The organism is Lacinutrix salivirga, assembly GCF_053604675.1.
On sequence record NZ_JBSHNP010000117.1, the window covers coordinates 57,672 to 115,342 of the forward strand.

The following is a 57,671-nucleotide window of genomic DNA, read 5'->3' on the forward strand; positions in this document are numbered from 1 at the left end:
GTTCTCCCATTTCCCAGAAATTATCTTTTTTGTTTCCTTTTAAAATTCGGTCTTCAGAGATATATTGCTTCCAAATATCATACGCTTCTGTATCCATTTTAAGATTGTCTGCATCATCACTTCCTTCAAAAACAGTAACATATAAAATGTCTTTATCAATTTTATATACATCTACTAAAAGCTCCCAAGCCCAAGCAATTGCTTCCTTTTTAAAGTAATCACCAAAACTCCAATTCCCTAACATTTCAAATAAAGTATGATGGTAAGTATCATAACCAACTTCCTCTAAATCATTATGCTTACCAGAAACACGCAGGCATTTTTGGCTATCTGCAATTCTATTGTTTTTTGGTTGTGCATTACCTAAAAAGTATTCTTTAAAAGGAGCCATACCAGAATTTACAAACATTAGAGTTGGATCGTCCTTTAAAACCATAGGTGCAGATGGAACAATACTGTGCTTCTTGCCTTCAAAAAAACTTAAAAATGTTGAGCGAATATCTTGAGATTTCATGTAACTAAATAAATATCTTGTTGCTGTTAAATTACTTCTAAATACAATCTTAATTTATAATCAACGCACTATTTTTGCTAATTGTAAATAGGACTTACTTCAATTCTCAAAAACTTATTTGATAATATTTTGTAAGTTTGTTCGTTTGCTGTTACACTTAAGATAGATTTCTATTTTAATAATAATTGCAAAAATAGTATAAATTAGGCAATGAGTAAGGTAAAATATTATTATGATTCTGAAACGTTATCCTATAAAAAGATAGCGCGTAAAAAGAGGAGAACTTTTAAATACGTTTCTGTATTTTTATTAGGCGCTGCATTATTTGGTTTGCTTTTTGTTTTTATCGGTTCTCAATATTTTGAATCTCCTAAAGAAAAAATGCTGAAGCGAGAGCTTTCAAACATGCAGCTACAGTTTGAGTTGCTAAACAAAAAAATGAATGAAGCCGAAACTGTTTTAGCCAATATAGAAGACAGAGATAACTCTATTTACAGATTATATTTTGAAGCTAATCCTATACCAGAAGAGCAACGCAAAGCAGGATTTGGAGGAGTAAACAGATATAAAAATTTAGAAGGGTTTGATAACTCAAAATTAATTATAGAAAGTAATAAGCGCATAGATATATTACAAAAACAGATTGTAGTGCAATCTAAGTCGCTAGATGAAATCGCAAAATTAGCTGTAGAAAAAGAAAAACTATTAGCTTCTATACCAGCAATACAACCCGTTAAAAACGAAGATTTAACACGTATGGCTTCTGGTTATGGCATACGTACAGATCCTTTTACCAAAGCACGTAAAATGCATTGGGGAATGGACTTTACTGCTCCAAGAGGCACACCTATTTATGCGGCTGGAGATGGTGTTGTAGAGCGTGCAGATAATGGTAGTTCAGGTTATGGAAACCATATTAGAATAGACCATGGTTATGGTTATGTATCACTTTATGCGCACTTATACAAATACAATGTAAAGAAAAACCAAAAAGTAAAACGTGGCGATTTAATAGGTTTTGTTGGTAGTACAGGACGCTCTGAAGCACCACATTTACATTACGAAGTTTTTAAAGATGAGGAGCGTATAAATCCAATTAATTTTTACTATGGTAGCTTAACTGCAGAAGAATTTAGCAAACTACTAGAAAGTGCTTCGTTACAAAACCAATCTTTAGATTAATGCATATTGAACTTCCAGAAAAGCGGTATTATGCTATTGGCGAAGTAGCCAAAGCTTTTGGAGTTAATAACTCTTTAATACGTTTTTGGGAAAAAGAATTTGATGTTTTAAAACCTAAAAAAAATGCCAAAGGCAATCGTAAATTTACTCTAGAAGATATTAAAAACTTAAAATTAATCTATCATTTAGTAAAAGAAAGAGGCTTTACTTTAGAAGGAGCAAAAACACATTTAAAAGAAGATAAGCACAAGACGCTAAATAATTTTGAAATTATTAGTAAATTAGAAGCAATAAAGAATCAACTTATTAAAATTAAAAATCAACTTTAAAACTAACTAACATGAAAAAATGGCTCATTCCATTAGTAATCCTAGGATTAATTGCTTTTGCATTATTTACTTGGGGAAAAAACTTTAATAATACTGCAGTAAATTTAAAAGAGTCTGCGACAAAAACTTGGGGAGATGTAGAAAGCACCTACCAACGTAGAAATGATTTAATTGGAAGTTTAGTTAAAACTGTACAAGGTGCAGCGGATTTTGAGCGTACTACGTTAAGAGAAGTTATTGAAGCTAGAGCTAAAGCCACCTCTACAACGATAGATGCTAGTAACTTAACACCAGAGAATATGGCTCAATTTCAACAAGCACAAAGTGGGTTGAGTGGTGCATTATCTAAATTATTAGTGTCGGTTGAACGTTATCCAGACATAAAAGCAAATCAGAATTTTTTGGAACTACAGAGCCAACTAGAAGGTACAGAAAACAGAATTAATGTTGCTAGAGATCGATTTAATGAAGCTGTAGAACCATACAATAAACACATTAAAACGTTTCCAAATACCTTACTTGCTGGTTTTCTAAACTTTGAACCTTTAAGTTATTACAAGGCAGAAGCAGGTAGTGAAAAAGCACCAGATATCGATTTTAAATTCGAGTAGTTTTTAATATGAAAGATTGCGTTGAAGATTTCCTTTCTACTATAGAAGAACAAGAGATTGTTGCTGCCATTAACTTAGCAGAACAAAACACCTCTGGAGAAATCCGCGTACATATTGAACACACCTCTAAAGGAAAGGTTGACAAACGTGCTTTAGAGGTGTTTTCTATTTTAAAAATGCATAACACCAAACAAAGCAATGGTGTATTAATTTACATTGCTGTAGATGATAAAACCTTTGCCATTTATGGCGACAAAGGTATAAATACAGTAGTACCAAATGATTTTTGGGATAGTACAAAAAATGAGATTCAAACACAGTTTAAAAAAGGTAATTTTAAACAAGGCATAGTAGATGGTGTTTTAAAAATTGGACAGCAACTAAAAACCTATTTTCCTTGGAATCCTGATGATACTAACGAACTCTCTAATACGATCTCTAAAGGATAATACAAGTATGCAACAGCGTTTTACAAAACACATTATCCTATTTATTAGCATCACTTTATTGGCGTTTAGTTTTGCCAATGCTCAGTATCCTATTCCTGATGTACCTTCTAAAAAAGATGGAGGACAAACTAGTGTTTACGATTATATAAATTTACTCTCTGCATCAGAAAAAAACACTTTAGAACGCAAACTTATAAACTATTCCGATACTACTTCAACTCAAATAGTAGTTGCAATAATACCTTCTACCAACGGAGAATATATTAACTATTTAGCGACACAATGGGCACATAAATGGGGAATTGGAGGTAGTAAAGAAGAAGATAATGGTGTATTTATTCTGCTAGCAAGAAACGACAGAAAAATAGCCATTGCAACTGGTTATGGTGTTGAGCATTTACTTACAGACGCACTCTCTAGACGTATTATAGAACGTGATATCATCCCTTATTTTAAGCAAAATAATTATTATGGAGGTCTAAATAGAGGTGCAGACGCTATTTTTGAAGTCATGCAAGGTGAATACCAAGGCACGAGACAAACATCGAGCGAAGGGTTTCCTGTTGGCGCAATAATTTTACTGTTTATTATATTTTTAATCATACTCATTTCAATTTCTAAAAACCGAAGAAATGGTGGAGGACATGGAGGTCACAATAATAACACTACAAGCATTCTCGAAGCTATAATTTTAAGCAATTCTGGACGTGGAGGCTACAGACGAGGTTCTGGTGGTTTTGGCGGAGGATTTGGAAGTGGTTCTAGTGGAGGTGGCTTTGGAGGAGGCGGATTTGGTGGTGGCTTCGGTGGAGGTGGCTTTGGAGGTGGAGGCGCTTCTGGTGGTTGGTAATTATTTGGTTTTGCACCAAAATCCTAATTCATTATCGTAATACCAACCATCTGTATAACCACCAACTACTATATATTCTACTTTAGTGTTTTTAGCATAGATTGATTCACAATTGTTATCATCTGGTTTACACTTATTTACAACACCCTTATTACCTACTGGACTTATAATTATATTACCAGCATCTAATTTTAAAGTGTTTACAAATTGTAATAAAACTGAAGCTTTTTGTTTTGAACTATTAAAATTTACTGAGTCTGAAGCTTGTGAGTCATGATAAATTTTAATTTCAACAGTGTATCCTTTATCTGTAAGTTTAGTGATTTTCTTTTTTATTTTTTTCTTGTCTTTTTCACTAATTTCAAATGTTTCTTGAGCAAAACTAATAGGAAGATTTTTGGACTTATAAATTAAATCACAATTAGTTTCTTTCCATTTTTTAAGACCATTACGTTCTGTTATATAGCTTACATAGCATTTACCAGCTTTAGGATTTTGCGGTAAATTCTGAGCACTTAAAATAAGAGTTGTAATTAAAAACAATAAAGTAGATAAGATAGATTTCATTGTACTAAAAATATATAATTAATCTATATAATACATTCCATTATTACCTGTTTCACCTTTAGCACCTAAACTATTAAATTTCCAACTAAAGCTCAACATAAAATACTGTTGTAACACTGTACTCTGAGAATCTTCAATAAAATCCTGAGTTGCTGTACGCCTTGCATTGGTGTTTTGATTTAATAAATCGTAAACCTTTAAGGTTACTGCTGCTTTATCGTTTAACATTGAATAGGCTACAGAAGCATTCCAAAACCAAGCACTTTTCTGGAAACCATCTGCTATATTAGGATTATAATTATATCGTATATCATTATTCCACTCAAAACGCTTAGGCAAATATGTAGTGGTAGTTAAACTTAAATTATGAGACATAAAATTTCTATCTTCAAAAGCTTCAATTCCATAAGAATTATTAGTAAAATTAACGCTGTAGCGTGGTTTAAAATCAAATACCTTATTCCATGTAAACTCCAAACCTAAATTAGGTGATAGAGAAGTGACTTTACTATTGTACTGTACCTCATTATTAAAGTTTATATTTTTAGAAAAATTAGACCATACTCCTGCTCTAATACGTAATTTTCTAATGGAATCTAACTTTATATTCTTGCTATAACTAGTTCCAATACCAGCATTATAATTACCATCAACATTGGCGTAAGTAGTTGTTCGTTTTAAAGTTTCGGGATCAATAGTTGTTTTAGAAACTACAACATTATTATCTGCTGTTAAATTTCCGTACAAGAAAAACCCAGCACGTTTTTGAAAATCGTAAGAGTTATAACCAACATAGACATTATGGCTATTTGTAGGTTCTAGATTAGGATTACCAATAATTGTATTTAATGGATTAGAGACATCTTCAAAAGCCTGTAGTTGCCTTAACGCTGGAGGTCGATTTCGCAATCTGTAATTTGCATACATCGAAGCTTTTTTACTAAATCTATAATTAAAATAAGAGCTGAGTTGTAAAGCTTCAAAATCTCTCTCCACATTAAATTCTGGTCTTAATAAATCGTTATTTTCAAGAGTTCTATAAACATAATCTACTCCAAATGCGAGATTTAATTTTTCTGAATTATACCTTAAATCTAAAGCAGGTGTTTTAGTAATATTGGTATATTCAAAATCTGTACTTAATTGTGTATTGAATTGATTAAACAAGTTATCTCCATCGTCAAAATCGAAAGTACTTTGTCTATTTTCGTCTTTTTCGTTTCTATAACTATATTCAAAATCTAAAAATAATTTTTTCGAAATTATTGGAAGCCTATATTTTATTGAAGATTCAAATACATTAGATTTGTTTTCACCATCTGTAAATTGATTTCTTTCTATAATTTCTGGAGAGGTACCAAATACTTCTGTAGAAGAATTTAAGAAATCATCACTTTGGGTTTTACCAATTTCATTATCAATATTAAATCGTAAAAAAGCACCTGCTGTACCAAATTTTTTGGTCATACTTAACTCATTAGAAAAATTTTGACCATTATTTTCTACTGAAGAATTTACAGCAGATTGGTTGGTTAAATTTAAGTCAGAATCTAAAGTTTCTTCATTACTATTAAAGCGTGTTGTTGTTTTAGAATATCTAAAAGAAGGCTCTATATTAATTACAAATGTGGAATCTATTTCGATATCAAACTCCATATTTGCACTATGTGCATCTGTATCGTTTTCTGAATTTGAACTAGAATTAGAGAAAAATCTGGAATCTGTTAAGATGGTTTCTCGTTGCGATGACGATTCGTTTTCCGAGCTACTTCCTGAGTAAAAATAATCGCCAGAAAGGTCTAATTTCTCGCCAATTTTATCTGCATAATTTGCACCAACATTTTTTGACGTTGTAATCCCTTCTCCACCTCCAAAAGAGCGACCATCAATTGAAAAAGAGCCATTACTATTAAAAGAGCTACGTCCACGACCAAACATTTTTGAGATTTCGCCAAAACTAAATCCTGGCGAGTTGGTGTTGTTGCCTCCTGCAAGCACACTTATTCTCTGGTCGTTATCAAATCTATTTAACATTCCTGCAAACTCATAACGTTTATCTGTTCCTGCTCCTGCAGCTACACGACCAAAAACACCTTTATTATTTTCTTCCTTTATGGTTAAATTAATGGTTTTATTTTCTTGGTCGCCTTTTTCTCCAGTAAAAGCTTCAGATTTAGATTTGGTATCAACAATCTGAATTTTTTCAATTATATCCTTCGTTAAATTCTTTGTAGTAATTGTTGGGTCGTCACCAAAAAACGGCTTGCCATTTACTAGTATTTTATTAACTTCTTTTCCGTTAATAGTAATTTTCCCTTGCTCATCGACCTCAACTCCAGGAAGTTGTTTAAGTAGCTCTTCGACTGTAGCATCTTTTTTGGTTTTAAAAGATTTTACATTAAACTCTAAAGTGTCTTTTTTAATGGTTACAGGAGCTGTAGATCTAATAAGTACTTCGCCTAAATTGCTAGAGTTTGTTTCTAAAGGAATTGTACCTAAAGCAATCTCTTGCTTATCGATTTTAATATTTTGTAGGTAGGTTTTGTAACCTACGTAAGAAATGAAGAGATTTAAATCGCTGTCTGAAGTTTTATCTTCCAGCTGAAAGTTTCCGTTTTTATCTGAAATTGTATAGGTCACTAAGCTACTATCTTTAACTCGTTGCATGTAAATAGTTGCAGCTTCTAGTGGACTTTGGTCGTCTTCTGCAATAAGGTTTCCAGTAATTTTAAAGGGTTTACTTTGCGCAAAAGAAAAGCTAACGCATAAAAACGCGAGGCAATAGATTAGGTTTTTCATACTTATAATTGATGTAGTAATAGCGATTAGTTTAAAAAAACGAATGTACTACTCTTTTAGTATGATTTTTCTTAAAAAAATAATAAAAAACTAAAGTGAAATGTTATTTTTTACGCATGTAAACACTAATTGGCACTCCAGTAAAATCGAAGTGTTCGCGTAATTTATTTTCTAAAAAACGCTTGTAAGGATCTCTTACATATTGCGGTAAGTTACAGAAAAATGCAAATTGTGGTTGTGGTGTTGGTAATTGCATTATGTATTTTATTTTAACAAATTTCCCTTTAAGTGCTGGTGGAGGATAATGCTCAATAATTGGTAAAAACGTATCGTTTAATACACTTGTTTTTATTTTTTTACTTCTATTATTATAAACCTCTACAGCTGTTTCTATGGCTTTATAAATACGTTGTTTTGTTAAAGCAGAAATAAAAACAATTGGCACATCTGTAAATGGTGCAATTTGTTCTCTAATATATTTTTCGAATTCTTTAGTAGTTTTTTGGTCTTTCTCTACTAAATCCCATTTGTTGACCAGAATAACTATGCCTTTTCTATTACGCTCTGCTAGCCAAAAGATATTTTGCACTTGGCCATCGAAACCTCTATTAGCATCAACCACTAATAGACAAACATCACTATGCTCAATTGCTCTAACGCTTCGCATAACTGAATAAAATTCTAAATCTTCTTTTACTTTAGATTTTTTTCTAATTCCTGCAGTATCTACTAAGTTAAAGTCAAATCCAAAACGGTTGTATTTGGTATCAATAGCATCGCGAGTAGTACCTGCAATGTCTGTGACAATATATCTATCTTCGCCAATAAGCGCATTAATAAATGAAGATTTTCCAGCATTTGGACGACCAACTACTGCAAAACGTGGTAAATCATCCTGTTCAACTTCTTCTACTTCTGGTAGTGCTTTAACAAGATCATCTAATAAATCTCCTGTTCCACTTCCGTTAATACTTGCAATGGTATAATATTCGCCTAAACCTAGTGAGTAAAACTCAACAGCATCTTCTGCTCTTTTGCCATTATCTACTTTATTAACAACAAGAAAAACTGGCTTTTGAACTTTTCGTAATAGCGTTGCAACATCCTCATCCATTCCTGTAACGCCAGATTCTACATCGACCATAAAGATTATAGCATCTGCTTCTTCAATAGCTAATTCTACTTGTTTATCGATTTCCGCTTCAAAAACATCATCACTTCCTTTTACATAACCTCCTGTATCGATAAGCGAAAATTCTTTTCCGTTCCAATCACTTTTTCCGTAATGTCTATCTCTTGTTACTCCACTCACTGCATCTACAATGGCTTCTCTACGCTGAATTAAACGATTAAAAAAAGTTGATTTTCCAACATTTGGACGTCCTACTATGGCTACTATATTACTCATAATCTTAGTTTTATGCATTGCATATCCTGCAAGCGGTTGCAAATGTAGTGTTTCTAATTCAACAAAAAATAGTAATTTAACAGCATTATTAAAAATTATGGATGATAATTTAAACGAAATTGTTTTAAGGCCTAGATTTAAATTGGAACTGGACCAAGATAATGCAACACTTTTATCTGCTTTTGAAACGAGCAAAACCACACAAGAGGAATTTATTATTAGTAGGATTGATGATCATGTGTTTATAAAACTCCCAAAACACAAACAAACGTTTTGGTCGCCTCAATTGCACATAGAAATTAATGAAACCGAAGACAAAAAAAGCATTTTATATGGCTTGTTTGGTCCCAACCCAACCGTTTGGACACTTTTTATGTTTCTGCATTTTATGGTTGCAGGTCTATGTATTGCATTTTGTATTTGGGCATACTCCAATTATGCCTTAAAAAAAGAGTACCTTTTACAAGTATGGGGAATTATTGCAATGGTTATTTTGTGGTTTCTACTCTACCTTGCAGGAAGAGTTGGAAAAAACTCTAACAAAGAAGAAATGCGAGCACTATACAATTATATGCAACGTATTTTAGCACAATAATTTTACTAATTATTATAGCCAAATCGCCTTAATTGTCTTTGATCGCTTCTCCAATTTTTATTCACTTTAACGTAAAGCTCTAAATGCACTTGTTTGCCAAAAAATTGTTCTAAATCTTTTCTGGCTTCGATACCTACACGTTTTAATGCAGACCCTTTATGACCAATAATAATTCCTTTTTGGGTCTCACGTTCTACCATTATTACAGAACGCATTTTAATAATAGTCTCTTCTTCAAAAAACTCCTCTGTATCTATTTCTACAGCATAAGGAATTTCCTTTTTATAATGCATAAGTATTTTTTCTCTAATGGTTTCATTTACAAAAAAACGCTCTGGTTTATCTGTTAATTGGTCTTTTGGGTAAAATGCTGGAGACATAGGAAGCAGTTCAATAATCCTATTAAACACTTCTCTTACATTAAACCCTTCGAGAGCAGAAATAGGGAAAAATTCAGCATTTGGCACTTTTTTTTGCCATAACTCTGCCTGCTCTTCCATTTGTTCTTGGTTGGATTTATCGATTTTATTCAACAATAGTAATACTGGTATTTTAGCATTGGTAATGCGATTAAAAAAGGCTTCGTCTTTAAGTTCTTTTTCGCCAATTTCTACCATATAAATAAGCACATCTGCATCGTCGAAAGCAGATTTCACAAAATCCATCATCGAAGATTGCAACTCGTAAGCAGGTTTAATAATACCTGGTGTATCACTTAAAATTACCTGAAAATCTTCGCCATTTACAATACCTAAAATACGATGTCTTGTGGTTTGCGCTTTTGAGGTTATAATCGATAGTTTTTCGCCTACAAATGCATTCATTAATGTTGATTTACCAACATTGGGATTTCCAATAATATTTACAAAACCTGCTTTATGACTCATTTTTATTTTATTAAATAGATTGCAAAGATAAGGCTATTATTTAGAGTCTTTACTTTCTTTAATTGCTTCACTGTTTTCTTTTTCTAATAGGTCTTCAATTTTATTTTTATAGGTATGAGAATCGTGACCATATTTAATAGAGTATTGCCTAGTAAACTCTGCGCCAAAAAAGAAAATAAGACAAGAATAAGACACCCAAAGTAACACTAACACTATGCTTCCTGCTGCTCCATAAGTGGATGCTGGATTAGACCTGCCAAAATAAAGGCCTAACAAAAACTCTCCCAAAACAAATAATATTGCAGTTAAAACAGCACCAATCCAAACTGTTTTCCATCTAATTTTTGTGTCTGGCATATACCGAAACATTAACGCAAATAATGTTGAGATAATACCAAGTGATAGTATAAAGTTTACACTATAAATTACATATAATATAATGTTAGGAAATGCTTCTTTTATATAATCTGTTAACGCAGAGATTACTGTTGTTAAAACAAAACTAATAAGCAACAGAAAACCGATAACTAATATAAATGCAAAGCTTTTAGCACGATTAGTTAGTATTTTTTTAAAACTGAATTTAGAGATGCTCTCCACTTTCCAAATTTTATTAAGCGAAATTTGCAGTTGGTAAAATACACCTGTAGCACCAAACAGAATTGTTGCAATACCAATTATTGTTGACACAATATTAGTTTCGGCATCAACAGTTTGCGCTATAATGGTTTTTATGGTTTCTGCAGACTCGCTTCCTAGGATTGAGGCAATTTTACCAGTTAGTTTTCCTTGCACAATTTCTTTTCCCCAAATACTACCTACCACATTTATAATAATAATTAGTAAACCTGGTAATGATAATACTGCATAGTATGCAACGACTGCACTCATGCGCCAAGGGTCGTTAGAATTCCAAGACTTATAAGTGTCAATTATTAATTTGGGTAAATCCTTAATGTTAAACTTTGATTTTGCCATAAAAAACTTGAGTTTTACAAGTTTACATTAAATTGTAAACTATGTTTTGCTCATAGCCTAATCATTTTATTCCATTTGAAATTATTAAGGCATTTTAAAACTACTACTCATGCACAACCAAAAATGGAATAACGGGTTGAAAACCAATCTTTTTAACAACAGGTTCATTAATAATATTTTCTATAAAACTATGTTTATGGTTTACCATTACTAGAATATTAATCTCTAATTCTTCAATAAAATCAACAATTACTGAGGCTTTTTTATCGTAATCTGGCATCCAATGAAAGCTGTGCTCAAAATCTGCTAATTCTTTATCTAGATGTTTAATATTATTATTTTGTGTTTCGCTTAATTCTTTTTCTTCTTGAATATGCAATATCCTAATTTTAGAATTGTACAACTCACTTAAGGTCTTTAATGGATTTAAAACTTTCTCATCGTAGAATCTGTTATAATCTGTTGGAAATGCAATTTGTTTAGGTTCTATAAAATCAAATTCGTCTGGTATTGCTAACACAGGACATGATGTTATTTTTTTTAATACACTTACAGTATTACTGCCAAAAAATATGCCTTTTCCTTTAGAAACGCCTTTGGTTCCCATAACTACTAAGTCTATATTTTTAACAGCTATAGTTCTATTTATTCCGTCTAATAGGCTTTCTGTACTTAAAATAGTTTCAAAATCATGTTTTTCGTTCGCATCTGCTATTCTTGCCAATTTCTTTAAGTCTAACAACTCTTTTTTAGCCTTTTCTTGCATTACGCGTAATAGTTTGTTAGACATGCTTGACATTGTAGAGGCTTCAACTTTACTAGAATTAATAAAATAAAAGGTGCACTCCATATTAGCATAAAGCTTAAATGCATATACTGCAGCACTCCAAGCGTTATCTGAAAAATCTGTAGGAAGTAATATGTTTTTTTTCATAATATTTAGTTTTAAATTTTTGAAGGAATAATTAAAAAAGGAATATTTAAATGAATACTAATTTGGTTAATTGTTGATTTAAAAAATAAATTCTCAAAAAATGAACGCTTATTATTAATCATAACCAGCAAATTAATTTTAGTGCTTTTTTGAAATTTATTTATAGCATTATCAACATTTTTATTTGTTTTTACATGAAACAGATGTGCTGTCTCTTTAAAATAGTTAGCAAGCTGTACTTTGCTTTTTTGTTGTTGTTCTGAAAGTTCTTTGCCATAATTAACGTGCAAAATGTTAATACGAGAATTATAAACCGAAGCTAAGTCTAAAAGTGGCGCAATGTGTTGGTCTTTAAAATCTATTTGATAGTCCGAAGGAAATAAAATTTCCAGTGGTGTTTCAAAAGAAAAACCGCTAGGAATTGCTAAAACAGGACATTTTGCATTTTTAATAACATGCATAGTATTGGTGCCAAACAAAACGTCCATTGCACCAGTTGCTCCTTGAGTTCCCATAATAATACTATCCATTACATTCCCAGCATATAACTCGTTAATTTCTGTAATCAGTGTATTAAACGACGAGAGATATGAAAAGGTGTGTTTTGGATTGTTAAATTGAGTTTCTATAGTCTGTTTTATTTCTTCTAAACCCTTGTTGGAAGCTTCTTTAATCGCATCCATAACATCAAATTGTGCAGATCCTACATCAGTACGAGACAACCTGTAAGTTATAGGTGTATAGGTATTTAAAAACGTAAAGTTGCAACTTTCATTTTTATATAATTGAAGTGCGTATTTTATGGCATTCCAAGAATTTTCTGAAAAATCTGTTGGTAATAAAATTTTTTTCATAATCATTAAATTATTTGCTATTAACGTCTAAAGTTTTGTAGTACTAATAGCGGAATTGCAATTTTTAAACTTATTTTTTCTATTGTAGATTGAAAGATAATATTCTCTAAATACGATTGCTGTGTATTAACCATTACTAGAAAATCTATACTTTTTTCTTCTACAACACTATTTATAGCCTCATCAACTTGCTTACTACTTTTTGTAAAATAATTAATTTCATTATCGCAAATTGTGTTTTCTATAAATGCCTTATTATCTTCTTGCCTAAAGGATAGCGCATTAGTACGAGACACATATAACAAATCTATTTGTGTACGATAAGGCAACAATAAATCGCTTAGTAATTTTAATTCTCTTCGTTTAAAAGGGATTAGAAAATTTGTTGGAAATAATGCGTGTTTTGGTTGCGAATATTTAAACCCTTCTGGTATAGCCAAAACAGGACATTTTACATATTTTAAAACCTGTAAAGTATTACTACCAAAAGTTAAGTTTCGGTTATTAGACTTCCCTTTTGTTCCCATTACAATAAGATCTATATTCTTAGTATCTGTAATAATATCTGCTTCATCCAACAAAGAGTTATTGGCAGATATGGTAAAATAACTAAACCTTGGATTAGGAGAAATGTCTTTAACTTTTTGCAAAAGACTTTCTAAGTTAGTTTCAGATTCTTCTTTAACACGATTTAAAATAGTATTAAAATCCTCTCTACTCAATAAATCTTTATGGTTATAAACATCGGCTTGGTAAGCATGCATAAAATAAAATTCGGCTCTTTGGTATTTAAAAAATTCTAATGCATAATGAATTGCATTCATTGCGTTGTCCGAAAAATCTGTAGGAATTAATATTTTCTTCATAGTATTAGTGCTTATTTCTGATTTACATAAATATAAAAACTAACGCCTTCAAAAACAATGACATTTGTCAGCTTTAGCTCTTTATTTTTAAAGTTTCACTATTTTAAATATTTGGTTGAAGCTGATATATATCATATATTAATTAATAGGAAAATTGTATTTTTAAAAAGACTATTATTTATTACCTATGAAACACACAACTGCATCAAAAAATTTATTTTTAAACCATTTAGGAAGATTGTTTTTTGCAATTGCAGCAACAGATAACACAATAGAAACTAAGGAGATTGAAACATTACAATCAATTTTAAAAACTCGCTGGTTACCATTAAAATATATAGGTAAAGATGGTATAAAACAAATTGAATCTACGTTTAACAAACTGCATAAAGAACAACACAAAGATGCAGAGGCATTATACCAAGATTTTGTAAATTATAAAAACAAAGAACAGCAGTTGTTTACAAAAAAGATTAATAGTTTACTATTAGAAACTTGCTATGAAATAGCTAGTAGTTTTGCTAAAATAAATAAATCTGAATTAATTATGCTTACAAAACTAAGTAGTGAACTAAAGAAAATAAATCATTAATTTAAAACACCTAAAAAGAAAACAATATGGCATTTATAGATTATTATAAATCACTAGGCGTTTCTAAAACAGCATCGGAAAAAGAGATAAAAAAAGCTTACCGAAAGTTAGCGCGTAAATACCATCCTGATTTAAATCCAAACGATAAAGACGCTGAGAGAAGATTTAAAGAAATAAACGAAGCAAATGAGGTGTTAAGTAATCCGGAAAATCGAAAAAAATACGATAAATATGGAGAACATTGGCAAAACTCTGAAGCTTACGAACACGCAAAACAGCAACAGCAACAACAAAGAAACTACCAAAAGCAATCCCAAAGTTCTGGAAGCTATAGCCAAGAAGATTTTGAGGATATTTTTGGTAGTATGTTTGGTGGCCAAACTTTTGGAGGAAGTCAGAGAAATGTGAGGTTTAAAGGTCAGGATTACAACGCAGAGCTTCAGTTAGACCTTAAAGATGTTTACGAAACTCATAAACGCACACTTACAGTTAATAACAAAAACATACGTATTACCATTCCTGCAGGAGTAGAAAATGGACAGACCATTAAAATTAAAGGTCATGGAGGAAAAGGTGTTAATGGTGGACCAAATGGCGATTTATACATTCAGTTTACTATTAAAAATAACACAACATTTAAAAGAGATAAAGACAACCTTTATAGTACTGTAGATTTAGATTTATACACAGCGCTACTTGGTGGAGAGCTAATGGTAGATACATTTAATGGTAAAGCAAAACTTACTATTAAACCAGAAACCCAAAACGGAACCAAAGTAAAGTTAAAAGGCAAAGGGTTCCCTAAATATAAAAAAGAAGGACAATTTGGAGATTTATTTATAACCTACACCCTTAAAACACCAACAAACCTTAGCGATAAAGAGAAAGAATTATTTACTCAACTTCAAAAACTAAGATAATTATGGAAGTAAAAGATTTAATTTCAATAAAAACATTTTGTACACATTATGATGTTCCTGCAACTTTTATAACTGCTTTACAAGAGTACGAATTGGTAGAAATTGTAGTTTCTAATAATGAAAACTATATAAAAACAACACAAATTAATGAGCTTGAAAAAATGATGCGCTTGCACTTTGAACTTAATATAAATTTAGAAGGTTTAGATGCTGTTTACAATTTATTACAGCGTGTAGAAAGCTTACAAAACCAAATTACTACACTTAATAATAAATTGAGATTGTACGAGGATTTATAATCAATTTTAGATTTAAAGTGTAACACTAATTAATTTAGATTACCATGATTAAAAACCTAGAAGATAAAGAGAAAACACACATTTTAGAGACTAATTATATAGGTCATTTAGGATATATTTTTGAAGGTAAACCGTATGTTGTACCTATAACATATTTTTATGATAAGCAAAACAATAGTATTATTTGTTATTCTGGCGATGGACATAAAATGAATGCTATGCGACAAAATAATGCTGTTTCGCTTCAAGTTGCAGATATCAATTCTGTAAATGATTGGAGGTCTGTTTTAGTTCATGGCACGTTTAAACAATATTTTGCAAGTGAGGCAAAAGCTTATTTACATCAATTTTCTTTAGGAGTAAAGGATATTATTACTAATAGAGAACAGTATAAACCTGACTTTATAAGTGAGTTTTCAAGTTCAATTTACAAAGAAAATATTCCCATTGTTTTTATTATAAATATTGAAAACATTACAGGTAAAAAAAGGAAAACTACTTAATTACTAATGTCACACTAAAAACTGAAACAAAATTGGCTTGTCATTTAAATATTCAGCATAAAAATTACTTGCTTTCATTCTAGCTATTAAAGGCTGTAAATCTTCTTTTTTTTCTAATTCAATACCTACTACAGCTGGACCATTTTCTCTATTTGTTTTTTTAGAATATTCAAAATAAGTAATATCATCATTCTCATCCAAAACATGCATTACAAAGTCTTTTAAAGCTCCAGATCTTTGCGGAAAACGAATAATAAAATAATGTTTTAATTGTCTGTATAACAATGCTTTCTCTTTAATTTCTGCAGTTCTAGTAATATCATTATTACTACCACTAACTACACAAACAACGTTTTTTCCTTTAATTTCTTCGGCATAAAAATCTAATGCAGCTAGTGTTAAAGCTCCTGCTGGCTCAACAACAATAGCCTCTTTATTGTACAAATCTAATATGGTTTGACACACTTTTCCTTCCGGAACTGTTATCATATCGTGTAAGTTTTCTTGACAAATTTTAAACGTTAAATCACCTACTTGTTGTACAGCTGCTCCATCAATAAATTTATCAATCTTTTCTAATCTTACATTTTTATTTGCCAAAAAAGACGTTTTCATAGAAGGCGCTCCTTCTGGCTCCACTCCTATAATTTTAGTGTTAGGAGACAACTGCTTGAACACACTTGATAAACCAGAAGCCAATCCTCCTCCTCCAACTGGTACAAAAACATAATCAATTACATTTTTAGATTGGTTAATTATCTCCAAACCAACAGTGGCTTGACCTTCAATAATTTTTTTATCATCAAAAGGATGAATAAATACTTTCCCAGAAGTTTTGCAAACTTGTTTTGCCAAGGTATTAGCATCATCAAAAGTATCGCCAGATAATAGAATCTCCACATAATCACCTCCAAACATTTTAACCTGCTCTATTTTTTGTTTTGGTGTTGGAGATGGCATTATAATAGTACCATATATTTTTAGTTTTTTACAAGCAAAAGCTACTCCTTGCGCATGATTTCCTGCACTAGCACAAACAACTCCTTTAGCATGTTCATGGTCTGATAAAGAACTTATTTTATTATAAGCGCCTCTAATTTTATACGATCTAACTTGTTGTAAATCTTCTCGCTTTAAAAACACATTTGCTTTATACTGCTGGGAATAAATATAATTTTCCAACAACGGAGTTTCTGCAGCTACATTTTTCAATCTAGCTACAGCCTCTTCTACAGCTTTTAATGTTGGTCTATATGTTGTTTGAATTTGCATACTTTTAATGAAAAACTACTGTTTCTTTTTTTTCTTCTTGACTCAATGTTTTCATTGCAGTCATGGAGGCTCTTAATGTTTTTCCTATTTTTTCAATGGGATGGTTTTGTACTGTTTCATTAACTGCAATCAGCTCTAAATTATCTACTTGATTAGAGGTTGAAAATGGTTTTCCTATAACGGAAACATCTACTTTTTTCATAAAGTCAACCAACAAAGGTTTTGCAGCATGGTCAAATAAATAGCAACCATATTCTGCTGTATCAGAGATTATACGATTCATTTCATATAACTTCTTTCTTGCTACAGTATTTGCTATTAATGGTAATTCATGTAAAGATTCATAATAGGCTGATTCTTCTTTAATTCCGGAAGCTACCATTGTATCAAACGCTAATTCCACTCCTGCTCTAACAAATGCTACCATTAAAGTGCCATGATCAAAATACTCTTGTTCATTTATTTCAATCTTTGTTGCAGTTGTTTTTACAAATGCCGTTTCGCCTGTTGCTGCTCTCCATTTTAACAAATTAGTATCATTATTTTCCCAATCTTGCATCATTTTGTTAGAAAAATGTCCAGACATAATATCATCCATGTGTTTTACAAATAATGGTTTCATTAGTTCTTTTAATTCTTCTGAAATTTTAAAAGCTGCTATTTTAGCTGGATTTGATAAACGATCCATCATATTGGTAATTCCTCCCAGTTTTAAAGCCTCTGTAATTGTTTCCCAACCAAATTGAATTAATTTTGAAGCATACGTAGGTTCTATTCCTTCTGCCACCATTTTATCAAAAGACAAAATAGAAGCTGTTTGTAAAACGCCACATAAAATGGTTTGTTCTCCCATTAAATCCGACTTTACTTCTGCTACAAAAGAAGATTCTAAAACTCCTGCTTTATGTCCTCCAGTTGCTACTGCATAGGCTTTTGCTTGTGTCCATCCTTTATTCTCTGGGTCGTTTTCTGGGTGAACTGCAATTAATGTTGGCACACCAAAACCTCTTTTATATTCTTCTCTAACTTCTGTACCAGGACATTTTGGAGCTACCATGATTACTGTTAAATCTTCACGAATTTTCATGCCTTCTTCCACAATATTAAATCCATGCGAATAGCTTAATGTTGCTCCTTTTTTCATTAAAGGCATTATAGTTTTTACAACAGGAGAGTGCTGTTTATCTGGAGTTAAGTTTAAAACTAAATCTGCTGTAGGTAGTAAATCTTCAAAACTACCAACGTTAAAGTGGTTTTCTGTAGCATTTTTATACGAAGCTCTTTGCTCTTTAATTGCTGCTGGTCTTAATGCATACGAAACATCTAAACCAGAATCTCGCATGTTTAAACCTTGATTTAAGCCTTGTGCTCCACAACCAATAATTACTACTTTTTTATTTTTTAATGCTGAAACGCCTTCAGAAAACTCGGAAGCTTCCATAAGCCTACATTTTGCTAATTGCTCTAGCTTTCCTGCTAATGATAGTGTATTGAAATAATTTGTTGCCATTTTTTTTTAGTTGTTGAGTGTTTCTAATAATGTTGATATTTTCATTTCGCCTTTGCTTACAGAAATTCTTCCAGAACGTGTAAATTGCATGATTCCAAAAGGACTTAACTTCTTGTATAATACATCTATTTCTTCTTTTGTTCCTGATTTTTCAACAACAAAAAATTCTTTATTTACTGTTACAATTCTTGCGTTATTTTCTTTAATAATGTTTGTATCGTGCTTTTCTTCAAACAATAAATCAGTCTTCATTTTGAAGATGCAGGATTCTTGGTAAATAATTTCGGATTCAGTATGATAATAGGCTTTAATAACTTCTACTTGTTTTTCAATCTGACCTATAATTTTTTTCATTTGTTCTTCGGAAAGATTCACCACCATAATCCACTTGGTTACATTTTCAATTTCCGAAACGGAAGAATTAATACTTTCGACATTAATATGTCTTCTTTGAAAAATTGCTGAAATTCTATTCAACAATCCTATATTATTTTCCGTGTAAATGGATACTGTATATAATTGTTTTTCTGTGCTCATATTATTCTAATCTTATATCTGAAACAGATGCTCCTGTTTCTATCATTGGAAATACATTATTCTCTTTTTCTACACAAACTTCTAAAAAATAGGCGTCTTTAGATTGCATCATTTCTTGAACTTTACTTGCTAAATCTTCTCTTTTTGTAACTCGTTTTGCCTCTATACTATAGCCTTTTGCAATGGCCACAAAATCTGGATTTGTCATTTCGGTAGATGCATAGCGTTTATCAAAAAATAATTGTTGCCATTGTCTAACCATTCCTAAATATCCATTGTTAAGCACTACAATTTTAACTGCTGCTTTGGTTTGTAAAATGGTTCCTAATTCTTGAATAGTCATTTGGTAGCCTCCATCTCCAGCAATCATAACTACTTCTCTGTTTGGAACACCCATTTTTGCTCCAATTGCAGCAGGTAAAGCAAAACCCATTGTACCTAATCCACCAGAAGTAATATTACTTTTTGTTTGATTAAATTTAGCATAACGACAAGCAAACATTTGGTGCTGACCAACGTCTGAAACAATAACAGCATCTCCACCAGAAGCAGTATTAATTTCTTTTAAAACCTCTGCCATTGTTAAGCCATTTTTGGTTGGAAATAAATCGTCTTTCTTTACTTTATCAAATTCAATAGCTTCTAGTTTTGTAAACTCTTCTAACCAATTTGTATGTGAGTTTTTATTGATGAATGGTAAAATTTGCGCTAAACTCTCTTTAACATCACCTAAAACTGCTACATCTGCTTTTACATTTTTATCTACTTCTGCAGGATCTATTTCAAAGTGAATAACTTTTGCTTGTTTTGCATATCTGCTTAAATCTCCAGTCACACGATCATCAAAACGCATACCTACAGCAATTAATACATCACATTGGTTTGTTAATACATTTGGAGCGTAATTTCCGTGCATGCCAACCATACCAACGTTTAACTCATGTTGTGTAGGCAATGCTGATAAACCTAAAATTGTCCATGCAGAAGGGATTGTTGCTTTTTCAATAAATGCTTTAAATTCTTGTTCTGCTTCTCCTAAAATAACACCTTGACCAAAAACTATCATTGGTTTTTTTGCAGCATTAATTAATTGTGCAGCCGCTTTTAAAGTATTTAAATCAACTTCTGGTTTTGGTTTATAACTACGTATGGATGTACATTTTTTATATTCAAAATCAAAAGTTTCAAACTGTGCATCTTTTGTAATATCAACTAAAACAGGTCCTGGTCTACCAGATTTTGCAATGTAAAATGCCTTGGCAATTATTTCTGGTATTTCAGAAGCTTTTGTTATTTGATAATTCCATTTAGTTACTGGAGTAGAAATACCAACAATGTCTGTTTCTTGAAAAGCATCTGAACCTAATAAATGAGAAGCTACTTGACCAGTAATACAAACCATTGGTGTAGAATCTATTTGTGCATCTGCAATACCTGTAATTAAATTTGTAGCTCCAGGACCAGAAGTAGCAACTGCAACACCTACTTTACCTGTAGCTCTTGCAAAACCTTGTGCTGCATGTGTTGCACCTTGCTCATGACGTGTTAAGACATGATTAATCTTATCTTGAAATTTATATAACTCATCATAAACTGGCATAATTGCTCCACCAGGATATCCATAAATTAAATCTGCTCCTTCTTCTAATAAACACCTTACAACAGCTTCTGCTCCTGAAATATGTAATTTTTGTTTTAAATCTGTTTTAGATTTTAGTTGTGTTTTTGTAATCATAATTTCAGTTATTAAAATGCATCTGTTACGCATCCTTTTGATGCTGATGCTACTGTTTTTGCATATTTATATAATATTCCTTTTTTGTGTTTTAAAGCTGGAGCAATCCATTTTGATTTTCTTTCTGCTAATTCTTCATCAGAAATTAAAACATTTATAGAATTGTTTTCTGCACTAATTTTAATAGTGTCTCCTGTTTTTATTAGCGCAATTGTTCCTCCAGATTGTGCTTCTGGTGTAATATGACCAACCACAAAACCATGGGTTCCTCCAGAAAAACGACCATCTGTAATTAATGCTACAGATTTACCTAAACCTGCTCCCATAATTAAGGAAGTAGGTTTTAACATTTCTGGCATTCCTGGACCACCTTTTGGCCCAACATATCTAATAACAACAACATCTCCACTTTCTACTTCTCCTTTTGAAATTCCTGTATTTGCAGCTTGCTCACTATCATAAACCACTGCTTTACCTTCAAAAATTAATCCTTCGTTTCCTGATATTTTTGCAACTGCACCTTCTGTTGCTAGATTTCCGTATATAATTTGAATATTTCCTGATGATTTTAAGGGATTATTTTTTGGATACACTACATCTTGTTCTTCAAACTCCATAGCCTTCACATTGGCTAAATTTTCTGCTAATGTTTTTCCTGTAACGGTTAAACAATCGCCATGTAAATACCCATTATCTAATAAATATTTCATGATTGCTGGTGTACCTCCAACACCATGAACGTCTTCCATTAAATATTTTCCTGAAGGTTTTAAATCTGCAATTAAAGGTGTTCTATCACTTACTTTTTGAAAATCATTTAAGGTAAAATCAATATCTGCAGCATGAGCAATTGCTAAAAAGTGTAATACTGCATTTGTAGAACCACCTAAAGCGTTTACTAATGCAATGGCATTTTCAATAGATTTTTTAGAAATAATATCTAAAGGTTTTAAATCTAATTTTAATAAGTTTTTAATTGCTAAAGCTGTTCTTTCTGCTTCTGATAGTTTACTTGGATTTTCTGCTGGAATTGAAGAGTTAAAAGGCAATGCAAAACCCATACATTCTATTGCTGATGCCATTGTATTTGCCGTGTACATTCCTCCACAAGCTCCTGCTCCCGGAATTGCTCTTTTAATAATTTGTTTGTATTCTTCTTCGTTAATTTCTCCTGCAACTTTTTGTCCTAAAGCTTCAAAAGCAGAAACAATGTTTAATTTTTTTCCTTTGTACATTCCGGATGCTGTTGTACCACCATACATCATTATTGATGGACGATTTAAGCGTAACATTGCAATGACTGCTCCAGGCATATTTTTATCACAACCAACTACAGAAATTAAGGCATCATAACTTTGTGCTTGCATTACAGTTTCAATAGAATCTGCTATAATATCTCTAGAAGCTAATGAATAATTCATACCAGAAGTTCCCATGGAGATTCCATCTGAAACACCTATTGTATTGAAACCTAAACCAACCAAACCTGCAATTTTGCTTTCAATTTTTACTTCGGCAGCTAAATTGTTTAAATGCATGTTACAAGGGTTTCCATCATAACCAGTACTTGCAATACCAACCTGTGCCTTGCTCATATCTTCATCTGATAAACCAACTGCATATAGCATTGCTTGAGATGCTGGTTGCGATTCATCTTGCGTTAATCTTTTACTGTGTTTATTTAATTCCATTATGAAACAGCTTTTTGTGTTTTATTTAATTCTAACACTTCATTTTTGTATAATTTCATTAGTTGAAATCCAAAAGAATTTTCCCATTCTAATGGAAATTTATTATCGTCTAATGATTCAATTCCAATAACTTCGGCTGCTGTTCCTGTAAAAAAAGCAGCATCTGCATGTTTTAACTCTTTTAATGTGAAATGTTTTTCTTCTATAGAAATCCCTAAATCTTTACATAAATCAATTACAGTAGCACGTGTAATTCCTGCCATAATATGTCCACGAGGTGGTGTATAAAGCTTTTCTCCTTTTTGCATAAAAATATTTGCTCCAGAACCTTCAGCAACATTTCCATTCATATCTAACAATAATGCTTCGTCATATCCATTATTTTTTGCTTCGTTTGTAGATAAAATGGAATTAATATAATGACCTGTAACTTTTGCTTCTACAAAACAAGCTTTTGGGTTTGGACGTTCAAACGAAGATGTTCTAACCCTTAATAACTTATCTCCCATATATTTTCCCCATTCCCAACATTGAATTATTAAATTGGTTTCATTAGAGGTTTTTAAACTCATATCTGCTCCTGTTGTAATTAAAGGACGTATGTAAGCATCTTTTAATCTGTTACGTTCTAAAAGCTCATAGGTGATTTTGGTTAATTCTTCTTCTGAATAATGAAACGGAATACTCATTACTTCTGCTCCATACTTTAAGCGCTTATAATGCTCATGTGCTTTAAATATTTTAGTTCCATTTTGTGTATTGTAAGCTCTTATGCCTTCAAAAACACCATTTCCATAGTGTAAACTTTGACTGTATGGATTTTCTGAAGTTGCATTAGCTTTTACAAATTCTCCGTTTTTATATACTACACTGTTTTCGTTATAATACATTGTCTTTTTATTTAGTTAATCGATTTTATTTTATTGTTTTTCTAGTTTTAGGTTATGCTTTAAAAACAAAAAAGTCTGTATCAATATTGACACAGACTTTATTATATAGCAATAAATAGTTGTATCAACTTGGTGACAGACTAATAATGATAATAATAATGTTGATAATTAAATTCATGTGGTTATAATAAAAAAAGGCTTCCTATATTTAGGAAGCCTTTTAAAAATTTATCTTTTTTTTAAATACACTTCCTTAACCTTGTGAAATAATCACAATGTTAATAATAGAAATAATATTTAAAATTTGTTTTTTCATTTGATTGTGTAAATATGAGAATTATTTTTTAATCAGCTCAAATTTATTTGAAAAATTTTCCATTTATTTTAGTTTGAATTGTTTTGAAAATATATTTAGGAAAAATAAAAAAGCTTTTCAAGAAATTAAAAGGCTTCGTGTTTTTAGGAGCGGAAACTGGATTAACTCGCATAAGTTTGTTTGGTTTTAAAGGGAAGCTTGCACAAACAAAACCACTGTGCAAGCACAGTATTAGTTTTTGTATTTTCAGAAAATTAAAGCAATCTTCATTTTTCTAAAAATGCAAAAACCAGATACTTTCGTATCTGGTTTTCTTTGTAGCGGGAACTGGACTCTCACTTGACTTAAAAAAGTTAGCACACATAGTACATGAGCATTATATTAGTAAATAGGTATGCCTAAAAGTATGCCTATTTAATGTATTACATTTAGCATTTTTTCTAATATTATCTTATTACAATATAATAAAAGTACTGTTCTCTTTTTATAAAAAATACTGTAAGCTAGTTTATTTGGATAGTCTTCACACTCTAATGAAAACATAATATCCAGTCCTCCTAGTTTCTTCAAATATGATAATATCATCTCTTTTAACTCCTTATAAAAGTATAATGTTTTATTCTCAAAAGTGATGATAACTCCTTGAAGTATATCTAAACTGAAAATTAGTTCAGTTTTATCTGTATGAACATTCATAAATTTATTTAAAGATTCATCTATGTTTAAATAACTATCAAGTCCTTTAATTTTATCTGAAAGGATATCCAGGTTGAATTCCCAATTTTCATATTGCATACCAATTTTGAAAGGTATTTTGTCTTTTTTCATAACTATTATATATAAAAAAACCACCTACTATGAGGTGGCTATATTATTTATTGATTATTTCTAAAATGTATTACCAATAAATGTAGAATAAGGAGCTTCTAAAAGTTCATCAAACTCATAAATTGGAGTTGTTTCTCCTATTAATGTGAGTTTGAAACTAACATTCACATTTACATTATCTGTATCTAAAAATATTCCTTGAAAACCAATTCCTTTAACTATAGTATTATAATTTAAATCACCCGTTTGTTCTGTCATAGTCAAAGGAAGTATTTCAGCTTCAATTGTAACATTGTTATTATCATCCAAAAAACAAGTAGCTGTTGGAGTTCTATATGAATAACTAAATTCTACATCATTTCCAACAGGGGTTATTATTAATTCATAAGCATAATCATCAACTGTTTCTAAATAACTATCTATTAGTTGTTGAGAGCATCCTGTTACATTAGGGTCTTCATTGGAATCATCTTCATTATTACAATTAAAAAAGGTTATGCATATTACAGTTAATAAGTAGATTTTAATTCGTTTTTTCATTGGTTTAAATTTTAATGATTATTAATTTATTTAGAGTAATAGCATCTAGAATACAGTTTTTTAAATGCCCTAATATTCTTAAATTCTTGGTTACTTAAAGGTATTTCAATTTTAGTGTAAGGAGTCGTGGAAGTTTTAATCCTGATGATTTTATTAAAGTGTGAATTCTGCCATATAGATTCATATTTTTCAAGCCATAGAGAAACATCAGTTTCATTATTCTTGATTACATTATACTCAATAACTAGCTTTTCAAAATGCACTTCTTTTTTCTCCAATTCTGAAGCTTTTAAAAGCTCAAAATACATTTCAATAAAAATACAATCTTGTTCTCTTATAGGACAAACACATGGAAATACATGAATAGAATTATCTCTTATCCATTTAGTCCATTTTCTACAATTAGATTTCGGTATAGCATTATAAAAGTCATCTTCATACTTGATAAGCCACCAATTGATATGGTGAATTGAATATTCAATTTTTTGTGAATGCTCTATTAAATCATTTAAAATTTCAGAATAGATATTCATCTAGAGAATAAGCATATTGTAATAAAGGTTGACTACATCATTAGTCTCTTTACACCTTCTAGTTAATTCTATATTTTCCTCTAAATCAACTTCGAAATTAGTTGTTCTGAATTGATAATTAGTTTCTTCAAAATATATTTCTCCATTATCAAAAAACACTTCACCATCATATCCTCCTTTTTGTGCTTTAGACATAATTAATTCTTCGGAAATCAATCTCCCGAATTTATAAATTTCATCATTTGGATTGAAATAAAACCACAAATGTTCATAGAAACAATCAGGATTTCTGTTTTCAACAACCCTATTAAATAACTTGTTGAAAAATGACCCATTAAATTCTTTATCAGTATCAAAATCTATCTTCCTAACAAAAACGCACCTATTTAAATAATCTTTTTTTTTCATAATAAAAAACACACTTGCCATATATGGCATTAAACTAAACAAATATAACTCATTTCTTGACTTGTCAAATATGTCAATAATGGAGAAGTCAGAATTATTAAAAATAATTGGTAAAAGAATACAAAAAATTAGAAATTCAAAAGGATATTCTCAAGTTGATTTAGCTGGTAAAATTGAAGGTGTGTTTGACACTACAAATGTCTCTAGAATAGAATCTGGAAGAACAAATCCCACAATATATACTCTACATAGAGTATCTGAAGCATTAGAAGTTTCACTTTCAGAATTGCTCACTATTGAAGATTACGAAGATAACATTTAGCTATTTATTACTTAGTGATTAAAACCTAATATTGACTAGAGGTCTAGAAATGTATTTAAATAATTCATGTTATAATTTGATAAATCTCTCACTTATCAATAAGATTTAGCTATAATATATAATCTATTATATATTCATTATGATTCAAGATGGCTCAAAATTGACACATATTTATACATTCATACAAATGAAAAATATAAAACTACTAACATATTAGATTAGGGATAAGCATCATATATTTCCTTCATCTTTGAAACTATAATATCCATCCTTTGATATAATCAAGTGGTCTAATAGAGAAACATCTACTAGTTTACTAGCTTTATCTAATTTGTTGGTTATGCTTTTATCAGCCTCACTTGGTTTTAAGTTACCACTTGGATGATTATGAACCAATATTATATGTGATGCAATTGCTTTTAAGGCAACACTTAGCACTAATTTTATATCCACTATACAACCTGTTATCCCTCCTTTAGACAAGTCATAAATACCAGTGACTATATTAGCTCTATTAAGTAGAACAACTTTCACTTCTTCCTGAAGTTCAATTAAATTGTCATCCCAATGACACTTTATAAGTTCATATACACTTTGACTATCCTTTATTATTACTTTTTCAGGATAATCATTAGAATATGAAACCTTAATTTCAGATACCTTCATCTTTTTAAAAATTAAATCCGTCCAGTTTTGATGTCATGCTATATAAGTACAATTTCAATTTTGGACGGATTATTAATTAATCTACTAATTATCCTCTAGAACACCATTCTGAGAAAAAATATGCTCATCAACTAATAACTCTTGAATAGCTTTATCTTCCTTGGTTAGTGCTTCTAATTCAGGGATATATACATATCTATGATTTAGAATTATCATTTCTCCAGTTTCTTTAACTGTATACTGATAAGCCTCACATGTTTGTTTTTCTATCTTTCCAGGCATAGAAGTTCCTATTAATGCTTTACAAGTTTCTTCATCAAAAGTTGATGAAATAAAAGCTTTTTTTGCTGTTGCATAGAACTGATTAGTCTCTTGGCTCATTACCATTTCAACACCTCCTTGCAGCTCTAAAACAAAGAAGATTCTACCATCTTCAACTTGTCTTTCTTTGTAGTTAATAATACGTACCATAAATTTTAATTTTTGAGTTGAACTTAAACCCTACAAAAGATTAAACATTTTAAGACAAAAGATATCAGCTATCAACTTGTATCATATCTGCCTAAAAAAAAGTAAAATCCTTTAATTGGGGTTGGGGGAGTTTTCTCCCCCAAACATAAGTGGGGGTATTTTCTGGGGTGGAATGCGTGTGTGTGATAATTAGGTTTTAATTTTTTTAAAAAAAATATCAAACTTAGTTTTCACAAGTACTTAATAAATAGTAGATTTAAAATCCCTATTGAATTATTTTATTAATAATTTTCTCCTTAATACAAAAAATTAAAATACTATGTTTTATATAATCATCTTATGCGATTATATGAAAGGTTAAATTACACATATGCAAATTGAAATAGTTAACTATAATGGAAATAAAGTAAACACTAATAATGAGGTGGATTTTATAATAGAACAAGATAATTGGAATGATTATTCTTACTATACGCATTATTACCTACACCAAAAAAACAAAAAAGGTTCTTGGTCTCTAATTGGAGGTTTAAAAATTATTAAAAAAGGTCAGCAAAAACTTGAAATGTATTTATTAGAATTAGGTATTATTAAAAATCTCCCAGAAGATTTTTGCTCTCTAGGAAATGATTTAGATTATTACTCAAGAATTTCAGATTTAGAAGACAATTTAAAGACAAACTTACTTGAGTCAATAAATGACATTATCTATAATCCAAGCATTATTCCAAAATACCAAAATGAAGATAGTTTTAATTCATCTTTTTTAAGAGGAAAAAGCTTAGATGATGACTTCTTTTCGTTAGCTCCAATTATACTATCAAAACAATTTGAAGAAGTCCCAGACTCTAAAGATTTTAAGTTTTCATTTAAGCTAAATTCAATGGAAACCCCAATGCAGTTTGATTTTTCAACTCCAAAAATAGAAAATTCGTTTTATGATAATTTATTACCTAGTAGAATTTCTGTATTAGTAGGTAGGAATGGTTCTGGAAAAAGCACTTTACTATCTAAAATTGCAAGAGTCGCATTTAGTTCCTCTGAAGAAAGAAACTTTCTAAAAGGTATTGGCAAAATTGAACCTCAAGGATTAGGGTTCCCTAGAATAATTAGTATATCATATAGTGCATTTGATTCTTTTCAGGTTCCAGGAACAAAAATATCAGAAGTAAGACAAATTTCTGATGATATAGACAATAATAAAGGTAGATATATTTACTGTGGCATAAGAGACTTATCTAGAGAATTAGATCTAGAATTAATAAATATAAAAACTGATAAGAAAGGAAGAATTGATTCATCTAGTATCAAAAATGATAAATACGAAAATAATTTATTGAAATCAATTACAAATATAAACTCAGAAATAATTCAAGCCATTGATAGCATTAAAAGTAATAGCTATAAACAAGAGATTTTACTAAAATCAATGGAGATTTTAATGCAAGAGACGTCTTTAGACTTCCTTAATGATTTGGTAGAAAATAATTTCGAAAATAAAATTCTTAATGATAAAATAAATAATATCAGTACTGGACATAAATTTGTAATTCATTCAATAGTAAAAATGATTTACCATATAGAAAGGAGAAGTCTCGTTTTATTTGATGAACCAGAATCGCATTTACATCCTCCACTCCTTGCTATCTTAATGAAAACCATAAGGTATATTCTGGAAAATCAAAAAGCATATATGATAATTGCTACACATTCACCTGTGGTAGTTCAAGAAACTTTAAAAAGAAATGTTTTAATTATGAGAAGAGAGGGTAATATATCAACAGCTAATTCCCCAAATTTTCAAACATTCGGAGGGAGCATTGGCAACATTACAAGTAATGTGTTTTACTTAACTTCTGATTATACTGATTTTCATAATGATTTAAATAATATTGTTGATTCTTATTTGGGTTCTGAAGAAAGCTTTGATGGTTACTTAGATAATCTTTTTGAAGGAGATGTTAGTATGCAAGCCTATGCATATATGGCTTCTCGTTATAAAAACCAAAAAAACTAATTATGCTAAAAGTGAAATTACCCGATGATTCTAATTCTATGTTAGATTTAGAAGCTGCTTTAAAATATAAAAATGGTTCATTTAAATATGAATTAAATAAAGAAGAAAAACTATTATTAAAAGATATTTATAAAAAATATGATTCTAAAATAGGTGAGCCAGACGATGATTTCAAAAGTGTTTTACTACAACCTAAAACAAACCAAGCTTTATATGAAGCCTACAATGAAATACAAATTCAAGGACGCCTAAAGAAACTTAGAAACAAGATACTCTTGTCTTCTGAATTTTGCCCTTATTGTGGAATATTACCTCCAGATGAAATTGACCATTACTTACCAAGGTCTATATTCAAGGCTACCTCTGTATATATAAGGAATCTTGTTCCAATATGCCATACGTGTAATAATAAAAAAAGAATAGCTTTTGATGATGGTTCAGACAAAACATTTTTTCATGCCTATTATGTCAAATTTCCAGATGTTCCTTTTTTTAATGCACATGTTAATTTTAAAAAAGATATTCTTACAGTTAATTTCTCAATTGACAAAAGTAACATATCAAAAAGTCTTAAGAATAAATTGAATTTTCAAATAACAAGAACTAACTTAGAAGAGAGGTTAAGGAGGCAAATAAACATTATTCTGTTTAATGACCAAGAATCTTTAGATACTATTTATGAAAGTAATGGTGTTGATGGTGTCAAAAAATTACTAACAAGAAAACACAAGCAATACCAAAAAGTTTATGGTGATAATTTTTGGCAAACAGCTTTCATTCTTTCCTTGTCAAAATGCACAGAGTTTTGTGATGGAGGATTTAATGCATATTATCAATATTTAAGACAGCAGAGATTAACTAAATAGCATCTATAAACTTAATAACTATTACCAATTAACCACAATTGAATGAATAAAGACTGGTTTGTACTAATTAAAAAATTCACTATATCTGGAGCTAGAGATAAGTTTGAGACAATTTGCGGTACTCTATTCAAAAAATTGTATCCTAATAAGAATGTAAGACTTATCAAAGTTAATCAAGGAGATGGTGGAATTGATGTATTGATTGGAGAAATTGGCTTAAAACCTATAAATGTTATACAGTGTAAATTTTTCCCTAGTGAATTTGGAGAATCTCAAAAAAGTCAAATAAGAAAATCTTTTCAAACTGCTATTAATTCTAAAGAATATAAAATGCATAATTGGACTTTATGTGTTTTCTGCACACTAGATTTAAAAGAAAATATATGGTGGGTTAAATGGAAAGAAAAAATGATAAATACATATAATCTTTCAAGTGACTTTATAAAGCTTATTGATGGTGATGATTTGATTGATAGATTAAATGAAACAAACTTATACAATACGCTATTTGAAAAAGAAGATTCAATAAAAATAAACGCATTATATGAAAGCATAACTCCTGAAATAACAATACCTACACTTAAAAAAAGCTCATTAAAAGCATCATCATTTCTGCATAATATTAAAAATTATTTTGGAAATGAACCTACTACACATATTAAAAGAAAAGAAACTATTAATATTATAAATTGGATTAAATCCGATTTAGATTCAAACAAAAAAAACATACTTATTCTTGAAGGAGATAAAGGTTTAGGTAAATCAGTAATCCTAAAAGATGTTTATGATATTCTTCGTAATGAAAATTATTTAGTTTTTGGAATTAAGTCTGACAAATACTATGCTTCATCACCAAAAGAACTAGAAAATAAAATATTCGTAAATGAAAATATTTCTTTTTCTAAAATAATTGAATTGGCTAATTCAAGTGAAGAGCAGTTCGTCTTAATTTTTGACCAATTGGATGCTCTATCCCAAACCCTTTCTTCCAACAGAGAGTATATACAAACATATAATAGGGTAATTAATGAATTAATTGATGAAAAAAATATTAGAATAATTATATCAACAAGAACTTATGACCTTAAATATGATGCAGAATTAAGTATATATAAATCTAACAAATACCAAAAGGTTAGAGCTACACTTTTAAATGAAAATGATGTCAGGAATACTTTAAACAAATTCAATGTAAATTGTTCTTTAAATAAAGTAATTGAGCTTTTAAGAACTCCTAATCACCTAGAAATCTTTTGTAAACTCCCGAATAAACAAAAATTAAACCTTAATGCTCTTTCTTCTTTAAAAGATTTATATGATGAGTTATGGAACACTTTAATCCTAAACAAAAGTGAATTACAATTAGGTAACGTGCTATATACTATAGCTGATGAAATGTATAAACAGCAACAAATTGTAGTTAGAAGTCAAATTGTTTCAAAATTCATTTCTGAATTGAATTACCTCTTTAGAAACCAATTATTAACTAAAGAAAATTCTAACATCCAATTTTTCCATCAAACATTTTACGATTATTGTTTTGCTAGACAATTCGTAGAAAATGGTAGAGATATATACATTTATTTAAATCAAAATCAACAAAACCTTGAAATCAGGTCAGTAATTAAAATGGTTTTTGAATACCTTAGAGAATATGACCCAAAAAAGTACATTAAATACACAAAAAAAATATTAAAATCTTCTAAATACAGATTTCATATAAAGTCTTTAATCATTAACAACTTGGGTTTAATTACACCCTCAACTGAGGAAATAGAAATTGTTGAGAAATATATACTTAACAATAAAACTTATGAAGATGTATTCATTAATTCTGTATTTTCAGAAAAATGGGTTGAATATCTAATTAAGAATAAAACTTCTGACCAATACTTGTTTGTCAAGAAAAAATACAAACACTCAATTTATGATATCTATAAAAAACAATCATTTCTTGAAATACAGTACTTTGAGGAACTTAATATTAAAAAAGTAATTGAATACAAAAGAAATGCAATTTGGATGCTTTTTAGAAACAACATAAACAAAGCACCATATCAAATTTTAACATACTTAGATAATTTACCCGAATTCCCAAACAAGCATATTTTCATAGAGAGGATTTTATACAACTTAGATAATTGGGATGATGAAAGAATGTTGCATTATTTTCAAAAATATATTTCATGTGATGCTACAACGAAAAAAAGAGATGACTTTTGGTTTTATCAAATATTAGAAAAGATATTTGATTATAATTCTAAATATGTATTTAAAAAAACTGAATCAATATTTACAAATCAGTTTAACAATAATGACTCGTGGAACTCTGTTGATTTTTCACACTATCAGGAAGATTTATTAAAAAAGATGTACCGCATAGCTCCAGATGATTCTTTTGACTTCTTACTAAACATATATGAAAGTGTAATAAATGAAAATAAAGAAACCCAATCTTATGAAAAAATAGATTCTCCTTTTTATAAATGTAATAAATTCTATGATGGCATTAGTGCTTCTAAACAAGGAAACATTTTTATTCAAGAGTTTTTATTAAACCACCTATTAACTAGAAAAGAGCAAAAAGAGTTTTTTTTAATTTTCTATGAGAAATATAAAAATTCAAATTCAATATATATTTTAAGATTAATTGTATTATTCCTTAAAGAATCAAAACTATGTTATAAGGATAAAGTTTTTGAAATTCTAAATATAGTTCATTCAAAAAACGGTTTTAATGGCTCAGATGATATATTTCAACTTAGCTTAAGACAACTTATTGGAAAAACTTTTATCCTATTTTCTGATGCTGAAAAGGAAAGAATAGTTGATATATTATTGACTATAAAGCACCCCTATGATTTGAAAGGAAGAAAATATAAAGATTCAAATGGAAATGAAAAGGTCTATTTTACAGGATATGGAAAAAAACAGTATTTATTTATAAGCTCAATCCCAAAAGAAGAAATAAATAAGCATCTTAGATTGAAAAAAGTATTTCAAGAATTCAAAAGAAAGTTTGGAATAGTAAACTCGAATGATGCAATGGATGTATCCTCTGATGGAGCATATGTTGTGGGTGCTCCTTTAGAGCTTCACGCATATACAAACATGAATTTACAAAGTTGGAAAACAAGTATTTTAAAGTTTAATGACAACTATAATGAAGGTCATGGTCCTAAAGGAGGTAAACTAGAACACTCAAGAGTTTTTAGTGATACTGTGAAAGAAAAACCAGATAAATTTTACAATTTTATTCTAACCTTATTTGAAGATAAAAATGTATCTATTACCTATATATCTTCTGGCATAAATGGACTTATAGATGGAGAATATAACCCTGAAAAAGTCAAAATACTATATAAAAAATTAATAAAGTTAAAATTAGATACAACTAATACTTTATACACTATTTGGAAAACAGGGTATTTAATAAAACATAAATTAATTGATGAAGATATAATTATCTTCTTAGCTGAAAATGCTCTAAACCATCCTAATCCAAAAGCACATTTAAATGAAAATGACCCTCTTTTAGATAGTCTGAATTCAGTAAGAGGCGCTGCAATACATAAAATCATCAAATGTTTTGAATATAAAGAATATTCTGAATTAATTTTTGAAACAATAGAACAAGCAACAAATGACTCTCAATTATCCGTAAAAGTTGCTATACTTCAAGAAATAGCTTTTCTGAATCATATAGACATTGAAAGAAGTTTCAAAATTTTTATGAAATTGTTAGAAGAAAACAACATTCAGCTTTTAAAAAATTCAATTAGAGCTTCTCAATATTTCAATAACAAATACCATGATAAAATGTATTCATATTTTGAAAAATTTATTACTCATAAAGAATTACATAAAGATGGACATGTTATAGTTTTAAGCTGGTTGTTTGAAAGTATTAATGACAAAAAACTTTTTGAAAGATTCTTTAAATCTAGTAAAGAAGCTAAGCTGTGTGCTATAAATGTAGCAGAAGCTAATCTTATAGACAGCAAGGAAAAAATAAACATTAAATCATTAGACATACTAAAAAGGTTATTAAAACAAAAAGACAAAGAGTTTTCAAGTGCTTACTCTGGTCTAATCTTAAGGAAAATTAAAAAGAATAATTTTAAACAAGTTTATTCATTTTTAATTCTATACTCAAAGACTAGTTTATGTATGGATGAGCCAAGATATTTTTTAATGTTATTACTCACTTGCACTAAAGATTACCCATTAGAATGTTTAAGATTATTAGAAAATATGAATTTTAAAAGAATTCCTAATATTCAAGAAAGCGGACATTATAGAGAAGAACCTGTGCAGTTAGTTCTTGCAATTTATTCTAAACTTAATATGGATTTAAAAAAGAATAAAAAGCATGTCAGAAAATCTTTAGACATTTTTGATTCCATGCTAAAACACAATCATTTAAGAGCCTCTGCTAACAAAGCTATTGAGCTAACAATTTCGTAAATATGAACAAAGAATATATAAATATTTGGCTTGATTTAGCTATGAATGATTTGAAAACTTCACAAGTGTTATATCAAAATAAATTATATTCCAATTCCTTTTATCATTTTCAACAAGCATCAGAAAAAAGTTTGAAAGCTTACGCCTTTCTGAGTAAAATATATTCTTCAGAAAAAGAAGCTAACCAGACAGGTCATTATACTTTAAGTGTTTTCAAAAACTCTCTAGAAAATAGACTTTCTGACTATACAATTCTTAAGCAACTTGACTTTGAAAATGTAATTGGAATTAAAGAATTTGAGGAATATGGCTTAGGCTTAAATACAAGTTTGGATATCATACCTAAAAAGAAAGAAGTGTTTGAGTACTCAGGAAGCATATTAGAAACCATATTTAAAACTATTGATGAATTAAAAAAATACAAATTTTCTTTACCAGATGATTTCGAAAGTATATTTAAAACAAAAATAGATATACTGCTTGACACAATATATGAGTTAAATCCTTCTGAAATTGAAAAAACTAAAACTGAGTTTAATAGAATACTAGAAAATAAAGATGAATTTGCCGAATTAAAAAAGAATCTTGAAAAAATTCTTAGTGAGATGTTAAATGAAAACTTTCATGTTTTAGTGATTTATTTCTCTAATTTGATTTCTCATAACCATAATAATATTTCCAGATACCCAGAGGCAAATTTTAATCCTTTAAAATATTATAATTTAAGAAGACCAATAATAAAAAAACTTCCTAGATTTTCCAAAAATCTGTATTCAACTATTACTCAATTAAAAAAATGGAATAAAATAAACCCAACCTCTAATTAAAGAAGTTGGGCATCATTCAACTCAAAAACCAATGATGGTTAGAATCATCATTGAGAGTTTGTGCTAGTCCATTAGTAAACTCAAATGCATTTACATTTCTATCACTAAAAGTGTCAATATAACTGCTCTTATTAGCTGATGTGAATAGGTTATATACATTCCAAAGATTAATATTTCCATCTTCATTTTTACAGAACCTTTCATCTTGATAATAATCTTTAGCTATAGTAGAAACTTGCCCATCATTTAACAACAATTGTGGAATCTGCATCTTTTCACTCTTTGTTAGATAATTGTAAAGTCTAGACCTACCTATTAGCTGAGCAAACTGTCTTTCAGTAAGGCTATAATCAGTTAAAGCTAACATCTCTTTTAAATGCTTTTCTGAATCATAATTGGCAATTAACTCTTGCACTTTTACTGCTAGCTCATTTACACTACCTACACGCATTTCTGACTGCATACCATCTGTACTAATACATAAGTTACAACATACGAGATTTTGAAAGCCTATAAAAACTTGAAACTTCTCTACAGACTTCTTGCTATAAAGGTTCTCCTTGTTATATGCGCGTACTCCACCTATACAAAGAGCTAACTTATCACCATTAATAGTTTCTGTAATACTAGGCACACGAATTATAAATGCCATTCTTTCATAATAGATAGTCTTTTCGTGGTCTAACAAATCTTTAGCAGACTTATGTATTGCACTAGGTGTTCTACCTTTAATTTGATGACTTATGCGCACTTCTGGAACATCTATACTATGATGTGAAAATGATATACCTACAGAATCCTGAACCACTTCAATAAACTCTTGATGTGCAATAGTTTTCTCATTGTCTTTTGAAAAGACTGGAATTATGCAATCCTTTTGTAAATGAGAGAGGCTAACACTTTTTGTATTAGCCTCTATAAATGGGTTCTGTTTGTACTTCTTTGTAACTAGTGGTATTGAACTTACCTCTTTTTGAATAACAGGTGTAACTGGGACTAATGAAAGATTAGGCTTGTGTATGACTTGTGTGTCCATTTTGACTGAAATTTTTAGGGTTTAACAATTGAGCTTTAGATTGGATAGTCTCCTTTTGTAATCTAAAGTCATCTTCTAAATCTTTTATGTTATAATGTTGCTTATATAGTAATCTTAATTGCTCTAAATCCTTACAGTTTTTGATTTGAGCTTTCACATCATCTATAGTTAACCCATTATTACACCAATCTAGTATCTTCTTACCTGTAGCAGAATTTATTTTAAACTCACTCTTTCCCATAAAAAGACCAGTCCTATCTTTAGAACTAGTAGCAAAGTTTTTAATGTCTATATCAAAAACTAGAGTGTACTCGTAATCTGTCCCATCACGAGAAATAGATTTTAACCCTACTTTTTCAGGAACATATTTTCCATCTTTTTGGTTAAGCACGTAATCCTGTTTAGTTCTCATTGTAGCAATTATATGGCAAGGTGACTGCAATATTTTATTTAAAAACACTTTCTCTAAAGGCTTTATTTTAGCCCAATTAGTAAATGAATTGCCTGCCATTTTGGAATGATAGTCTAATAGATACTCCCAGCAATGGCTAGCACTATCAATTATTACACATTCCATCCCTGCTTTTTCACAAACATCAATAGCTTCTGCATATTTCTCTGGTGTAAAAGGAGGAGCTAATGACAGTACATTATATTGCCCTAAATGAGCATACAAATCTGCACTTCCATTTTCTGTATCAATAATAGCAACTTTTGAAAAGTCTCCATTAGTTAGTCCTTTTGCTAGAAGTAAACTAGAATATGTTTTACCACTTCCTGCACTTCCTTGTAATGCCATTTTTATCTTGGCAAGTTTCCTTTCTGATTGTCTTAAGTTCATAATTTATTTTTTTAAAGGTTAATATGTATTTGTTTTAGTGTTAAGTTTAAATTGAAAAAGCATCTTACAAGGAATGTAAAATGCTTTTTTATGATATTTTCAAGAAATGGCTATTAGCTATAACTTTTGATTTAGACTTGATTATTATTTTGGAAAGCCTTAACTTTGTGTAGCTTACATCTACAAAAGATTAAGTTCTTTACAGACTTCCTCGTCCAGAGCTCCTGCGTTGTTAAAATATATAATTTTGAAGGGGAAGGTGTTTTATAAAGAGGAGGGGAAACTTTTGTGAGATTATAAGCAATATATTTATACAAACATTTATAATTGTCCACTTTTGTAAACCCACCTATATAGTAAAAACACAAAATTGGACGGATTTATTCTTTTACTAAAACCCCTTCAACAACTTTATATGTATTGTTTTTATAAAATTCCTCTGAATGAATAGATCTTGGCAGAGAAATAAGTTCTAAAACTTCACAGGATTTTGGAATTTCATATATAGCATTAATAATCTTTACATGGCTTCTAGTTCCTATAGTCAATTTATAATCACTAGTTTCAAAAAAATCAACTAAAAGAATTTTTGAATAAAATGACTTTATTTTTTGTTTAGTGGTATAAGTACTTTTGAATCTAGTTTGGTTGAATTTAAAAACATTGTTTTTAATGAAATAATCTTCATTGATAAAATAATCAATCATATCTTCAAATATTTGAACCTCTGAATCCAATACAAATTCTGCAAATGGTGATTTTGGAAGATACTCAAATTCTCCTTTTCTAACTGTAGAACCAATCTTAATATTAGTAATCAATTTATTTCTAAAGTACGCTAAAGTTTTAAATGAATTAACCCTAATTATGTTTTCAATTGACAAATCAACTTCACTCACATGTGAAAGACATGATAAAAAATAGTCCTTCCTTTGATAAGTATAATCAAATAAATCTCCATTTAAATAAAATATAGATTTGGTGAATTTACTATTTGGGTAAAGGAATCTTTGAACAAAACCTATAATATGTGCTTCTATTTCAGGATTATTATTGACTTTAATTGGTATAGATTTAGCATTTTTTATAAATCTTACATTATACTCAAAAAAATCATTTTTAAAATCTAAATAAAAATTAAAATCATTAAGACTCCTATATGTTTCATACATATCTTCACTTACGTAATTTTCAAAATACAAACCAAGAAGCATTTGTATTTTATTCTCTTCAAAAGTAAAAGTTGAATTAGAAGTAAAACCACTAAAATTGCAGTTGACAAATTGATTAGTTATTGCAGAATAGGTTATAAATGCTGATAAATCTCCTCCTGAAAATTTAAATGACTGTGCAAGATATTCTTCTCCATGGTTCAAAACATATGATTTAAAATCTGGAAATTTTAAACTTAATTTATCAACTCTATTAGCTTCTTTAACAGCTTTAATTTCAGATTCAATATTCTTCTTTAACTTATTCTCATAAAAATCATAAATAAGCATATTTTGAAGCCCAGTTGGTATATGTAAAACCTTATCTTTAGTCTTTGATTTAGATTTAACCAAATCATAAAACTCAACAAAATTATTGTATTGCACCCTATTCTTTTTGAATGGCAGAGTAGCATAATCAAACTCATCTGGAGGAGGTAATATTACGTGTATTTCACCTCCTCTTTTCCTTTGCCTAGCTAAAGCTTGAATAATAGAATTTACTCCTCCAGTAAATATCCCTTGTAAATTTTTAAAAGGCAACATTGAACCTTTAGGAGGCAGAATTATCAAAAATGCATGATTCTTTTTTTCAATACTTACACCTGTTTTAAAATTAGTTCCAATATTACACTTAGAATTATCAAACCTATTTTTTACCTCTAACCTCCCTAACCTTTGGTTAATTCTTAAATCAGATGTGCAGTTATTTAAAATTTCATATTTATCATATAATACTTTACCAACTCCTGTATTTTTCTTTGATATTATAGCATCTGCTAAGTTCTTTGAGTAACATAAAACATCTATCTCTTTACCTCTAGATACTATATCTTTTACCACTCTAACCAATCCTTCATTATCACTTTTATAATATAAAGATGGATTGTAATGTAAATAAAGAGCACTCTGATTTCTAGGTATTCTAACTCTTTCAGATTCAATAATTTTAATACTTTTATTTGTTAGTTCTGCTAGATACTCTATAACTATTTTTGAAGCTTCACTGTATGTAGCACTCAACACAAAATTCTTATGAATCACGTCCTTCCATTTCCATAAATTAAAAATATACTCCTGTTTAAAATTATGAACAGCATCATGTATCTCATCATAGATAATTACCACTTTTCTCTTTTTCAATTTACAATTCTCAACTAAGTTATTTAAGTAATCTCTTTTAGCTTGAGAATTTACAAATGCATCTTCTCCTGGGTTACCAAGTAAACCATTTACTGTTATTATTTGAACTTTCTTATTTAAATATGAAACATTATTTCTCTCACCAATAAATTCATATCTATAAACCTGACTTTCAGGCACACCTTCAGCTATTATTTTATTATAATACTGTTCAACTAAACTTACAAAAGGAGAAGCTACAAAGATTAAATAGTCTTCATCCTTTGCTTCATAAAACCTCTTTACTATTTTAATAATTGAGGTGGTTTTACCTTGTCCTACTGCAGCATTTATTACAACTGTATTCTTTTCATTGATATCCGTACTATCCTGTAATGATTCATTAATATAACCTTTATCATTAGGTTTAATAAGTATCTTTTTACTTGTTAGATAAGTTGAAAAATCACTAGACTCAATTTTTTTAAAATCAACAGGAAAATCTTGAAAGTGGATATTTGGAAGTTTCATATAATAAATTTACTGTGTTATAAATTTAGTGTAACACTCTCAATTCTTATTAATTAATTTTAATAATTTTGAAAGACCTAATAATAAAATGCTAAATTTAGCATTCTAAATGAATGAACAATTATCTATATATATTAATCTCTTTAAGAAATTAAACAGAGGTTTTAACAAAGGTTTAGGAAGAGCTCCACATAAACCAATCTTGCTCATAACAATAATACAATTAATTAAAAAAGGGATTATTAATTCTAAAAGAATTCATATTACTCCAGAATTGCTTTTAGCTTATAAAGAAAATTGGAAAAATCTAGTAGATACTGAACATATTCCTAATTTTGCATTACCATTTTTCCATATGCGAAGTGAACCTTTTTGGTTTTTAGTCACTAAACCTGGTATGGAACTAAAAGTAAATAAATCAAAAAGCATCAAGAGTTTTAAAAATCTTAAAGAATCTATAGCATTTGCAGAAATTGATAAAAATTTGTTCATCTTATTATTAGATACTTTAACAAGAAGTGTACTAGAAGATTTTTTACTAAATGAATATTTCCCTAGTACAAAATCCCAATACAACACTAATCATACAAATAGTGAAGAAGTAAAAATTGAAGAACAAATTTTAAATGATGATAAAGCAGAATATCAAAGTCATCTAAAACAGTTAAGAATAACTTTAGATGATGATGAATATGAAGAAGAACTATTTATTAGAGGAGGTTTATTTAAAAAAACAATACCCAAAATCTATAATTACAGTTGTTGTATTTCTGGAATGAGGATTGAATCATCACAAAATGCACAAATGATTGATGCCTGTCACATCATACCATTTAGCATTTCAAATGATGATACAATCCCTAATGGAATTTCCTTATCTCCAAATTTACATAGAGCTTTTGATAGAGGTTTAATAACCATAAACCAAGACTATATTGTTAGAATTTCACCCACTATAAAAGAAAATGAATCTGTCTTTTCATTATCACAATTTAATGGTAAGCAAATTATATTACCCAATAAAGTTACATGGTTTCCATCTCCAGAGTCACTTCAATGGCATAACAAAGAAGTTTTTGCACTCTAATTTTTAAGTTTTTCACTTAATCTTTGAACATGCTCACTTACTTTTTTTTGTACTACTTTAGCATAATGTCTTTGAGTAATATCTACTTTTGAATGACCTAATAACTCCGAAACAATTTCCATAGGCACATCATTGTATAAGAGTACTGTAGTTGCAAAAGTCTTTCTAGCTATATGATGTGTAAGTCTCTTTTCTATCCCTAGCACTTCTGCTATTTCTTTTAGATAAGAATTAAATTTCTGGTTAGATATAACTGGAAGCATTTTATCATTGCCACACTCCTCTTTATACCTATTCAAAATTACTAAAGCTTTCGGAAGTAAAGGAATAGACACCTTAGAACCAGTCTTTTGTCTATACATTTGTATCCACATATTACCATCAAATCCTTCAACAATATGTTTACTACATAATGCATACATTTCTGCATAAGCTAAACCAGTATAACAACAAAAAACAAACATATCCTTTACTTGTTGTAATCTGATTTGAGCAAAAGTATGTTCTTCTAGTTTACTTAGTTCTTTAGTATCTAAAAAGATTACTTTTCGTTCATATTTTTTAGGCTTATACATAATGAAAGGGTCTAGTTTTAAATAACCTTCAGCTAATGCAAGTTTGACTATTTTACGCAATCTTTGTATACTTTTATTTATAGTGATTTGTTTATGACCTTTTTCAGATTTTAAGTAATAGTCAAAATCTGTTATAAACTTCATATTTATCTTCTCTAGTAAAATATCATTTCGATTATATTGGTGTTTTATAAATTCATATGTATGTTTTTTAGCCTCTATAAACTTGCTATAAGTAGATTTGGTATAGTCTATACCAATTAGCTTATTCATGCGCTTATTATGTAAATCAAACACCTCTAACAAAGTCTTTTCAGACTTAATACTCTTTCCTTTAAATTGTAAATAAACATCTTCTACATCAAACACATCTTGATTAACCTGTAGAAATAAAAAAGCCTGATTAATTTGTTGTTTAATCAGACCTAACTGTGTGTTAATAAAGTTATTTTCCTTATTGTTGGGAATAGCTTGTTGTTGTTTACTATTCCAATAATCTGGTTCAATAAATAATCCAGTTGAAAAAGGTTTTCTTTTTCCTTTTAAAGTTAGCCTACAAATAATAGGAACTAACCCTTTTTTGTTAATCCTACTCTTGGATATAACAAATAGTGTTTTGACTCTATTAGCCATAGTTATTGTTTAGTTTTTTTGTGATTATTATTAAATAAAATATATGCAACCCATCTATTAAAAGTTGCAACCCTTTAAGTATGCCTAAATTTTAGAAAAGCTATAAGAATTGAAAAGAGAGTAGAATTTGATAAGTACTGTGTTACTTGACTTTACTGCATAAAAAAAGAGTAACCATTTCTGATTACTCTTACTTAGTAGCGGGAACAGGACTCGAACCTGTGACCTTCGGGTTATGAGCCCGACGAGCTACCTACTGCTCTATCCCGCGATTTTAATTTTGAAATAATTTACTTAGTGATACACAAACTAGTTGAGCATAAACTTTCGGTTCATAATGCCGACCAATTATTTCGGACTGCAAATATACAATCCTTTTTAGATATTACAAGCATTTAAATATAAAAATTATTGCTCTATATTAATTGCATCAAAACCAACAAGTTCTGCAGATTCAAAAACAGGTGTTAATTGTATTGGATTGCAACACACCTCACAATCTTCTACATAAGTTTGCTGATTAACACTTGGATCTAATAGCATTGAAATGGTTTCCCAACAATAAGGACATTGAAAATGGTGTTCGAACATTTTTTTGTTTAAAGGTAAAAAAAAAGAGAAAGCAAAGCTTCCTCTTTTTTGACTTTCAATCTATAAACACATATAATTAATCCTCTTCTTCTTCAAGTTCTGCGAAACGTGTTGACGTTTCAAAAAGAGAATTTACATTTAAATTATTTGTATTAATAACGTCATCTTTAACAACGCTTACATAGTCTTTATTAAAATTGTTATCGCTTAGCATTAACACGTTTAAATTATTTAATGCTGTAAATTCTGTTGGTACTGCTCCATGGAAGTTATTATCTGACAACATTAATTCTTTTAAAGTAGAGATTTCAGTAATCGCTATTGGTAATTGTCCTGTTAACTCGTTATCTATAACACTAAAACGTTCTAAATTCTGAAGTTTATTAATATCTTCTGGCAATGTTCCTGTTAAAAAGTTACTTCCTAATAATAATACTTCTAGGTTTTTTAATTGCGTTATTGTGCTTGGTAATGCTCCTGAAATTTTATTAGCATATAACTTTAATTCTTTTAAGTTATCTAGGTTTCCTATTTCTACTGGTATTGCACCTTCAATTTTATTAATAAATAATTCTAAAGTTTCAAGGTTTTCTAAATTACCAATTGTTGAAGGTAATTGACCTTCGATTTTATTTAATGCTAAATTAATATGCTTAATATAAGTTAAGTTACCTATTGCCTGTGGTAAGCTTCCGTTTAAGTTGTTAAATTGTAAATCTAAAGCTACAATTTGATTATTTTCTATCGTTACACCATACCAAGTATGTACTGGTGTTTCTAAATCCCAAGTGTTTGTCCACTCACTTCCATTGGTTGAATTATACAAGGCAATTAAGGCTTCTTTTTCGTTTGAAGACACGTTTGCAAACGATAAAATAGTTGCAAAAAAACAAGCGAATGTTAATGATAGTGATTTCATAGGTTGGTTAGATTTGGGTGTTAATCTTAATCAAATATAACCTCCAAGTCGTTTATTGGCAAATGTTTTCGACTAAACACACAAAACGTTAACATTTGGCGTAAAAAAAGGTGTTGTTGGTCGGAAATAGATAATTTTGAGAATAACGCGTTCAGTGATTTTCGACGTATGACATTGAAATTGAATGCTTTGTTTTAGAAGTTGACCTCTAATAATTGACCGCTTAATTGCAACAATTCTAATTCGGCTAATTTAGCTGAAAATTTTGCCTGATTCCTGGTTAATTCTGCATTAAGCAAGTCTATTTGTGCTTGCCTAAACTCAATGGAGTTGACTTGTCCGATTTTAAATTTTTCTTGGGTACGATTAAAATTATTTTGCGCTGTAGTTATATTGTTTTCTAGAAGATTATAAATCTCTAATTTGTTTTTATAATTATCCCAAACATTATTAAAATTACGTGTTATACCAATTAGTATATTGTTTTTTTGAAGCTGTTGAGTTTCCAAATTCACTTTCGCATTTCTTTCTCTAGTTATTGTATTTCCACCATCAAAAATAGTCCAAGTTAAGTTTAAACCTGCAGAGAGACCAGTGTTTATAGAGCCCGAAACAAACGAAGCCGCATTATTATTGTTTTTATTCCATCCATAACTACCTACCAAACCAACCGTTGGTAAATATGCGGATTTTATAGATTTAATATTTAATTGGCTAATGGCTATGTTTTTTTCGTTTTGTAGTAAAGCTATATTTCTTGTTTTAGCTTTTTGTAATAAACTGTCTTTTTGAAATTGTAGAGCAAAATTTATTTCTGTTTCTACATTAAAATCCTCTTGTAAAGCAGCACCTAAAACAACGTTTAAATCGCGTTTTCCATTTTTTAATTGCTGTTTAGCATTTATAATATTTATACTATCTGTTACAATATCTACTTCTGCATTTAAGACACCTAGCTTAGTGTTTTGTCCATAATCGAATTGATATTGCGCTCTTACCAACCTATCCTTAGTAATTTTTAGAGTTTCTTCTAAAGCAGAGAGGTTTTCTGCTTGTTGAGCCACCTCGTAATACACAGAAAATAATTGAACAATTGTATTTTCTATGGTTTCGCGTGCTTGTAGCTCTGATAGTTGATATTGTTGTTTTAAACTTTTGTAGTTATAACGCCTTCCTAAGCCATCAAAAATGGTATAATTTAAATTTAATGATGCATTATAACGCGAACTTTCTGCACCATTTAATGTTGTGGTTGTTCCGTTAGAAAACTCTGCTTCAGTAGTATCTAAATTATAGGTTGTGCCTGCATTACCTGTTAAAGTTGGTAAATAACCAGAATTTAAAATACTCGTATTATTTTCGGCTATTTCAACAGCATTTGTAGCTATTTGAATATCGTAATTATTTTTTAAAGCTAATGCTACAGCTTCGTTTGGAGTAAGAATTTTTTGCGCATATCCTAAAGAAACACACAATAATATGGCTAAAATTAAACTATTCTTAATGTTCATTTTCTTCTTTTTGTTCTATTATAGCGCGTTCTACTTCTTCTTTAGAAATAGCATTACCTGTTGCTAACCACTTTGTGTTTTTCTTTATATTATTGCTAAACGATAAAAATAAAGGCAATACTAATAGTGTTAAAACTGTTGCATAAGCGATACCAAAAGATATGGAAATTGCCATAGGTTTTAAAAATTGTGCTTGTCTGCTTTTTTCCATTAATAATGGTGCTAAACCTGCAACTGTAGTTAATGAGGTTAAGAAAATAGCTCTAAAACGCGATTTACCAGCCTCAGACAGTGCCAAATCAAAGGTCATCCCTTCTTTTAAATTGTTGTTAAAACGTCCTATTAATACTAAACCATCGTTAACCATAATACCTATTAAGGCAATAATACCTAATAGTGATAATACGTTTACAGGGAAATCTAATAACCAGTGTCCCCAAGCAATTGCCGTTAAACTAAAAGGGATTAACAACATTAATAATAATGGTTGTGAGTAACTCCTAAAAGTAAAAGCTATAGTGAAATAAATAAGTAATAAAATAATACCTCCTGCAACTTGTAAAGAGCCAATTAATTTTCCTGCTTCACGGTTTTGACCTTCGAATGATGCTGTTATTGTTGGATATTTAGATTGCAATTGTGGTATAAAATTAGTTCGAATATCCTCAGTAATATCTGTTGCACTTGTACTTGGATCTTTTAAATCTGCAAATACCTGAATTTCTCTTTGTCCTTCCAAGTGGTTAATGGCAACTTCTCCACGAACAATACTATAACTTGCTATATCTTTAAAAGTAACGCGTTCTCCTGTTGGTGTTAAAATACGCATATCGTCTAAATCGTTAATAGAGTTTCTATTGTCTCTATCGTAACGTACCCAAACTCTAATTTCGTCTTGTCCTCGTTGAAAACGCTGTGCTTGAGCTCCAAAGAATCCTGCACGAATTTGGCTCATTACTGTACTTAAATCTAAGCCTAATAAGTAAGCGCTTTCTTTTAATTCTAATCTAATTTCTTTAATACCTACAGGATCATTATCTGCAATATCTTTAAGTAATGGATTAGATTCTAAATAGCTTTTTAATTCTTTTTTAGAGGCTTTTAACTCGTTTATATTATTACTTAACAGCGACACAGACACTGGACTACCACCAAAGTTACCACCAGAACCATAAATTAAACGCTCTGTTCCAATTACTGGACCAACTAACTCTTGCAACCTATTAGTTACCATAAAAGATTGAATAGCATCTGGACGCTCTTCACCAGGCAATAAGTTTATTCTTAATCTTGCACTAGAGCTGCTATTAATGTTAATTATGGTGTTTTCAAACAGTTGTTTTCCTGTGCCTTTTAAATATTTTTCGGTGAGCTCTTTGTTTACTATAAAGGATTTTTCTTCTATCATAGAAATAATAGAATCTGTTATTTTAACATTAGTTCCTGCTGGCATTTCTAACTCAATATTAGCTGCATCACTTGCTATTCTTGGAAAAAAAGCAGTATTAATTATTCCTCCTCTTAAAGAACCAAAGGTTAATATAAATAAGGCGACAAAAATTCCAAATGCAAATAATTTATGTTTAAGTACAGCATCTAAAGTTGGTGCATAAATGGCATCTCTTAAATACTTCATAAATCTATCTCCTGCTCTATTTACACCTCTCATTACATGAAAAAAGCGTTTTAATTTTGAAGGATTTTCTTCTTGTTTTTGAGGTCTTAATGCTTTAGAATGTGCTAAATGCGCAGGTAATATAATAAGTGCTTCTATTAGTGAAACTAAGAGAGTTAAAATAACAATAACGGAAACTTCTCCAAAAAACTCACCAATTCTACTGTCTAAAAAGAAAAATAATGAAAAGGCTAAAATTGTAGTAATAATAGCAGATACCACTGGAGGAATTACTTCCATTGTACCATCTATTGCAGCTTGTTTTGGCGTTTTACCTTTTTCGTAATGCTGGTAAATATTTTCTGCAATTACAATGCCATCATCTACCAAAATACCAATTACGATAATCATACCAAAAAGCGATAATACATTTATGGTGACATCAAATTGGCTGGCAAAAACAAACATTCCTAAAAATGAAATTGGTAAACCAAACGCTACCCAAAACGCTAATCTTGTATTTAAAAATAAAGATAAAAATAGGAGTACCAATAAAATACCTGCTAAAGCATTTTCTAATAACAGCTTAGTACGTTGTTTTAATGTTATGGATAGATCTCTTACAACATCTAATCTAACATTAGTATTTTTTTGATTGTAGGTTTCTATATACTCCTTTACATTATCTGCAGAGGAAATTAAATCTTCGTTATTAGTACTAGTTATACTAATATCTAAGGATAATTCTTGATTAAAATAGGTTGCATTTGGAGTTTCAGAAAAACGATCTCTTACTATAGCAACGTCTTTTAGTCTCACCACTTTACCATCTGCAGAAGCTTTTATAATAATATTTGACAAATCGTCTGCGTAATATTCTCTATTATTAGCTCTAATTAAAAACTCTTCGTTATTGGTTTTAATGTTTCCTCCAGTAACTAAAATGTTTGATGTACTTACAGCTCGTGCAACATCGTTAAAGGTGAGATTATAGGCTAGTAAATCTAACTCGTTTACAGCAATCTCAATTTCTTCTTCTGGATAACCAGAAATTTCTATTTGCGAAATACCTTCTATGGTACGTAAATCGTTTTCAACTTGTCGCCCTAACTGTTTTAAGGTTGCTAACGGAATGTCTTTTCCGCTTAAAGCGAAAGAAATTGTTTCTCTTACCACCTCTCGTTTAGAGACCACTAAAGGCTCCATTCCTGTAGGAAAACTTGGCACTCTATCTACTGCGTTTTTAACTTCAAGCAGCATGAAATCTAAATTTTCGCCTTTTTCAATTTCTACAGTAATAGTTCCACTATTTTCTCTAGATACAGACGTTACTCGATCGATGCCTTTTAATCCTTTTAAATTATCTTCGATTTTAAGTACAATACCTTCTTCTATCTCTTGTGGTGAAGCACCTGGATAAACCACACTTACATTTATTATTTTAGATTCGGTTAAAGGAAAAAATGATGATTTAAGTGAAAATATTCCAATAACACCCAAGAAAAGAAACGCTAAAATAATAACGTTTACTGCAACATGATACTTAATAAAATAGGTGATTATATTTCTCATTTTGTTGCTGTTTCATTAGAGTTTTCGCGTTCCACGTAAGGCTTTATTAGCATACCAGCAAAAGCACCAGGAACAGGCCGTTTTAAAATAATTGTTCCGTTTGGCACTTCTTTTAAAACTACTTTAGACTCTGAAAAATGTATTGGTTTTGCAGGTAAAACAGCTAAAATACTATCTTTAACAATAAATATTTCTTGATTATCTGTTAATAGATTTCTATCAATTTCTATAGCATTTTCTATACTTTGTGCTTTTAAATTGGCTTCTAAAAACATGCCTTCCTTAAGGTTCTCATCCTTAACCTCTATAAAAGCTGTTATGGTTTGTGTTGAGGCATCTATGCTTCCGTTAACTCTAGAAATTACACCTTTGTATGTTTCAGTTTCATCTAAATTAGTTAAGGTTACAGTTTCTCCTGCTTTTAAAATTTCGGCAAAACTTTCGCTAATGGCCACTTCCATTTCGTAAACCGAAGGATTTATAAACTCACCTAATTTTTGTCCGTTTCTAATTAAAGAGCCTTCTGTAACTAAAGCTTCAGTTAAAATACCTGAAAAAGGTGCAGCAATAGTATATTTTGCTAGACGTTGCTCTAAATTTTTTACATTGTAATAATTGGTAACAATGCCACGACCAGTAATGAAATAGTTTTCTTTTTCTGAAGTCATTTCTGGTAATTTTGGTGTTGTTTTATTTAAATCGAAACCATTTAAATACGATTGCCATTTAGGGAATACCTCTGGAAAATCCAAACGTAAATCTGGCATTATTGCAGCAATAGAATTGTATAAATTACTTTTTGAGGATTGCACACTTGCGTAATACTCTGAAGCATCTACACGAATTAATGTTTGACCTTTACGATAGGTTTGACCTGCTTTAAACAAGTGGCTGCCAGAACGAAAAATACCTTGAACCTCAGAATACAACTCTACGCGTTGCTTGGCTCTTAAGCTTCCATTTGCTGGAATAATTATAGGAATTGTAGCGTTTTTAACAGTATCTGTAAATACTGTTTTAACCACTTTTGCAACAACTGGCTTAGGTTTGTTTTTACTGTCAATTAATTTTTTAGATAATAAAAACGAAGCAACAATAAGTAAAATACCTACTATGGAAAGTATAATTTTGCGCATTAATTTGGTTTTGATGGTTTGACTGCAAAATTATACTTTAGTTTAGCCTAAAGACGTTAAAAAAACCTTAAAAAAGACTAATTAAAAGCCTCTAACTGAAGTGTAATATCTTCCCAATCTTCCATCAATTTTGCAAGTTTATCTTTTTTGGCTTGATAATTATCGAAAAAGCCTTCTTTAGCTACAGTTTTATCGTAATTAACCGCAAGTTCAACATCAATCTCTTTAATTTCTTTTTCTAATTGATTGATTTTAGATTCTGTATTGCTTAGTCTATTATTAAGTGATTTTAGTTTTTTCTGATCTTCGTAAGATTGTTTGTTGGTAACTTTAGGAGTTGTTTTTACAACCGTTCGTTTTTCGACTTCGCGTAAATTATCAACTTGGCGTTTATCTAAATAATAATCGATATCTCCTAAGTATTGCTTTATTTTTTCGTCTTTAAACTCGTAAACTGTATCTGTTAAGCCTTGTAGAAAGTCTCTATCGTGCGAAACTAAAATTAAAGTTCCTTCGAAACGTTGTAGCGCATCTTTTAAAACATTTTTAGATTTTATATCCAAGTGGTTTGTAGGCTCATCCATTATAAGCACGTTAAAAGGTTGTAACATTAACTTTGCTAATGCTAAACGGTTACGCTCACCACCAGATAGTACTCTTACATATTTTTCTACTTCGTCTCCACGAAATAAAAAGGATCCTAAAATATCTCTAACTTTGCTTCTATTGGTTTCGTTAGCAGCATCAATCATGGTATCTAAAACAGTTTTAGTCCCATCGAGATATTCGGCTTGGTTTTGTGCGAAATAGCCAATTTGCACATTATGGCCTAATTTAAGTACTCCATCGTGCTCTATATCGCCAACTAAAATTTTAGCTAATGTAGATTTACCTTGTCCGTTTTGTCCAACAAATGCCGTTTTTACATCGCGTTCTATCATTAAACTCACATTAGATAATACTTGATTATCGCCATAGTTTTTAGAAATATTCTCTGCTTCAACCACTACTTTTCCTGGCGTTATAGATACAGGAAAATTTAAAGTCATAACACTATTATCGTCCTCATCAACCTCAATACGATCTATTTTATCGAGTTTTTTAATAAGTGATTGTGCCATAGTTGCTTTACTAGCTTTGGCTCTAAATTTTTCGATTAGCTTTTCGGTTTGTTCTATTTGCTTTTGCTGGTTTTTTTGCGAGGCTAATTGTTGTGTTTTAATTTCGTTTCGCAATACTAAATACTGCGTGTATGGTTTTGGATAATCGTATATACGTCCTAAAGAAATTTCAATAGTTCTGTTAGTTACGTTATCTAAAAACATTTTATCGTGAGAAACAATTGCTACTGCTCCTGGATAATTTTTAAGAAATCCTTCTAACCAAATAATAGATTCTATATCTAAGTGGTTTGTAGGCTCATCGAGTAGTAATACATCGTTGTTTTGAAGTAATAATTTGGCCAATTCTATTCGCATTCGCCATCCACCTGAAAACGTATCTGTTAGTTTTTCGAAATCTTGGCGTTTAAATCCTAATCCTTGAAGAATTTTTTCGGTTTCGCCTTGATAGTTATAACCTCCAATTATTTCGTATTGGTGTTGTACTTCATTTAAATCAATCATTAATTGATTATAGCCTTCACTTTCGTAATCTGTACGTTCTGCTAATTGGGTATTTATATCCTCCATTTTAGCTTCTAATGCTTTAATTTCGGTAAAGGCTTGGTAAGATTCTTCTAGAACAGTACGTCCTAAAACGAAATCAATATCTTGTTTTAGAAACCCAGTTTTTAATTCTTTATCTGCTGCAATTTGGCCAGAATCTGGCTCTAACTCCTTAGATAATATTTTGAGCATTGTAGATTTACCTGCTCCATTTTTACCAATAAGTCCCACTCTGTCGCCATTTCCTAATTTAAAGGTGATGTCCTCAAACAAATATTCTCCTTGAAAAGAGATGGATAAATTATGAATATTTAGCATAGAATTGTAACTTATGTTACTTAGTTTAACCTAAGAAAACGTAATTTTGTAAATGATTTTAAGAATGCAAAAATACACTAAATAATATGTTTAAAAAAGGTAATAAAATATATGGGATTTTAACAGGTGTTTGCCCTAAATGCCATGAGGAATCTATGTACACAAATCCTAATCCTTACGCATTGTCACAATTATTTAGAATGCACGAACGTTGTAGCAATTGTAATACAAAATATAAAATTGAGCCTTCGTTTTTTTATGGCTCTATGTATGTAAGTTATGGTGTTGGTATTGCTTTTGCTGTTGCTGCTTTTGTAATTAGCTATGTGTTTTTAAAAAGTTCTACAACTACTGCTTTTATAGCTATTGTTGCGACTCTAATTGTATTTTACCCAATAATTGTTAGAGTGTCTCGTAATATCTGGATTAACCTCTTTATGAGTTATAATAAAAATTTAGCTAAGAAATAGTTTTAAATCTATTGTAATTTATAACCTCTTCTAATTGAATATTGTTTTCTATTAATTGATATAACTGATTAGCGACATAAGGTGCAATCATTACACCTCTTGTACCTAAACCGTTTAAAACATGAACATTTTTAAATGTATTGTGTGTTCCAACCAGTGGTTTTCTATCACTAACTGTTGGCCTAATTCCTGCAACTTGATTTACAACTTCAAAATCGCATGATATAATTGTTTTTAGTTTGCTTAAGAGCTCTTCTTTAGCTTTGGGTGTAATTGTATTTGTTTTATCTGTACGTTCGTAAGTGGAGCCTATTCTGTAAATATCATTCCCTAACGGAATAATAAATACACTAGATTTTAAAACAAAATCTAAGTTTAAATTTGGAGCTTTAATAGCTACCAGCTCTCCTTTACTACCTTGTAATGGTAGTGTATTGAAAAACGGATTGTTTTTTAAACCATAACCTTCAGCAAAAACGATATGTGTTGCTGATAGGTTTTTATATGAAACTAAATCTTTTTGAATTTGTAAATCTTCATAATCAATAGTTTCTTCTAAAAGCAAATTTTTACTAATTAAGTCTTTTTTATATACAGAAATTAGCAGTGTAGTATCTATTCTTCCTGTTTCTAAAACTTCTCCAAAACCAAATTCAGCATTTATAAATTGATTGGTGTTTTTATGAATATTTAAAGACATGTAATCTGAAAGTCCTTCGCGATCTGATTTAGAAAACCAATTATTTTGTTCTTCTAAAGAAGTGAAGCGTCGTCGTACTGGTATTTTATAATCTAATGTTATGTTTAGTCGCTCTTCTATTTTAGAATACATAGGTAAAGCCAAGGCTAATTGTGCTTTGCTCTGCCAAACAGGAGTAAATCGTTTTAAGGTTACAGGATTGTATAAACCACCAGCAACTGTTGAAGACTGTTGGGAGTTATTGTCAAAAACAACAAACGTTTTTTTATTAGAAATAAGTTGCTCGCAAAACGCTATGCCTGCTAAACCGCAACCTACAATTATATAATCTACTTTTTTCATTAAGTGCAAATATAGTTATACATAATAAAATAGTAATACTTACTTAAGTGAGAATCTTTCTCATATTTCGTACAAAAAACATAGTACAATTGAGTGTTTAATTATTTGAGATTCTTCACTTGGCTCTAAATAACATAAAAAAAGCGCTCACTGAAAAAGTGAGCGCTTTTTAATATTAATTATGGATTGTGATTAGTATGACCACATGTCCATTTCAAAATTTCTTATTTTTTCTTTAATACGTTCAGATTCTAAAAGTTGCATTAATGCATTTTCAGCAATATATTCTTCAACTTTACGATCGCCATACACATTTTCTTCTTTGTAAATAATCCCATTAAATCGTCTTGAGTTTAATAAGTGATCGAAAGAAAAAGGAGTAGAGCTATTCTTGTTATTAAAAGATTTAGCTTCGTGCAACACCTCTCTTGCATCTGGATAAAAGATCCAATATAGAGGGTTTGGCTCTTTATTAGCCTCATCATTAGAGTCTATAAAGTTAACATCTGCAGCTGCTGGAGCAATACCTAATAGTCTAAACTTTAATTCTCCTTGACGCTTGTCGAAATACCAAAGTCCTTTTATTAAATAAGCACTAACATCGTAAGATGAAATCTCTCTTTTAACAATATACTCAGGATCCACGTATCCATCTGAGTTAAATTGATCGTAACCAATATCTAAAGTATCGATTTTTGTTGTAATGTCTCTTAAATCTTTTTGAGTTCTTTTACCTGTAAAGTAAGAGTCATCGTAAACGTTTTCTATATCTCCATTACGTATTGCTGTAGTTAAAACATCGTAAAGTGATCTTCTATTGCTACCAATATTATTGGTATCTACAGGGTAATATAAAGGAAAGTTAACACGTTCGTCTAAAACCACTTTTTCCCAAGTCATTTTAGAATACATGATGTCTCTATCATCTACATAACCGTAAGGTAATGGTCCATCATTGTCTAGCTCTAACTGAGCTAAAGTTTTCACTCCAATCTCTTCTGGGCTCTTTGCATTTAAAATATTTGCTTGAGCAAAGACAGTAGATGTAAAGCAAACACCTAAAAGGATTGATAATAAAGATTTAAAATTCATTGTTTATTTTTTTTATTTATTATTATTACAAAGTTTGGTTAGTTAGCCAACTCTATAACTATTGGCGAAGCTGGTTTAATTCTTGGCCCTGAACTTGTTGATTTAATATCAAATATCTGTACAGCGTCTCCACGTTTAGCTTTACGTAATGCGTTTTTTGCTGCACCATTAAGTTTATTACCACTTACAGTTACACTTGGCTGACCAGGTGCTTTAAATTTAAATCCGGTTACACGTAATGGTAATTCGAAATCAAAATCTTCTAAAATAGCTTTAACTGTACCAATCTCAACATTGTTTCTTGGTAATTTTCCTGAAGCTACACCAGCTAATTGACCAGTTGGCTTAGGAATATCTTTAATACGGAATGTTTTGCTATCACTAGCTCTTGATCCATCGTCTAAAGTTGCACTTACATTAATAGTTACTTCTTTACCAGAAGTTGGTACCATGTTGTATTTTCCAGCTCCTGAACCTCTACTTAAACCTGATCCAGATGCAGATACTTTATTATCTGGAACACCTGCAAAAGAAATTGTCATTGGGTTTGTTACACCACGATATACAACATTCATTTTATCTGCAGATATAGTTGCAGAGTTTGGTCTTGGTACTACTACATAGTTTCCTTTAATATCAATTTCTAAAGGCTTACCATCTTCTAAGAACGTAAATTTACCATCAATTTCATGCTCTCCAACGTTACCTACATTAAAATCTAAAGTTGCGGCTCCTGTAGAGTCAATAGCTTCTGATAGGTTAATCTCTTTTCCTTGAACCACTAACTTTGTTGGTGGTACTTTAGCATATTTTCCAATTACTACTTTTCCTTGGAATTTTTCTCCAGCGAAAAACGCAGATTTGTCAGCTAATATAATTGCTTGATATTTGTTAAGCGAAACAGCATCTGTTAATGTATTACCTAAGAAAAGGTTCATCATATTAGCTTCTGTAACTTTAACATCATTTTGCATTGCAGTTAACTTAGTGTAAGATGCAATTGCTGGAAATCCTTGAAAATGGTAATTTAACCAATCAATTTTCTTTCCGTCTTTGTTTTCTTCTTGAGCTGTACTAAATAATTCTTCAAAACTATTTAATGCTTTGCTATACTTTACATCGTCTCCAAGAATTTCTTTAACATCAGATTTATAAGCATTAATTCTAGCCATAACCTCATCACCTTTCTTCGTTAAACGATCTCCAGTAAACCAAGCTTCATCTAAAATGTCTGTTTTATCCATAGCTTCAAATGGTAATTTACCAGTTTCAGAATCTATAGAATATTTACCTTGTTTTAACAAATCTACTTTTAAAGTTTCTATGTATTTGTAAAACTTATCTGAAACAATACTAATTTGTTTAGCTTTAGCTGCAGGAACCATAAATTCTTCTGGTTTCTCTTCAGCTTTAGTTTCTAAATCTGCTAATAATGTTTCGTTTCTTTCTGTAGTATCTTCATTTGCTCTAGAAAACTTTGCTTCCATTAATCCAAATGCGGATAGTACTTCTTTTGACATATTCATAGCCATCATTGCGATGAATACCAAATACATCAAGTTAATCATTTTCTGCCTTGCGGACGCTTTTCCTCCTGCCATGTCTAATTAGTTTTTTTTAAGTTATTATTATAGTAAATACCTAATTACTAATTAGTTTTTGTTCATTGCAGATAACATTCCACCATAAACTCCATTTAAAGAAGATAAGTTAGATGCTAATGATTGCATTTGCTCTTTTAATTTAGATGCGTTTTCAACAGTCTCCTCATTAATAGTTGCTTGACGATTTGCAGCTTCCATTTGTACTTTATACAAACTGTTTAAAGATTCCATTTGAGCAGCAGCTAAAGACATTTCTTCGCTATACTTCTTTTGAGCAGCTATACCATCTATTGTTGGAGAGATTCCTTTTGCAGCGCCTTCGAAATTTTTAATGCTATTCCCTAAGCTTGCCATTAATTCGCCATCAATTTTTGCGTCTTTTAATAAATTGTCTAATTTTTTAGATAATAAACCTTCTGCATCTTTAGGCTCTTCTTTAAGCGCTTTCTTTTTTGAAGTTACTTGTCCTCCTGCTAATTCAGGATATACTAAAGACCAATCTAAATCTGATTGTTGTCTCTCGAAAGCTGAATATGTAAATACCAAAGCTTCAACAATCATACCTATTGTAAGAATTTCTGAACCATAAGGCCAGTGCTGAATTTTAAATAACGCTCCTACAATAACGATTGCTGCACCTAACCCATAAATCATATTTGTTAGTGTGATATTTCCTTTTTGTGCCATAATTTTTAGTTTTTAATTTTAAGTTAATTATTTAGTAGTTTTAATATTCTAGTTTTTAGCGTCTTGAATTTGCTGTTACGTCTGTTCCCATGTAATCTTGTACTGTTCTGAAACCTATGTAACTTCTTGCAGAATCTGCATATTCGTAATCTCTTGAGCTTACTTGTAAGTAATAAGCAACATCTTTCCAAGAGCCTCCTCTTACCACTTTACGCTCATTATTTTGATCGTTTACACTTGGGTTAATTGTTGATGCAAATTCGTAAGAACTTGGGTCGTAAGATGCATTTACCCATTCCGAAACGTTACCTGCCATATTGTATAGTCCAAAATCATTAGCTTCGTAAGCATCTGCCTCTACAGTATATAATGATTGGT

At 30.1% G+C, this 57,671-nt stretch carries 53 protein-coding genes and 1 tRNA gene (2 of these 54 cut by a window edge); 17 read left to right on the forward strand and 37 right to left on the reverse strand.

Going from position 1 to position 57,671, the window contains the following annotated elements; all coding sequences use genetic code 11:
• Positions 1–514 carry the 5' end (the start) of an alanine--tRNA ligase gene (alaS, locus tag ACVC5O_RS10310; protein ID WP_452221401.1) on the reverse strand. Its footprint begins 2,102 nt before the window's first position, so only the first 514 of its 2,616 coding nucleotides appear in the window; its start codon is at positions 512–514; its stop codon lies off the left edge, out of view.
• 210 nt (positions 515–724) lie between these two features.
• Between alaS and ACVC5O_RS10315 the strand changes: the two genes are divergently transcribed.
• Genes ACVC5O_RS10315 through ACVC5O_RS10335 form a run of 5 tightly spaced genes read left to right on the forward strand, consistent with a single transcriptional unit; the run spans position 725 to position 3,935 of the window.
• Positions 725–1,696, forward strand: coding sequence for a M23 family metallopeptidase (locus ACVC5O_RS10315; RefSeq protein WP_452221402.1), 972 nt, complete (start codon positions 725–727; stop codon positions 1,694–1,696).
• A complete protein-coding gene (locus tag ACVC5O_RS10320; RefSeq protein ID WP_452221403.1) occupies positions 1,696–2,025 on the forward strand; it encodes a MerR family transcriptional regulator in 330 nt (109 codons plus the stop codon). Before ACVC5O_RS10315 ends, ACVC5O_RS10320 begins: the two co-directional genes overlap by 1 nt.
• Before the next feature lie 11 nt (positions 2,026–2,036).
• A complete protein-coding gene (locus tag ACVC5O_RS10325) occupies positions 2,037–2,636 on the forward strand; it encodes a LemA family protein (protein ID WP_452221404.1) in 600 nt (199 codons plus the stop codon).
• Positions 2,637–2,644: 8 nt separating this feature from the next.
• Positions 2,645–3,085, forward strand: a complete 441-nt coding sequence (locus tag ACVC5O_RS10330; protein ID WP_452221405.1) for a TPM domain-containing protein — start codon at positions 2,645–2,647, stop codon at positions 3,083–3,085.
• 7 nt (positions 3,086–3,092) lie between these two features.
• Positions 3,093–3,935, forward strand: a complete 843-nt coding sequence (locus ACVC5O_RS10335; RefSeq protein WP_452221406.1) for a TPM domain-containing protein — start codon at positions 3,093–3,095, stop codon at positions 3,933–3,935.
• On the opposite strand, the gene ACVC5O_RS10340 is transcribed toward ACVC5O_RS10335, so the two are convergent.
• From ACVC5O_RS10340 to der, 3 genes are all read right to left on the reverse strand, one after another.
• Positions 3,936–4,502 (reverse strand): hypothetical protein, encoded by a 567-nt coding sequence (locus ACVC5O_RS10340; protein ID WP_452221407.1) that lies wholly within the window; start codon positions 4,500–4,502, stop codon positions 3,936–3,938.
• An 18-nt stretch (positions 4,503–4,520) separates the two neighbouring features.
• Complete coding sequence (locus ACVC5O_RS10345) at positions 4,521–7,301, reverse strand: outer membrane beta-barrel protein (protein ID WP_452221408.1); 2,781 nt, start codon at positions 7,299–7,301, stop codon at positions 4,521–4,523.
• Between the two features lie 103 nt (positions 7,302–7,404).
• The gene (der, locus tag ACVC5O_RS10350; RefSeq protein ID WP_452221409.1) at positions 7,405–8,709 is read right to left on the reverse strand and encodes a ribosome biogenesis GTPase Der; all 1,305 of its coding nucleotides are present in this window, start codon (positions 8,707–8,709) and stop codon (positions 7,405–7,407) included.
• Here der and ACVC5O_RS10355 point away from each other — a divergent pair.
• Entirely contained in the window at positions 8,690–9,304 is a 615-nt protein-coding gene (locus ACVC5O_RS10355) for a GTP-binding protein (protein ID WP_452221410.1), read from the forward strand. The genes der and ACVC5O_RS10355 overlap by 20 nt on opposite strands.
• Positions 9,305–9,309: 5 nt before the next feature.
• Here ACVC5O_RS10355 and era read toward each other — a convergent pair whose 3' ends face one another.
• From era to ACVC5O_RS10380, 5 genes are all read right to left on the reverse strand, one after another.
• Positions 9,310–10,191, reverse strand: a complete 882-nt coding sequence (era, locus tag ACVC5O_RS10360) for a GTPase Era (RefSeq protein ID WP_452221411.1) — start codon at positions 10,189–10,191, stop codon at positions 9,310–9,312.
• Positions 10,192–10,227: 36 nt separating this feature from the next.
• Complete coding sequence (locus ACVC5O_RS10365; RefSeq protein ID WP_452221412.1) at positions 10,228–11,169, reverse strand: YihY/virulence factor BrkB family protein; 942 nt, start codon at positions 11,167–11,169, stop codon at positions 10,228–10,230.
• Positions 11,170–11,272: 103 nt separating this feature from the next.
• Positions 11,273–12,103: a universal stress protein gene (locus ACVC5O_RS10370; RefSeq protein WP_452221413.1), complete on the reverse strand. Its 831-nt coding sequence runs from the start codon at positions 12,101–12,103 to the stop codon at positions 11,273–11,275.
• Between the two features lie 11 nt (positions 12,104–12,114).
• Positions 12,115–12,957 carry a universal stress protein gene (locus tag ACVC5O_RS10375; protein ID WP_452221414.1) on the reverse strand — a complete coding sequence of 281 codons (843 nt, stop codon included), beginning with the start codon at positions 12,955–12,957 and terminating at the stop codon, positions 12,115–12,117.
• Between the two features lie 20 nt (positions 12,958–12,977).
• Positions 12,978–13,823: a universal stress protein gene (locus ACVC5O_RS10380; RefSeq protein ID WP_452221415.1), complete on the reverse strand. Its 846-nt coding sequence runs from the start codon at positions 13,821–13,823 to the stop codon at positions 12,978–12,980.
• Between the two features lie 187 nt (positions 13,824–14,010).
• On the opposite strand from ACVC5O_RS10380, the gene ACVC5O_RS10385 reads away from it, so the two are divergent.
• The 4 genes from ACVC5O_RS10385 to ACVC5O_RS10400 are packed head-to-tail and all read left to right on the forward strand — an operon-like array spanning position 14,011 to position 16,137.
• The gene (locus ACVC5O_RS10385) at positions 14,011–14,415 is read left to right on the forward strand and encodes a hypothetical protein (RefSeq protein WP_452221416.1); all 405 of its coding nucleotides are present in this window, start codon (positions 14,011–14,013) and stop codon (positions 14,413–14,415) included.
• Between the two features lie 26 nt (positions 14,416–14,441).
• The gene (locus ACVC5O_RS10390; RefSeq protein WP_452221417.1) at positions 14,442–15,335 is read left to right on the forward strand and encodes a DnaJ C-terminal domain-containing protein; all 894 of its coding nucleotides are present in this window, start codon (positions 14,442–14,444) and stop codon (positions 15,333–15,335) included.
• Positions 15,336–15,337: 2 nt separating this feature from the next.
• Entirely contained in the window at positions 15,338–15,634 is a 297-nt protein-coding gene (locus ACVC5O_RS10395; protein WP_452221418.1) for a chaperone modulator CbpM, read from the forward strand.
• Between the two features lie 44 nt (positions 15,635–15,678).
• Positions 15,679–16,137 (forward strand): pyridoxamine 5'-phosphate oxidase family protein, encoded by a 459-nt coding sequence (locus ACVC5O_RS10400; RefSeq protein ID WP_452221419.1) that lies wholly within the window; start codon positions 15,679–15,681, stop codon positions 16,135–16,137.
• A gap of 9 nt (positions 16,138–16,146) precedes the next feature.
• On the opposite strand, the gene ilvA is transcribed toward ACVC5O_RS10400, so the two are convergent.
• The 10 genes from ilvA to ACVC5O_RS10450 form a co-directional block, all read right to left on the reverse strand.
• Complete coding sequence (gene ilvA, locus ACVC5O_RS10405) at positions 16,147–17,409, reverse strand: threonine ammonia-lyase (protein ID WP_452221420.1); 1,263 nt, start codon at positions 17,407–17,409, stop codon at positions 16,147–16,149.
• 4 nt (positions 17,410–17,413) lie between these two features.
• Positions 17,414–18,919, reverse strand: a complete 1,506-nt coding sequence (ilvC, locus tag ACVC5O_RS10410; protein ID WP_452221421.1) for a ketol-acid reductoisomerase — start codon at positions 18,917–18,919, stop codon at positions 17,414–17,416.
• Between the two features lie 6 nt (positions 18,920–18,925).
• Positions 18,926–19,456 carry an acetolactate synthase small subunit gene (gene ilvN, locus ACVC5O_RS10415; RefSeq protein WP_452221422.1) on the reverse strand — a complete coding sequence of 177 codons (531 nt, stop codon included), beginning with the start codon at positions 19,454–19,456 and terminating at the stop codon, positions 18,926–18,928.
• Between the two features lies 1 nt (position 19,457).
• Complete coding sequence (gene ilvB, locus ACVC5O_RS10420; RefSeq protein ID WP_452221423.1) at positions 19,458–21,191, reverse strand: biosynthetic-type acetolactate synthase large subunit; 1,734 nt, start codon at positions 21,189–21,191, stop codon at positions 19,458–19,460.
• A gap of 11 nt (positions 21,192–21,202) precedes the next feature.
• Positions 21,203–22,882, reverse strand: a complete 1,680-nt coding sequence (ilvD, locus tag ACVC5O_RS10425) for a dihydroxy-acid dehydratase (RefSeq protein WP_452221424.1) — start codon at positions 22,880–22,882, stop codon at positions 21,203–21,205.
• Positions 22,882–23,772: a branched-chain amino acid transaminase gene (locus tag ACVC5O_RS10430; RefSeq protein WP_452221425.1), complete on the reverse strand. Its 891-nt coding sequence runs from the start codon at positions 23,770–23,772 to the stop codon at positions 22,882–22,884. The genes ilvD and ACVC5O_RS10430 overlap by 1 nt, the downstream gene beginning before the upstream one ends.
• Before the next feature lie 730 nt (positions 23,773–24,502).
• Positions 24,503–24,916: a hypothetical protein gene (locus tag ACVC5O_RS10435; RefSeq protein WP_452221426.1), complete on the reverse strand. Its 414-nt coding sequence runs from the start codon at positions 24,914–24,916 to the stop codon at positions 24,503–24,505.
• 60 nt (positions 24,917–24,976) lie between these two features.
• On the reverse strand, positions 24,977–25,456 hold the full coding sequence (locus tag ACVC5O_RS10440; RefSeq protein ID WP_452221427.1) for a hypothetical protein: 480 nt from the start codon (positions 25,454–25,456) through the stop codon (positions 24,977–24,979).
• Positions 25,457–25,482: 26 nt separating this feature from the next.
• Entirely contained in the window at positions 25,483–25,989 is a 507-nt protein-coding gene (locus tag ACVC5O_RS10445) for a hypothetical protein (protein WP_452221428.1), read from the reverse strand.
• Entirely contained in the window at positions 25,990–26,397 is a 408-nt protein-coding gene (locus ACVC5O_RS10450) for a hypothetical protein (RefSeq protein ID WP_452221429.1), read from the reverse strand.
• A gap of 79 nt (positions 26,398–26,476) precedes the next feature.
• Here ACVC5O_RS10450 and ACVC5O_RS10455 point away from each other — a divergent pair, with 79 nt between their 5' ends.
• The gene (locus tag ACVC5O_RS10455) at positions 26,477–26,719 is read left to right on the forward strand and encodes a helix-turn-helix domain-containing protein (protein WP_452221430.1); all 243 of its coding nucleotides are present in this window, start codon (positions 26,477–26,479) and stop codon (positions 26,717–26,719) included.
• A 231-nt stretch (positions 26,720–26,950) separates the two neighbouring features.
• Here the strand turns inward: ACVC5O_RS10455 and ACVC5O_RS10460 are convergent, their stop codons facing one another.
• Both ACVC5O_RS10460 and ACVC5O_RS10465 read right to left on the reverse strand, forming a co-directional pair.
• Entirely contained in the window at positions 26,951–27,385 is a 435-nt protein-coding gene (locus ACVC5O_RS10460) for a JAB domain-containing protein (RefSeq protein WP_452221431.1), read from the reverse strand.
• Positions 27,386–27,469: 84 nt separating this feature from the next.
• Positions 27,470–27,856 (reverse strand): hypothetical protein, encoded by a 387-nt coding sequence (locus ACVC5O_RS10465; RefSeq protein WP_452221432.1) that lies wholly within the window; start codon positions 27,854–27,856, stop codon positions 27,470–27,472.
• A 370-nt stretch (positions 27,857–28,226) separates the two neighbouring features.
• Here ACVC5O_RS10465 and ACVC5O_RS10470 point away from each other — a divergent pair, with 370 nt between their 5' ends.
• The 4 genes from ACVC5O_RS10470 to ACVC5O_RS10485 are packed head-to-tail and all read left to right on the forward strand — an operon-like array spanning position 28,227 to position 36,033.
• Positions 28,227–29,873, forward strand: a complete 1,647-nt coding sequence (locus ACVC5O_RS10470; RefSeq protein ID WP_452221433.1) for an AAA family ATPase — start codon at positions 28,227–28,229, stop codon at positions 29,871–29,873.
• A 2-nt stretch (positions 29,874–29,875) separates the two neighbouring features.
• Positions 29,876–30,739: an HNH endonuclease gene (locus ACVC5O_RS10475; RefSeq protein ID WP_452221434.1), complete on the forward strand. Its 864-nt coding sequence runs from the start codon at positions 29,876–29,878 to the stop codon at positions 30,737–30,739.
• A gap of 42 nt (positions 30,740–30,781) precedes the next feature.
• Positions 30,782–35,206 carry a hypothetical protein gene (locus ACVC5O_RS10480; RefSeq protein ID WP_452221435.1) on the forward strand — a complete coding sequence of 1,475 codons (4,425 nt, stop codon included), beginning with the start codon at positions 30,782–30,784 and terminating at the stop codon, positions 35,204–35,206.
• 2 nt (positions 35,207–35,208) lie between these two features.
• On the forward strand, positions 35,209–36,033 hold the full coding sequence (locus tag ACVC5O_RS10485; protein WP_452221436.1) for a HEPN domain-containing protein: 825 nt from the start codon (positions 35,209–35,211) through the stop codon (positions 36,031–36,033).
• 16 nt (positions 36,034–36,049) lie between these two features.
• Here the strand turns inward: ACVC5O_RS10485 and ACVC5O_RS10490 are convergent, their stop codons facing one another.
• The 3 genes from ACVC5O_RS10490 to ACVC5O_RS10500 all read right to left on the reverse strand — a co-directional run bounded on the left by ACVC5O_RS10490 (position 36,050) and on the right by ACVC5O_RS10500 (position 40,774).
• On the reverse strand, positions 36,050–37,069 hold the full coding sequence (locus tag ACVC5O_RS10490) for a DUF3871 family protein (protein ID WP_452221437.1): 1,020 nt from the start codon (positions 37,067–37,069) through the stop codon (positions 36,050–36,052).
• A complete protein-coding gene (locus tag ACVC5O_RS10495) occupies positions 37,041–37,910 on the reverse strand; it encodes an AAA family ATPase (protein ID WP_452221438.1) in 870 nt (289 codons plus the stop codon). The genes ACVC5O_RS10490 and ACVC5O_RS10495 overlap by 29 nt, the downstream gene beginning before the upstream one ends.
• 380 nt (positions 37,911–38,290) lie before the next feature.
• The gene (locus ACVC5O_RS10500; protein ID WP_452221439.1) at positions 38,291–40,774 is read right to left on the reverse strand and encodes a DEAD/DEAH box helicase family protein; all 2,484 of its coding nucleotides are present in this window, start codon (positions 40,772–40,774) and stop codon (positions 38,291–38,293) included.
• A gap of 109 nt (positions 40,775–40,883) precedes the next feature.
• On the opposite strand from ACVC5O_RS10500, the gene ACVC5O_RS10505 reads away from it, so the two are divergent.
• A complete protein-coding gene (locus ACVC5O_RS10505) occupies positions 40,884–41,861 on the forward strand; it encodes an HNH endonuclease (protein WP_452221440.1) in 978 nt (325 codons plus the stop codon).
• Here the strand turns inward: ACVC5O_RS10505 and ACVC5O_RS10510 are convergent.
• The 8 genes from ACVC5O_RS10510 to ACVC5O_RS10545 all read right to left on the reverse strand — a co-directional run bounded on the left by ACVC5O_RS10510 (position 41,858) and on the right by ACVC5O_RS10545 (position 52,398).
• On the reverse strand, positions 41,858–43,069 hold the full coding sequence (locus ACVC5O_RS10510; protein ID WP_452221441.1) for a site-specific integrase: 1,212 nt from the start codon (positions 43,067–43,069) through the stop codon (positions 41,858–41,860). The genes ACVC5O_RS10505 and ACVC5O_RS10510 overlap by 4 nt on opposite strands.
• Before the next feature lie 198 nt (positions 43,070–43,267).
• Positions 43,268–43,340: transfer RNA gene (locus ACVC5O_RS10515), tRNA-Met, on the reverse strand.
• A gap of 137 nt (positions 43,341–43,477) precedes the next feature.
• Complete coding sequence (locus ACVC5O_RS10520; RefSeq protein WP_452221442.1) at positions 43,478–43,660, reverse strand: CPXCG motif-containing cysteine-rich protein; 183 nt, start codon at positions 43,658–43,660, stop codon at positions 43,478–43,480.
• Positions 43,661–43,736: 76 nt separating this feature from the next.
• Positions 43,737–44,579: a leucine-rich repeat domain-containing protein gene (locus tag ACVC5O_RS10525; RefSeq protein WP_452221443.1), complete on the reverse strand. Its 843-nt coding sequence runs from the start codon at positions 44,577–44,579 to the stop codon at positions 43,737–43,739.
• A gap of 194 nt (positions 44,580–44,773) precedes the next feature.
• The gene (locus ACVC5O_RS10530; RefSeq protein WP_452221444.1) at positions 44,774–46,090 is read right to left on the reverse strand and encodes a TolC family protein; all 1,317 of its coding nucleotides are present in this window, start codon (positions 46,088–46,090) and stop codon (positions 44,774–44,776) included.
• Positions 46,080–49,277: an efflux RND transporter permease subunit gene (locus tag ACVC5O_RS10535; protein WP_452221445.1), complete on the reverse strand. Its 3,198-nt coding sequence runs from the start codon at positions 49,275–49,277 to the stop codon at positions 46,080–46,082. The genes ACVC5O_RS10530 and ACVC5O_RS10535 overlap by 11 nt, the downstream gene beginning before the upstream one ends.
• Entirely contained in the window at positions 49,274–50,413 is a 1,140-nt protein-coding gene (locus tag ACVC5O_RS10540; RefSeq protein WP_452221446.1) for an efflux RND transporter periplasmic adaptor subunit, read from the reverse strand. Before ACVC5O_RS10540 ends, ACVC5O_RS10535 begins: the two co-directional genes overlap by 4 nt.
• A 77-nt stretch (positions 50,414–50,490) precedes the next feature.
• Positions 50,491–52,398, reverse strand: coding sequence for an ABC-F family ATP-binding cassette domain-containing protein (locus ACVC5O_RS10545; RefSeq protein WP_452221447.1), 1,908 nt, complete (start codon positions 52,396–52,398; stop codon positions 50,491–50,493).
• 86 nt (positions 52,399–52,484) lie between these two features.
• Here ACVC5O_RS10545 and ACVC5O_RS10550 point away from each other — a divergent pair, with 86 nt between their 5' ends.
• Positions 52,485–52,868, forward strand: a complete 384-nt coding sequence (locus ACVC5O_RS10550; protein ID WP_452221448.1) for a DUF983 domain-containing protein — start codon at positions 52,485–52,487, stop codon at positions 52,866–52,868.
• Here ACVC5O_RS10550 and ACVC5O_RS10555 read toward each other — a convergent pair.
• The 5 genes from ACVC5O_RS10555 to porK form a co-directional block, all read right to left on the reverse strand.
• Positions 52,858–53,910, reverse strand: a complete 1,053-nt coding sequence (locus ACVC5O_RS10555; protein ID WP_452221449.1) for an NAD(P)/FAD-dependent oxidoreductase — start codon at positions 53,908–53,910, stop codon at positions 52,858–52,860. The genes ACVC5O_RS10550 and ACVC5O_RS10555 overlap by 11 nt on opposite strands.
• A 192-nt stretch (positions 53,911–54,102) precedes the next feature.
• A complete protein-coding gene (gene porN / locus ACVC5O_RS10560; protein ID WP_452221450.1) occupies positions 54,103–55,002 on the reverse strand; it encodes a type IX secretion system ring subunit PorN/GldN in 900 nt (299 codons plus the stop codon).
• A 38-nt stretch (positions 55,003–55,040) separates the two neighbouring features.
• Positions 55,041–56,603, reverse strand: coding sequence for a type IX secretion system motor protein PorM/GldM (gene porM, locus ACVC5O_RS10565; RefSeq protein WP_452221451.1), 1,563 nt, complete (start codon positions 56,601–56,603; stop codon positions 55,041–55,043).
• A gap of 51 nt (positions 56,604–56,654) precedes the next feature.
• Entirely contained in the window at positions 56,655–57,293 is a 639-nt protein-coding gene (porL, locus tag ACVC5O_RS10570; RefSeq protein WP_452221452.1) for a type IX secretion system motor protein PorL/GldL, read from the reverse strand.
• A 55-nt stretch (positions 57,294–57,348) separates the two neighbouring features.
• On the reverse strand, positions 57,349–57,671 hold the final stretch of the coding sequence (gene porK / locus ACVC5O_RS10575; RefSeq protein WP_452221453.1) for a T9SS ring complex lipoprotein PorK/GldK. Its footprint extends 1,039 nt past the window's final position; only the last 323 of its 1,362 coding nucleotides appear in the window; its start codon lies beyond the right edge, outside the window — the gene reads right to left on this strand; the stop codon is at positions 57,349–57,351.

Excerpts from the sequence above, each read along its gene's own strand:
- ACVC5O_RS10315 (WP_452221402.1), top strand. The coding sequence starts at position 725 with ATGAGTAAGGTAAAATATTATTATGATTCTGAAACGTTATCCTATAAA.
- ACVC5O_RS10320 (WP_452221403.1), top strand. The coding sequence starts at position 1,696 with ATGCATATTGAACTTCCAGAAAAGCGGTATTATGCTATTGGCGAAGTA.
- ACVC5O_RS10325 (WP_452221404.1), top strand. The coding sequence starts at position 2,037 with ATGAAAAAATGGCTCATTCCATTAGTAATCCTAGGATTAATTGCTTTT.
- ACVC5O_RS10330 (WP_452221405.1), top strand. The coding sequence starts at position 2,645 with ATGAAAGATTGCGTTGAAGATTTCCTTTCTACTATAGAAGAACAAGAG.
- ACVC5O_RS10335 (WP_452221406.1), top strand. The coding sequence starts at position 3,093 with ATGCAACAGCGTTTTACAAAACACATTATCCTATTTATTAGCATCACT.
- ACVC5O_RS10340 (WP_452221407.1), bottom strand. The coding sequence starts at position 4,502 with ATGAAATCTATCTTATCTACTTTATTGTTTTTAATTACAACTCTTATT.
- ACVC5O_RS10345 (WP_452221408.1), bottom strand. The coding sequence starts at position 7,301 with ATGAAAAACCTAATCTATTGCCTCGCGTTTTTATGCGTTAGCTTTTCT.
- ACVC5O_RS10355 (WP_452221410.1), top strand. The coding sequence starts at position 8,690 with ATGGCTACTATATTACTCATAATCTTAGTTTTATGCATTGCATATCCT.
- der (WP_452221409.1), bottom strand. The coding sequence starts at position 8,709 with ATGAGTAATATAGTAGCCATAGTAGGACGTCCAAATGTTGGAAAATCA.
- era (WP_452221411.1), bottom strand. The coding sequence starts at position 10,191 with ATGAGTCATAAAGCAGGTTTTGTAAATATTATTGGAAATCCCAATGTT.
- ACVC5O_RS10365 (WP_452221412.1), bottom strand. The coding sequence starts at position 11,169 with ATGGCAAAATCAAAGTTTAACATTAAGGATTTACCCAAATTAATAATT.
- ACVC5O_RS10370 (WP_452221413.1), bottom strand. The coding sequence starts at position 12,103 with ATGAAAAAAAACATATTACTTCCTACAGATTTTTCAGATAACGCTTGG.
- ACVC5O_RS10375 (WP_452221414.1), bottom strand. The coding sequence starts at position 12,957 with ATGAAAAAAATTTTATTACCAACAGATTTTTCAGAAAATTCTTGGAAT.
- ACVC5O_RS10380 (WP_452221415.1), bottom strand. The coding sequence starts at position 13,823 with ATGAAGAAAATATTAATTCCTACAGATTTTTCGGACAACGCAATGAAT.
- ACVC5O_RS10385 (WP_452221416.1), top strand. The coding sequence starts at position 14,011 with ATGAAACACACAACTGCATCAAAAAATTTATTTTTAAACCATTTAGGA.
- ACVC5O_RS10390 (WP_452221417.1), top strand. The coding sequence starts at position 14,442 with ATGGCATTTATAGATTATTATAAATCACTAGGCGTTTCTAAAACAGCA.
- ACVC5O_RS10395 (WP_452221418.1), top strand. The coding sequence starts at position 15,338 with ATGGAAGTAAAAGATTTAATTTCAATAAAAACATTTTGTACACATTAT.
- ACVC5O_RS10400 (WP_452221419.1), top strand. The coding sequence starts at position 15,679 with ATGATTAAAAACCTAGAAGATAAAGAGAAAACACACATTTTAGAGACT.
- ilvA (WP_452221420.1), bottom strand. The coding sequence starts at position 17,409 with ATGCAAATTCAAACAACATATAGACCAACATTAAAAGCTGTAGAAGAG.
- ilvC (WP_452221421.1), bottom strand. The coding sequence starts at position 18,919 with ATGGCAACAAATTATTTCAATACACTATCATTAGCAGGAAAGCTAGAG.
- ilvN (WP_452221422.1), bottom strand. The coding sequence starts at position 19,456 with ATGAGCACAGAAAAACAATTATATACAGTATCCATTTACACGGAAAAT.
- ilvB (WP_452221423.1), bottom strand. The coding sequence starts at position 21,191 with ATGATTACAAAAACACAACTAAAATCTAAAACAGATTTAAAACAAAAA.
- ilvD (WP_452221424.1), bottom strand. The coding sequence starts at position 22,882 with ATGGAATTAAATAAACACAGTAAAAGATTAACGCAAGATGAATCGCAA.
- ACVC5O_RS10430 (WP_452221425.1), bottom strand. The coding sequence starts at position 23,772 with ATGTATTATAACGAAAACAGTGTAGTATATAAAAACGGAGAATTTGTA.
- ACVC5O_RS10435 (WP_452221426.1), bottom strand. The coding sequence starts at position 24,916 with ATGAAAAAAGACAAAATACCTTTCAAAATTGGTATGCAATATGAAAAT.
- ACVC5O_RS10440 (WP_452221427.1), bottom strand. The coding sequence starts at position 25,456 with ATGAAAAAACGAATTAAAATCTACTTATTAACTGTAATATGCATAACC.
- ACVC5O_RS10445 (WP_452221428.1), bottom strand. The coding sequence starts at position 25,989 with ATGAATATCTATTCTGAAATTTTAAATGATTTAATAGAGCATTCACAA.
- ACVC5O_RS10450 (WP_452221429.1), bottom strand. The coding sequence starts at position 26,397 with ATGAAAAAAAAAGATTATTTAAATAGGTGCGTTTTTGTTAGGAAGATA.
- ACVC5O_RS10455 (WP_452221430.1), top strand. The coding sequence starts at position 26,477 with ATGGAGAAGTCAGAATTATTAAAAATAATTGGTAAAAGAATACAAAAA.
- ACVC5O_RS10460 (WP_452221431.1), bottom strand. The coding sequence starts at position 27,385 with ATGAAGGTATCTGAAATTAAGGTTTCATATTCTAATGATTATCCTGAA.
- ACVC5O_RS10465 (WP_452221432.1), bottom strand. The coding sequence starts at position 27,856 with ATGGTACGTATTATTAACTACAAAGAAAGACAAGTTGAAGATGGTAGA.
- ACVC5O_RS10470 (WP_452221433.1), top strand. The coding sequence starts at position 28,227 with ATGCAAATTGAAATAGTTAACTATAATGGAAATAAAGTAAACACTAAT.
- ACVC5O_RS10475 (WP_452221434.1), top strand. The coding sequence starts at position 29,876 with ATGCTAAAAGTGAAATTACCCGATGATTCTAATTCTATGTTAGATTTA.
- ACVC5O_RS10480 (WP_452221435.1), top strand. The coding sequence starts at position 30,782 with ATGAATAAAGACTGGTTTGTACTAATTAAAAAATTCACTATATCTGGA.
- ACVC5O_RS10485 (WP_452221436.1), top strand. The coding sequence starts at position 35,209 with ATGAACAAAGAATATATAAATATTTGGCTTGATTTAGCTATGAATGAT.
- ACVC5O_RS10490 (WP_452221437.1), bottom strand. The coding sequence starts at position 37,069 with ATGGACACACAAGTCATACACAAGCCTAATCTTTCATTAGTCCCAGTT.
- ACVC5O_RS10495 (WP_452221438.1), bottom strand. The coding sequence starts at position 37,910 with ATGAACTTAAGACAATCAGAAAGGAAACTTGCCAAGATAAAAATGGCA.
- ACVC5O_RS10500 (WP_452221439.1), bottom strand. The coding sequence starts at position 40,774 with ATGAAACTTCCAAATATCCACTTTCAAGATTTTCCTGTTGATTTTAAA.
- ACVC5O_RS10505 (WP_452221440.1), top strand. The coding sequence starts at position 40,884 with ATGAATGAACAATTATCTATATATATTAATCTCTTTAAGAAATTAAAC.
- ACVC5O_RS10510 (WP_452221441.1), bottom strand. The coding sequence starts at position 43,069 with ATGGCTAATAGAGTCAAAACACTATTTGTTATATCCAAGAGTAGGATT.
- ACVC5O_RS10520 (WP_452221442.1), bottom strand. The coding sequence starts at position 43,660 with ATGTTCGAACACCATTTTCAATGTCCTTATTGTTGGGAAACCATTTCA.
- ACVC5O_RS10525 (WP_452221443.1), bottom strand. The coding sequence starts at position 44,579 with ATGAAATCACTATCATTAACATTCGCTTGTTTTTTTGCAACTATTTTA.
- ACVC5O_RS10530 (WP_452221444.1), bottom strand. The coding sequence starts at position 46,090 with ATGAACATTAAGAATAGTTTAATTTTAGCCATATTATTGTGTGTTTCT.
- ACVC5O_RS10535 (WP_452221445.1), bottom strand. The coding sequence starts at position 49,277 with ATGAGAAATATAATCACCTATTTTATTAAGTATCATGTTGCAGTAAAC.
- ACVC5O_RS10540 (WP_452221446.1), bottom strand. The coding sequence starts at position 50,413 with ATGCGCAAAATTATACTTTCCATAGTAGGTATTTTACTTATTGTTGCT.
- ACVC5O_RS10545 (WP_452221447.1), bottom strand. The coding sequence starts at position 52,398 with ATGCTAAATATTCATAATTTATCCATCTCTTTTCAAGGAGAATATTTG.
- ACVC5O_RS10550 (WP_452221448.1), top strand. The coding sequence starts at position 52,485 with ATGTTTAAAAAAGGTAATAAAATATATGGGATTTTAACAGGTGTTTGC.
- ACVC5O_RS10555 (WP_452221449.1), bottom strand. The coding sequence starts at position 53,910 with ATGAAAAAAGTAGATTATATAATTGTAGGTTGCGGTTTAGCAGGCATA.
- porN (WP_452221450.1), bottom strand. The coding sequence starts at position 55,002 with ATGAATTTTAAATCTTTATTATCAATCCTTTTAGGTGTTTGCTTTACA.
- porM (WP_452221451.1), bottom strand. The coding sequence starts at position 56,603 with ATGGCAGGAGGAAAAGCGTCCGCAAGGCAGAAAATGATTAACTTGATG.
- porL (WP_452221452.1), bottom strand. The coding sequence starts at position 57,293 with ATGGCACAAAAAGGAAATATCACACTAACAAATATGATTTATGGGTTA.